Annotated in this window: 59 protein-coding genes and 1 pseudogene (1 of these 60 only partly in view); 29 read left to right on the plus strand and 31 right to left on the minus strand. The window is 59.5% G+C overall.

Going from position 1 to position 55,181, the window contains the following annotated elements; translation table 11 throughout:
• Positions 1-717, minus strand: the 5' portion of a protein-coding gene (locus tag J5M66_RS16065; RefSeq protein WP_041480047.1) for a bile acid:sodium symporter family protein. Its footprint begins 282 nt before the window's first position; only the first 717 of its 999 coding nucleotides appear in the window; it begins with the start codon at positions 715-717; its stop codon lies off the left edge, out of view.
• Between the two features lie 82 nt (positions 718-799).
• Here J5M66_RS16065 and J5M66_RS16070 point away from each other — a divergent pair, with 82 nt between their 5' ends.
• Both J5M66_RS16070 and J5M66_RS16075 read left to right on the plus strand, forming a co-directional pair.
• Positions 800-1,588 carry a helix-turn-helix transcriptional regulator gene (locus J5M66_RS16070; RefSeq protein WP_123442266.1) on the plus strand — a complete coding sequence of 263 codons (789 nt, stop codon included), beginning with the start codon at positions 800-802 and terminating at the stop codon, positions 1,586-1,588.
• A 258-nt stretch (positions 1,589-1,846) separates the two neighbouring features.
• Positions 1,847-2,821, plus strand: coding sequence for a TerC family protein (locus J5M66_RS16075; RefSeq protein WP_207808621.1), 975 nt, complete (start codon positions 1,847-1,849; stop codon positions 2,819-2,821).
• A gap of 124 nt (positions 2,822-2,945) precedes the next feature.
• Here the strand turns inward: J5M66_RS16075 and J5M66_RS16080 are convergent, their stop codons facing one another.
• Positions 2,946-4,046 (minus strand): polyamine ABC transporter substrate-binding protein, encoded by a 1,101-nt coding sequence (locus tag J5M66_RS16080; RefSeq protein WP_016775035.1) that lies wholly within the window; start codon positions 4,044-4,046, stop codon positions 2,946-2,948.
• A 249-nt stretch (positions 4,047-4,295) separates the two neighbouring features.
• Positions 4,296-5,702: a cytosine permease gene (locus tag J5M66_RS16085; protein ID WP_206422021.1), complete on the minus strand. Its 1,407-nt coding sequence runs from the start codon at positions 5,700-5,702 to the stop codon at positions 4,296-4,298.
• A gap of 323 nt (positions 5,703-6,025) precedes the next feature.
• Here J5M66_RS16085 and J5M66_RS16090 point away from each other — a divergent pair, with 323 nt between their 5' ends.
• Positions 6,026-6,511, plus strand: a complete 486-nt coding sequence (locus J5M66_RS16090) for a flavin reductase family protein (RefSeq protein WP_123442263.1) — start codon at positions 6,026-6,028, stop codon at positions 6,509-6,511.
• 79 nt (positions 6,512-6,590) lie between these two features.
• On the opposite strand, the gene J5M66_RS16095 is transcribed toward J5M66_RS16090, so the two are convergent.
• Positions 6,591-8,537 (minus strand): methyl-accepting chemotaxis protein, encoded by a 1,947-nt coding sequence (locus J5M66_RS16095; protein ID WP_122507937.1) that lies wholly within the window; start codon positions 8,535-8,537, stop codon positions 6,591-6,593.
• A gap of 203 nt (positions 8,538-8,740) precedes the next feature.
• Here J5M66_RS16095 and J5M66_RS16100 point away from each other — a divergent pair, with 203 nt between their 5' ends.
• The 3 genes from J5M66_RS16100 (at position 8,741) to J5M66_RS16110 (ending at position 11,564) form a co-directional block, all read left to right on the plus strand.
• Positions 8,741-9,784: an LLM class flavin-dependent oxidoreductase gene (locus J5M66_RS16100; RefSeq protein ID WP_207808619.1), complete on the plus strand. Its 1,044-nt coding sequence runs from the start codon at positions 8,741-8,743 to the stop codon at positions 9,782-9,784.
• A gap of 221 nt (positions 9,785-10,005) precedes the next feature.
• Positions 10,006-10,824: an alpha/beta hydrolase gene (locus J5M66_RS16105; protein ID WP_207808617.1), complete on the plus strand. Its 819-nt coding sequence runs from the start codon at positions 10,006-10,008 to the stop codon at positions 10,822-10,824.
• 116 nt (positions 10,825-10,940) lie between these two features.
• Positions 10,941-11,564 (plus strand): glutathione S-transferase, encoded by a 624-nt coding sequence (locus J5M66_RS16110; protein WP_207808616.1) that lies wholly within the window; start codon positions 10,941-10,943, stop codon positions 11,562-11,564.
• 12 nt (positions 11,565-11,576) lie between these two features.
• Here J5M66_RS16110 and J5M66_RS16115 read toward each other — a convergent pair whose 3' ends face one another.
• The gene (locus tag J5M66_RS16115; protein WP_122508157.1) at positions 11,577-12,455 is read right to left on the minus strand and encodes a LysR family transcriptional regulator; all 879 of its coding nucleotides are present in this window, start codon (positions 12,453-12,455) and stop codon (positions 11,577-11,579) included.
• 104 nt (positions 12,456-12,559) lie between these two features.
• On the opposite strand from J5M66_RS16115, the gene J5M66_RS16120 reads away from it, so the two are divergent.
• Positions 12,560-13,951, plus strand: a complete 1,392-nt coding sequence (locus J5M66_RS16120; RefSeq protein ID WP_207808614.1) for an aldehyde dehydrogenase family protein — start codon at positions 12,560-12,562, stop codon at positions 13,949-13,951.
• A 161-nt stretch (positions 13,952-14,112) separates the two neighbouring features.
• On the opposite strand, the gene J5M66_RS16125 is transcribed toward J5M66_RS16120, so the two are convergent.
• Entirely contained in the window at positions 14,113-15,282 is a 1,170-nt protein-coding gene (locus J5M66_RS16125) for a DUF1624 domain-containing protein (protein WP_207808612.1), read from the minus strand.
• A gap of 170 nt (positions 15,283-15,452) precedes the next feature.
• On the opposite strand from J5M66_RS16125, the gene J5M66_RS16130 reads away from it, so the two are divergent.
• Positions 15,453-16,049, plus strand: coding sequence for a paraquat-inducible protein A (locus tag J5M66_RS16130; RefSeq protein ID WP_122507947.1), 597 nt, complete (start codon positions 15,453-15,455; stop codon positions 16,047-16,049).
• Entirely contained in the window at positions 16,046-16,732 is a 687-nt protein-coding gene (locus J5M66_RS16135) for a paraquat-inducible protein A (protein ID WP_207808611.1), read from the plus strand. The genes J5M66_RS16130 and J5M66_RS16135 overlap by 4 nt, the downstream gene beginning before the upstream one ends.
• Here the strand turns inward: J5M66_RS16135 and J5M66_RS16140 are convergent.
• Complete coding sequence (locus tag J5M66_RS16140; protein WP_207808676.1) at positions 16,665-19,691, minus strand: FAD-binding and (Fe-S)-binding domain-containing protein; 3,027 nt, start codon at positions 19,689-19,691, stop codon at positions 16,665-16,667. The two genes, J5M66_RS16135 and J5M66_RS16140, sit on opposite strands and share 68 nt — an antisense overlap.
• A gap of 157 nt (positions 19,692-19,848) precedes the next feature.
• Between J5M66_RS16140 and J5M66_RS16145 the strand changes: the two genes are divergently transcribed.
• The gene (locus J5M66_RS16145; protein ID WP_206422017.1) at positions 19,849-20,733 is read left to right on the plus strand and encodes a LysR substrate-binding domain-containing protein; all 885 of its coding nucleotides are present in this window, start codon (positions 19,849-19,851) and stop codon (positions 20,731-20,733) included.
• Between the two features lie 102 nt (positions 20,734-20,835).
• On the opposite strand, the gene J5M66_RS16150 is transcribed toward J5M66_RS16145, so the two are convergent.
• A complete protein-coding gene (locus J5M66_RS16150) occupies positions 20,836-22,110 on the minus strand; it encodes a glucarate dehydratase family protein (RefSeq protein ID WP_207808608.1) in 1,275 nt (424 codons plus the stop codon).
• A 30-nt stretch (positions 22,111-22,140) separates the two neighbouring features.
• The gene (locus J5M66_RS16155) at positions 22,141-23,508 is read right to left on the minus strand and encodes an MFS transporter (RefSeq protein WP_207808605.1); all 1,368 of its coding nucleotides are present in this window, start codon (positions 23,506-23,508) and stop codon (positions 22,141-22,143) included.
• Positions 23,509-23,627: 119 nt separating this feature from the next.
• Here J5M66_RS16155 and J5M66_RS16160 point away from each other — a divergent pair, with 119 nt between their 5' ends.
• Positions 23,628-24,527, plus strand: a complete 900-nt coding sequence (locus tag J5M66_RS16160; RefSeq protein WP_016775066.1) for a LysR family transcriptional regulator — start codon at positions 23,628-23,630, stop codon at positions 24,525-24,527.
• A 104-nt stretch (positions 24,528-24,631) separates the two neighbouring features.
• Here the strand turns inward: J5M66_RS16160 and J5M66_RS16165 are convergent, their stop codons facing one another.
• Both J5M66_RS16165 and J5M66_RS16170 read right to left on the minus strand, forming a co-directional pair.
• A complete protein-coding gene (locus J5M66_RS16165; RefSeq protein WP_207808603.1) occupies positions 24,632-25,276 on the minus strand; it encodes a DUF6338 family protein in 645 nt (214 codons plus the stop codon).
• A 189-nt stretch (positions 25,277-25,465) separates the two neighbouring features.
• A complete protein-coding gene (locus J5M66_RS16170) occupies positions 25,466-25,801 on the minus strand; it encodes a hypothetical protein (protein WP_016775069.1) in 336 nt (111 codons plus the stop codon).
• Between the two features lie 184 nt (positions 25,802-25,985).
• Between J5M66_RS16170 and J5M66_RS16175 the strand changes: the two genes are divergently transcribed.
• Positions 25,986-26,225, plus strand: a complete 240-nt coding sequence (locus tag J5M66_RS16175; RefSeq protein ID WP_038862200.1) for a hypothetical protein — start codon at positions 25,986-25,988, stop codon at positions 26,223-26,225.
• A gap of 56 nt (positions 26,226-26,281) precedes the next feature.
• On the opposite strand, the gene J5M66_RS16180 is transcribed toward J5M66_RS16175, so the two are convergent.
• Complete coding sequence (locus J5M66_RS16180; protein ID WP_016775071.1) at positions 26,282-26,479, minus strand: hypothetical protein; 198 nt, start codon at positions 26,477-26,479, stop codon at positions 26,282-26,284.
• A gap of 218 nt (positions 26,480-26,697) precedes the next feature.
• Between J5M66_RS16180 and J5M66_RS16185 the strand changes: the two genes are divergently transcribed.
• A complete protein-coding gene (locus J5M66_RS16185) occupies positions 26,698-27,060 on the plus strand; it encodes an NUDIX hydrolase (RefSeq protein ID WP_207808600.1) in 363 nt (120 codons plus the stop codon).
• Between the two features lie 3 nt (positions 27,061-27,063).
• On the opposite strand, the gene J5M66_RS16190 is transcribed toward J5M66_RS16185, so the two are convergent.
• Complete coding sequence (locus tag J5M66_RS16190) at positions 27,064-27,306, minus strand: DUF1652 domain-containing protein (RefSeq protein ID WP_016775073.1); 243 nt, start codon at positions 27,304-27,306, stop codon at positions 27,064-27,066.
• Between the two features lie 105 nt (positions 27,307-27,411).
• Positions 27,412-28,311, minus strand: coding sequence for a polysaccharide deacetylase family protein (locus J5M66_RS16195; RefSeq protein WP_125918567.1), 900 nt, complete (start codon positions 28,309-28,311; stop codon positions 27,412-27,414).
• Between the two features lie 197 nt (positions 28,312-28,508).
• Here J5M66_RS16195 and J5M66_RS16200 point away from each other — a divergent pair, with 197 nt between their 5' ends.
• Both J5M66_RS16200 and J5M66_RS16205 read left to right on the plus strand, forming a co-directional pair.
• Entirely contained in the window at positions 28,509-29,189 is a 681-nt protein-coding gene (locus tag J5M66_RS16200; protein ID WP_207808597.1) for an SOS response-associated peptidase family protein, read from the plus strand.
• Between the two features lie 263 nt (positions 29,190-29,452).
• Complete coding sequence (locus J5M66_RS16205; protein WP_016775076.1) at positions 29,453-29,725, plus strand: hypothetical protein; 273 nt, start codon at positions 29,453-29,455, stop codon at positions 29,723-29,725.
• 44 nt (positions 29,726-29,769) lie between these two features.
• On the opposite strand, the gene J5M66_RS16210 is transcribed toward J5M66_RS16205, so the two are convergent.
• The gene (locus J5M66_RS16210) at positions 29,770-29,913 is read right to left on the minus strand and encodes a hypothetical protein (protein ID WP_164488351.1); all 144 of its coding nucleotides are present in this window, start codon (positions 29,911-29,913) and stop codon (positions 29,770-29,772) included.
• 129 nt (positions 29,914-30,042) lie between these two features.
• Between J5M66_RS16210 and J5M66_RS16215 the strand changes: the two genes are divergently transcribed.
• Positions 30,043-30,429, plus strand: a complete 387-nt coding sequence (locus J5M66_RS16215; RefSeq protein WP_024013239.1) for a DUF2784 domain-containing protein — start codon at positions 30,043-30,045, stop codon at positions 30,427-30,429.
• Here J5M66_RS16215 and J5M66_RS16220 read toward each other — a convergent pair.
• Positions 30,426-30,953, minus strand: coding sequence for a DUF3087 domain-containing protein (locus J5M66_RS16220; RefSeq protein WP_038860192.1), 528 nt, complete (start codon positions 30,951-30,953; stop codon positions 30,426-30,428). The two genes, J5M66_RS16215 and J5M66_RS16220, sit on opposite strands and share 4 nt — an antisense overlap.
• 222 nt (positions 30,954-31,175) lie before the next feature.
• Between J5M66_RS16220 and ppnN the strand changes: the two genes are divergently transcribed.
• The gene (ppnN, locus tag J5M66_RS16225; RefSeq protein ID WP_073471165.1) at positions 31,176-32,549 is read left to right on the plus strand and encodes a nucleotide 5'-monophosphate nucleosidase PpnN; all 1,374 of its coding nucleotides are present in this window, start codon (positions 31,176-31,178) and stop codon (positions 32,547-32,549) included.
• Positions 32,550-32,572: 23 nt separating this feature from the next.
• Here the strand turns inward: ppnN and J5M66_RS26990 are convergent.
• The 3 genes and pseudogenes from J5M66_RS26990 to J5M66_RS16235 form a co-directional block, all read right to left on the minus strand.
• Positions 32,573-32,683: pseudogene (locus tag J5M66_RS26990) on the minus strand (DUF4381 domain-containing protein); the annotation flags it as partial.
• Between the two features lie 67 nt (positions 32,684-32,750).
• Positions 32,751-34,154 carry an FAD/NAD(P)-binding protein gene (locus tag J5M66_RS16230; protein WP_207808594.1) on the minus strand — a complete coding sequence of 468 codons (1,404 nt, stop codon included), beginning with the start codon at positions 34,152-34,154 and terminating at the stop codon, positions 32,751-32,753.
• Positions 34,155-34,718: an XRE family transcriptional regulator gene (locus J5M66_RS16235; protein ID WP_024013243.1), complete on the minus strand. Its 564-nt coding sequence runs from the start codon at positions 34,716-34,718 to the stop codon at positions 34,155-34,157.
• An 85-nt stretch (positions 34,719-34,803) separates the two neighbouring features.
• Here J5M66_RS16235 and J5M66_RS16240 point away from each other — a divergent pair, with 85 nt between their 5' ends.
• The 7 genes from J5M66_RS16240 (at position 34,804) to J5M66_RS16270 (ending at position 42,035) form a co-directional block, all read left to right on the plus strand.
• Positions 34,804-35,739, plus strand: coding sequence for a DMT family transporter (locus tag J5M66_RS16240; RefSeq protein ID WP_207808592.1), 936 nt, complete (start codon positions 34,804-34,806; stop codon positions 35,737-35,739).
• A 238-nt stretch (positions 35,740-35,977) separates the two neighbouring features.
• Positions 35,978-38,896: a monovalent cation/H+ antiporter subunit A gene (locus J5M66_RS16245; RefSeq protein ID WP_207808589.1), complete on the plus strand. Its 2,919-nt coding sequence runs from the start codon at positions 35,978-35,980 to the stop codon at positions 38,894-38,896.
• Positions 38,896-39,240 (plus strand): Na+/H+ antiporter subunit C, encoded by a 345-nt coding sequence (locus tag J5M66_RS16250; protein WP_016775082.1) that lies wholly within the window; start codon positions 38,896-38,898, stop codon positions 39,238-39,240. Before J5M66_RS16245 ends, J5M66_RS16250 begins: the two co-directional genes overlap by 1 nt.
• The gene (locus J5M66_RS16255; RefSeq protein ID WP_207808587.1) at positions 39,237-40,916 is read left to right on the plus strand and encodes a monovalent cation/H+ antiporter subunit D; all 1,680 of its coding nucleotides are present in this window, start codon (positions 39,237-39,239) and stop codon (positions 40,914-40,916) included. Before J5M66_RS16250 ends, J5M66_RS16255 begins: the two co-directional genes overlap by 4 nt.
• The gene (locus J5M66_RS16260) at positions 40,913-41,401 is read left to right on the plus strand and encodes a Na+/H+ antiporter subunit E (protein ID WP_123442242.1); all 489 of its coding nucleotides are present in this window, start codon (positions 40,913-40,915) and stop codon (positions 41,399-41,401) included. Before J5M66_RS16255 ends, J5M66_RS16260 begins: the two co-directional genes overlap by 4 nt.
• Positions 41,398-41,676, plus strand: a complete 279-nt coding sequence (locus J5M66_RS16265; protein ID WP_016775085.1) for a K+/H+ antiporter subunit F — start codon at positions 41,398-41,400, stop codon at positions 41,674-41,676. The genes J5M66_RS16260 and J5M66_RS16265 overlap by 4 nt, the downstream gene beginning before the upstream one ends.
• Entirely contained in the window at positions 41,673-42,035 is a 363-nt protein-coding gene (locus J5M66_RS16270) for a Na+/H+ antiporter subunit G (protein WP_024013248.1), read from the plus strand. The genes J5M66_RS16265 and J5M66_RS16270 overlap by 4 nt, the downstream gene beginning before the upstream one ends.
• Before the next feature lie 114 nt (positions 42,036-42,149).
• Here the strand turns inward: J5M66_RS16270 and J5M66_RS16275 are convergent, their stop codons facing one another.
• From J5M66_RS16275 to J5M66_RS16290, 4 genes are all read right to left on the minus strand, one after another.
• On the minus strand, positions 42,150-42,590 hold the full coding sequence (locus tag J5M66_RS16275) for a DUF3995 domain-containing protein (RefSeq protein ID WP_071172759.1): 441 nt from the start codon (positions 42,588-42,590) through the stop codon (positions 42,150-42,152).
• Between the two features lie 92 nt (positions 42,591-42,682).
• A complete protein-coding gene (locus J5M66_RS16280; protein ID WP_024013250.1) occupies positions 42,683-43,699 on the minus strand; it encodes an ABC transporter substrate-binding protein in 1,017 nt (338 codons plus the stop codon).
• Between the two features lie 125 nt (positions 43,700-43,824).
• Positions 43,825-44,022, minus strand: coding sequence for a hypothetical protein (locus J5M66_RS16285; protein ID WP_016775089.1), 198 nt, complete (start codon positions 44,020-44,022; stop codon positions 43,825-43,827).
• Complete coding sequence (locus J5M66_RS16290) at positions 44,019-44,468, minus strand: hypothetical protein (RefSeq protein WP_024013252.1); 450 nt, start codon at positions 44,466-44,468, stop codon at positions 44,019-44,021. Before J5M66_RS16290 ends, J5M66_RS16285 begins: the two co-directional genes overlap by 4 nt.
• Before the next feature lie 418 nt (positions 44,469-44,886).
• Here J5M66_RS16290 and J5M66_RS16295 point away from each other — a divergent pair, with 418 nt between their 5' ends.
• Positions 44,887-45,159: a hypothetical protein gene (locus J5M66_RS16295; RefSeq protein ID WP_024013253.1), complete on the plus strand. Its 273-nt coding sequence runs from the start codon at positions 44,887-44,889 to the stop codon at positions 45,157-45,159.
• 49 nt (positions 45,160-45,208) lie between these two features.
• Entirely contained in the window at positions 45,209-45,448 is a 240-nt protein-coding gene (locus J5M66_RS16300; protein ID WP_016775092.1) for a DUF2789 family protein, read from the plus strand.
• 6 nt (positions 45,449-45,454) lie between these two features.
• On the opposite strand, the gene J5M66_RS16305 is transcribed toward J5M66_RS16300, so the two are convergent.
• The 3 genes from J5M66_RS16305 to J5M66_RS16315 all read right to left on the minus strand — a co-directional run bounded on the left by J5M66_RS16305 (position 45,455) and on the right by J5M66_RS16315 (position 48,005).
• A complete protein-coding gene (locus J5M66_RS16305) occupies positions 45,455-45,658 on the minus strand; it encodes a hypothetical protein (RefSeq protein ID WP_016775093.1) in 204 nt (67 codons plus the stop codon).
• A 109-nt stretch (positions 45,659-45,767) separates the two neighbouring features.
• Positions 45,768-47,372 (minus strand): methyl-accepting chemotaxis protein, encoded by a 1,605-nt coding sequence (locus J5M66_RS16310; protein ID WP_207808585.1) that lies wholly within the window; start codon positions 47,370-47,372, stop codon positions 45,768-45,770.
• 228 nt (positions 47,373-47,600) lie between these two features.
• Positions 47,601-48,005 carry a TraR/DksA family transcriptional regulator gene (locus tag J5M66_RS16315; protein ID WP_016775095.1) on the minus strand — a complete coding sequence of 135 codons (405 nt, stop codon included), beginning with the start codon at positions 48,003-48,005 and terminating at the stop codon, positions 47,601-47,603.
• A 405-nt stretch (positions 48,006-48,410) separates the two neighbouring features.
• Between J5M66_RS16315 and J5M66_RS16320 the strand changes: the two genes are divergently transcribed.
• The 3 genes from J5M66_RS16320 (at position 48,411) to J5M66_RS16330 (ending at position 51,092) form a co-directional block, all read left to right on the plus strand.
• A complete protein-coding gene (locus J5M66_RS16320) occupies positions 48,411-49,319 on the plus strand; it encodes a MurR/RpiR family transcriptional regulator (protein WP_207808583.1) in 909 nt (302 codons plus the stop codon).
• Between the two features lie 61 nt (positions 49,320-49,380).
• The gene (locus tag J5M66_RS16325) at positions 49,381-49,986 is read left to right on the plus strand and encodes a glutathione S-transferase (protein WP_122700344.1); all 606 of its coding nucleotides are present in this window, start codon (positions 49,381-49,383) and stop codon (positions 49,984-49,986) included.
• A gap of 2 nt (positions 49,987-49,988) precedes the next feature.
• The gene (locus J5M66_RS16330) at positions 49,989-51,092 is read left to right on the plus strand and encodes a DNA alkylation repair protein (protein ID WP_207808581.1); all 1,104 of its coding nucleotides are present in this window, start codon (positions 49,989-49,991) and stop codon (positions 51,090-51,092) included.
• Between the two features lie 108 nt (positions 51,093-51,200).
• Here the strand turns inward: J5M66_RS16330 and J5M66_RS16335 are convergent, their stop codons facing one another.
• The 5 genes from J5M66_RS16335 to J5M66_RS16355 all read right to left on the minus strand — a co-directional run bounded on the left by J5M66_RS16335 (position 51,201) and on the right by J5M66_RS16355 (position 55,100).
• The gene (locus tag J5M66_RS16335) at positions 51,201-51,857 is read right to left on the minus strand and encodes a DUF2931 family protein (protein WP_207808578.1); all 657 of its coding nucleotides are present in this window, start codon (positions 51,855-51,857) and stop codon (positions 51,201-51,203) included.
• Positions 51,857-53,398 (minus strand): DUF2235 domain-containing protein, encoded by a 1,542-nt coding sequence (locus J5M66_RS16340; RefSeq protein WP_207808575.1) that lies wholly within the window; start codon positions 53,396-53,398, stop codon positions 51,857-51,859. Before J5M66_RS16340 ends, J5M66_RS16335 begins: the two co-directional genes overlap by 1 nt.
• Positions 53,399-53,546: 148 nt before the next feature.
• Complete coding sequence (gene arsH / locus J5M66_RS16345) at positions 53,547-54,245, minus strand: arsenical resistance protein ArsH (protein WP_207808573.1); 699 nt, start codon at positions 54,243-54,245, stop codon at positions 53,547-53,549.
• A 9-nt stretch (positions 54,246-54,254) separates the two neighbouring features.
• On the minus strand, positions 54,255-54,725 hold the full coding sequence (locus tag J5M66_RS16350) for an arsenate reductase ArsC (RefSeq protein WP_207808567.1): 471 nt from the start codon (positions 54,723-54,725) through the stop codon (positions 54,255-54,257).
• A gap of 27 nt (positions 54,726-54,752) precedes the next feature.
• Positions 54,753-55,100: a metalloregulator ArsR/SmtB family transcription factor gene (locus tag J5M66_RS16355; RefSeq protein WP_130926383.1), complete on the minus strand. Its 348-nt coding sequence runs from the start codon at positions 55,098-55,100 to the stop codon at positions 54,753-54,755.
• Positions 55,101-55,181 lie beyond the last annotated feature (81 nt).

The raw sequence follows: 55,181 nt of genomic DNA on the forward strand, positions 1-55,181 counted from the left end.
GCAGCAGACCACCACCAGGCCGAGCAACTCGAACAACGGAATCTGCTGCCAGATGCCTTCGTTGACCGCCTCGCTGAATGCGCCGTACACCACCAGCAGAATCGAGCCCTGATCGACGAATTTCAGCCAGTTCTTGTTGCGCCCTACCCACGCGCCGATCCAGCGGCGGGCGATCTGCCCGGCAATGAATGGCAGGAGCAATTGCACACTGATCTTGACGATGGCATCGAGGGTCGAGCCGCCGTCGCCGTGGACGTTGAGCAGCAGCGTCACCAGCAGCGGCGTGAGGAAAATCCCGAACAGGCTGGACGCCGCCGCACTGCAGATCGCCGCCGGAATATTGCCTCGCGCCAGCGAAGTGAACGCGATCGCCGACTGCACGGTGGCGGGCAACGCGCAGAGGTAGAGCATGCCCATGTACAGCTGATCACCGATCAGCGGTGACAACAGCGGTTTCAGCGCCAGGCCGAGAATCGGGAACAGTACGAAGGTCAGGCCGAACACCAGCAGATGCAGACGCCAGTGGCCGGCGCCGGCGATGATCGATTCGCGCGACAGCTTGGCGCCGTGCAGGAAAAACAGCAGGGCGATGGCGATGTTGGTCAGCCAGCCGAAGCCGACCGCGACCTGGCCGCTGGCCGGCAGGAAGCTGGCCAGCAGGACGACGCCGATCAAGGTCAGCGTGAAGTTATCGGGCAGAAAACGTGGGCGCGTCATGAGATTCATCCGGGGGTTGCCAGTGCGTGCCGACGACTCTAACGTGACGGGCAATTACCGACTAACGCCGAAGAGCCGCAAGATGCCGCCTAAAGGACATGCCAAAAGCGTTCGCCGAAGTGTTCCCGGGTTGCCCAGCCTGCCGCGCCCCGTGTACGGACGCACCGAATCGCTGCCCAATCGCGCCCTCACCCGCCGCCACAGTCATCCGTGGGTGCAGTTGTCCTACGCGATTCAGGGCGTGCTCGAAGTGCAGACCAGCGCCGGCCGATTCGTCGCGCCGCCGGAGCGTGCGGTGTGGATTCCGGCCGGCGTGCCGCACCGGGTGTTCAGCGCACCGCATACGGAAATGCGCAGCCTGTACATCGACAGCAGCGTCACCGGTTGGGCGGCTGAACATTGCCATGTGCTCGGCGTCAGCGATTTGCTCAGGGAGTTGATTCGCGCCTTCAGTCAGGTGCCAGTGGAATACGACGAAAGCGGCCCTGACGGACGCTTGGCCCAGGTGATCCTTGATCAATTGGCCGACGCGCCGACCATCGACTTGATGCTGCCGCTGCCGCAAGACCCGCGCCTGAAGCAGATCTATCAGAGCCTGGAGCAACACCCGGAACAGCAGACCACGCTGAGCCACTGGGGCGAAAAATTCGGCGTCACCGAAAAGACTCTGACGCGCCTGTTTTTGCGCGACACCGGCCTGACCTTCCGCGCTTGGCGCCAGCGCCTGCGCCTGCTCGGCGCCCTGACCCCGCTGGAAAAAGGCGAGCGTGTGACGGATGTTGCGCTGGCTTGTGGATACGACTCGACCTCGGCATTTATCGCCGCGTTTCGTCAGCAGTTTGGCGAGACGCCGGGGGAGTTTTTCCGCTGACACTTCGTTTTTGCCGAACTGTCAGTCAGAAATAAACGATTTTTCTTTGCTCCAGATCCGTCGCTAGCATGGCCCCGTCTGACTTTGATCGAGAAGAGAAGATGATCCCTGTGGGAGCGAGCCTGCTCGCGAACGCGGTGGGTCAGCAACCTCAACTTCACTGTTCCATCGCATTCGCGAGCAGGCTCGCTCCCACAGGGGATGCGCTTGCCGTTGAATCAGCGATAACACTGCAAGTAACGAGACCGGGAGCGTGCCATGCCTGCCACGAACATCAATATCGGCGAACCCTGGATGTGGGGCGCCTTCATCGTCTTCGTTCTGGCCATGCTGGCCCTGGACTTGTTTGTCTTCGGCGGGCGCAAGGCGCACCGGGTGTCGGTGCGGGAAGCGTCGGCCTGGGTGATTGCCTGGTGCCTGTTGGCGCTGAGCTTCGCCGGATTGCTCTGGTGGTATCTGCACGGTGAATTCGGCGGTGAGATCGCCAGACAGAAAACCCTGGAATTTCTCACCGGCTATCTGATCGAGCAGTCGCTGTCGATCGACAACATGTTCGTCTTCGTGATGATCTTCAGCTACTTCGCCGTGCCACCGGAATTGCAGCGACGAGTGCTGCTGTACGGCGTGCTCGGCGCGATCGTCATGCGCGCGATCATGATTTTTGCCGGGGTGTGGCTGGTGTCGCAGTTCGAATGGCTGCTGTATGCCTTCGGTGTATTCCTAATCATCACCGGGATCAAGATGCTGGTGTTCGCTGATCATCAACCGGATCTGGAAAAAAATCCGTTATTGCGTTGGGTGCGCGGGCATATGCGCATCACCAGTGGCTTTCATGGCGAGAAGTTTTTCATCCTGCAGAACGGCGTGCGCTGGGCAACACCGATGTTCCTCGTGCTGGTGCTGATCGAGGCCAGCGACCTGATGTTCGCCGTCGACAGCATTCCGGCGATCTTCGCCGTGACCACCGACCCGTTCATTGTTTTCACCTCGAACATCTTCGCAATCATGGGCCTGCGCGCGCTGTACTTCCTGCTGGCGGACATGGCTGACCGTTTTCACCTGCTCAAATACGGGCTGGCGATCGTGCTGGTGTTCATCGGCGGCAAGATGGTGCTGATGCCGTGGTTCCACATGCCGGTGGAGTGGTCGCTGGCAATCGTCGGGACGGTGATTCTCGGGTCGGTGCTGTTGAGCCTGGTGACCAGCCGCGAGGCTGAACACCGCACCGAATGACACAACCCACCCCCACCTGTGGGAGCGAGCCTGCTCGCGAATACGCCGGATCATTCAACATAGGAGTTGAATGACACCCTGCTTTCGCGAGCAGGCTCGCTCCCACATTTGAAGTGCGGTGCTCTTATTTATCGGATTTGATACTGGTCCACACCCGCGTGCGCACCCGCTCCATTTTCTGCGGCAACGGTTGCACCACGTACAGGGTTTTCAGCGCTTCGCTGGTCGGGGTCAGGTTGGGGTTGTCGGTGATGTCCTTGTTGACCAGCGGCATCGAGTCCTTGTTGGCATTCGGGTAACCGAGGAAATCGCTGATCGGGGCGATCACTTTCGGGTCGAGCAAGTGGTTGAGGAATTCGTGGGCCTCGGCGACGTTCTTAGCGCTCTTCGGAATGGCGAAGGTGTCGAACCAGATCGGCGCGCCCTCCTTCGGCAAACGCCAGTCGACCACCACGCCGTTGCCCGCCTCTTTGGCGCGATTGCCGAACTGGTAGAAGCTGCCGGAATAACCGATCGCCACACAGATGTCGCCGTTGGCGATGTCAGTCATGTACTTGGCCGAGTTGAAGTACGTCACGTACGGCCGAATCTTCATCATCAAGGCCTTGGCCTTTTCATAATCCGCCGGATTCTGGCTGTTCGGGTCGAGGCCGAGGTAATGCAGGGCCAGCGGCAGAATTTCCGACGGCGAATCGAGCATCGCCACGCCGCAGGCCTTGAGCTTTTCCATGTTCTCGGGCTTGAACACCAGATCCCAACTGTCCACCGGCGCGTTGTCGCCCAGGGCAGCCTTGACCTTGGCCGGGTTGAAGCCGATCAGCACGGTGCCATACATGTACGGCACGCCGTACTGGTTGCCGGGGTCGTTGGCGTCGAGCAACTTGAGCAACGCCGGATCCTGGTGCTGCCAGTTCGGCAATTTCGACTTGTCGAGTTTCTGGAACACGCCGGCCTTGATCTGGGTTTCGATGAACTGGTTGGACGGCACCACCAGGTCGTAACCGGAGTTGCCGGTGAGCAGTTTGGCTTCCAGGGATTCGTTGGTGTCAAAGGTGTCCCAGGTCACTTTGATCTTGCTTTGCTCGGCGAAGTCCTTGGGCACTGACGGCAGGATGTAATCCGCCCAGTTGTACACCCGCAGTTCGCGCTGCTCGGCCTGGACGGCGCTGGCCAGCAGCGTCAGGCCACACACGGTGGCGCCCAGAATGCGTTTGATCGTGACCATGGTTGTTTCCCCGAATGCGACGTGAGATCGATGGTTTTTATGTTCTGTACACGGCAGTGGCTGTAACGATAGCCAAGGGCAAAAAAGGTCGAGCCTGTTGTTATGGTTTCGATTCTTGCTGACAGCGTAGCGCGATGACAGTAGGCGGCAGGCCAAAAGGGGATCGATATGGCCATTTTCCGTGACCGCTGAAATACGCAAACAAAAATGCCCGGCGCTGGGCCGGGCATTGCTGTGTTGCCGTTGGGATCAGTCGGTATAGCCGAGTCTGGCCGCCCTGCTCTGCTGCGCCTGACCGCGAGTTGCCAGGCAGTAATACAGCGGCACGGTGACCACCAGGCCAACCAGCCACGACAGGTCGGCACCTTCCACCAGATTGGCGTATGGCCCCACGTACAGCGAGGTGTTGGCAAACGGCAACTGCACGATGATGCCGATGAAGTAGGCAATGATCGCGTGCAGGTTGAAGCGCCCGTAGATGCCACCGTCGGCGCGGAAGATCGAGGCAATGTCGTAGTTGCCGCGCTTGATCAGGTAGAAGTCGATCAGGTTGATCGACGCCCACGGCACCAGCACCAGTAACAGCGCCAGAATCAGCCCGATGAATTCGGAAATGAAATCCGCCGAAGCACCGAGGGCGACCACACAGCATCCCGCCAGGATCACGCTCGACAGCACCACGCGCACCTTGATGCTCGGCGTCCACTGGCTGGCAAACGTCTGAATCGAGGTGATGATCGACAACACCGCGCCATACAGATTGAGCGCGTTGTGGCTGATGATGTTGAGCAGAAACAGCACCATCAGTATCGGCCCCAGCCAACCAGTGGACTGCTTGACCGCTGCCATCGCTTCAGTGCCTTCCGGCGTCGCCAGTACCGCCACCGCGCCAAAACTGAACGACAGAATCGTGCCCAGCGTTGCGCCCATGTAAGTCGCCCAAAACGGTTTGGCAATGCCGATGTCTGCTGGCAGATACCGCGAATAGTCGGAGACGTATGGCGAGAAGCTTATCTGCCAGATGATCCCCAGCGACACCGTCGCCAGCCAGCCGGAGAGGTTGAAACTGCCGCGCGTCAGGAAGTCTGCCGGCAAGTCATGGGCGAAAATGTAGATGAATCCGGCGAGCAACGCGCCGCCCATCACCCAGGTGCCGATGCGGTTGAGGGTGTGGATGAAGTTGTAGCCGATCACACCGATCGCCGTGGCGGCCAGCGCGCCGATCAGAATGCTCAGCGGCGCTGGCACCGAGGGCGCAATGCCGACGATGGATTTGCCGGCTAGCACGATGTTGGAAATGAAGAAACCGATGTAGATGAGAGCCGCGAAGAACACGATCAGCAGTGCGCCATAACGACCGAACTGACCGCGACTCTGGACCATTTGCGGAATGCCCATGCGCGGACCCTGCGCCGAGGCCAGCGCAATCACCACGCCGCCGATCATATGCCCCAGCGCAATCGCCAGCAGCCCCCAGAACAGATTGAGGTGGAACACCTGAACCACCATGGCGCCGGTGACAATGGGCAGTGGCGCAATGTTGGTGCTGAACCAAAGAGTGAACAGATCGCGGGCCTTCCCGTGGCGTTCCGCGAGTGGGACGTAATCGACCGTATGATTCTCGATCAACGGATCTTGCCGGGACATCTGGGACATATGCATGAACTCGAGTTTGTCTGTTTTTATCTTTGTATGAAGCCAAACCGGGAGGACTCTTGGGTCGCCCCTCAGATGCAGACCATATTATGGTATTCCAAACTTTGCACAAGCCTGATCCGCTGATTCTGTCGCTGTCTGATCCGCTATCCTCGCTGATCCCACCCCTGACCGGCTAGCTGAAAGCCCCGTAAACACTGAGTTTCCGACGAAAGTGGCACGTTTATCGGTTCACCAGAAAAGCTCTTGCAAGATATGTATTACGGTATACCATCAGACCTACAAACCATTAAAACCGCGTCACACCACCCGAGGACCACCCAATGATCGATGCTGCCATTTACAAACAAGTCATGGGCTCGTTCCCGTCCGGCGTCACCGTCATCACCACGCTGGACGACGACGGTCAGATCGTCGGCCTGACCGCCAGCGCGTTCAGCTCGCTGTCGATGGACCCGGCGCTGGTTCTGTTCTGCCCCAACTACAGCTCCGACTCCTATCCCGTGCTGATCAAGAACAAACACTTTGCGATTCACCTGTTGTCCAGCGTGCAGCAAAGCGAGGCCTATGCCTTCGCGCGCAAAGGCAAGGACAAGGCGCAGGGCATCGAGTGGACGTTGAGCGAACTGGGCAACCCGATCCTCGCCAATGCGACGGCGGTGATCGAGTGCGAGTTGTGGCGTGAATACGAAGGTGGCGACCACGCGATCATGGTCGGCGCGGTGAAGAACCTGATCGTCCCCGAGCAAGTCGCCGGACCGCTGGTGTATTGCCACGGCAAGATGGGTGCGTTGCCGGTTGTGGCGTGATTTCACCAGATCTCGGATATCCCATGTGGGAGCGAGCCTGCTCGCTCCCACAGGTCTTGGTGTTGCCTGGGCGACCGTGTCAGGTCCTAAACCGGCTCACCAACTGATTCAACGTCTGCGACAACGCCGTCAGGTTCTGCGCATCCTGGCGAGTTGAATCCGCCAGGCTCGCCACCAACTGCGCATCACCATGAATCTGGCTGATGTGCCGATTGATGTCTTCCGCCACTTGATGCTGTTCCTCCGCCGCCGTGGCGATCTGCGTGTTCATGTCGCGGATCACGTCAACCGATTCACGGATCAATTCAAAACTCGCCCGCGCCTCGTTGATCGACACCACGGTTTCCTGCGACACCTCAAGGCTGGCGTGCATCTGCTTGCCCATCTGGTGGGTGCGCCGCGCCAGATTGCCCAGCAGTGCGTCAATCTCACCGGTGGAATCCGAGGTGCGTTTGGCCAGCGCGCGAACTTCATCGGCGACCACGGCAAAGCCCCTGCCCTGTTCACCGGCGCGCGCGGCCTCGATGGCGGCGTTGAGCGCGAGCAGATTGGTCTGCTCGGCAATCGAGCGAATCGTGCCGAGGATCGACTGGATGTCGTTGCTGTCCTGCTCCAGTTGCTGCATCGACTCGGCGCTATGGCCGATCTCCTGACTCAAGCGCCCGACGTTACTCACCGCCGCGTCGATCTGCTGCTGCCCGGTGTGAGCCTGACGCTGACCGTTGTCTGCCGAGTCGGCCGCCTGACTGCACGAGCGCGCAACCTCGTTGGAAGTGGCGACCATTTCGTGAAACGCCGTAGACACCATGTCCACCGCCTCACGCTGACGCGAAGCGACGTCGGCCATTTCCGCCGAGACTTCGGTGGCGCTGCCAGAGCTGCTGTGAATCTGCCCCGCTGCCTGGCCGATGCGCTGAATCAACGTACGAATCGCTTCAAGAAACTGGTTGAACCAGCCCGCCAGTTGCGCGGTTTCATCCTGCCCGCGTACTTCCAGTCGCGCAGTCAGATCGCCCTCGCCCTGGGCAATGCCTTCGAGTCCGCTGGCGACACCACGAATCGGCTTGACCATCAACCCGGCAAACCACGCGCCGGCCATTGCAAACAACAGTGCGCAAACCACAGCGATCGCGCCGATCAGCCAGGTCAAACGCGTCGCCCCCGCCATCACTTCGCTCGCCTTGACCAAGCCGACGAACCGCCAGCCCAACGCCTGCGAAGGCCAGACTAGCGCCATGTAATCCTCGCCAGCCAATTGCACCTCGACCAGGCCTTTGCCCGCCTCGGCCAGTTGCTGATAACCGTCGCCGAGATCGCTGAGTTTCTTGAAGTTGTGCGCCGGATCGCTCGGGTCGACCAGCACGGTGTTGTTGGCTTCCATCAACATCAGATAACCGCTCTCACCGAGGCGGATCTGCTTGACCAGATCGGTCAATTGCTTGAGCGACACATCGATGTTGACCACACCGGCATTACTGCCCAACTGGTTGTTGAAACTGCGTACGGTGCTCACCAGCACCACGTCATCCGCCGCCCAGTAATAGGCCTCGGTGCGCAAGGTTTTGCCGGGGTTGGCCATCGCGGTTTTGTACCAGGGCCGGGTGCGCGGATCGTAGTTCGCCAACTTCGCATCGCCCGGCCAGAACAGATAACCGCCCTGCTCGGTGCCGACAGATAGATAGGTGTAGGCCGGATGCGCCTTAGCCAGACCGTCGAACAGTTTGAACAGCTGTTGATCCTGCGGCCCCATCGGCACTTGCGCAGCGTCGCTGCTCAGGTAGCGTTTAAGGCTGGTGTCGATGCTCTGCAGTTGCGGATGCTCGGCCAGATAGGCAACGTTTTGGCTGATGCCCTCGAAAAACAGCTGCATCGCGTTTTCCACCTGACGCACCTCGCGCCCGGTGCTGTCGGTAAAGGTGTCGCGCGCGCCCTCGCGGACATTGAGGATGATCAGCGCTGCCACCAGCAACACCGGCAGGCTGGCGATTACCGCAAACGCCAGAGTCAGTTTTTGTTTTATGTTCATTGCTTGCGCCTTCCTTGTTCGAAGTGTCGGTCAGAAATATTTTGCGGATATTCCGTATTATGGTATACCAATATTCAATCAACCGAACAGCCGTCCTCGAAGGCGTGCTTGAATGGTGAGAAGACTCGCGAGCGCGCAGCGTTCACGTCAGTTCGACAGGCCCGCATACGACCGGCCAATTACAAAAGACTCGAGGTAGCGTCATGAAATTTTCCCTGTTCGTACACATGGAACGCTGGGACGAAAGCGTCAGCCACCGCCAACTGTTCGAAGACCTGACCGAACTGACCCTGATGGCCGAGGCTGGCGGTTTCAGCACCGTGTGGATTGGCGAACACCACGCCATGGAATACACCATCTCCCCAAGCCCGATGCCGTTGCTGGCCTACCTCGCAGCGAAAACCACCACCATCCACCTCGGCGCCGGCACCATCATCGCGCCGTTCTGGCACCCGCTACGCGTCGCCGGCGAATGCGCCCTGCTCGACGTAATCAGCAACGGCCGCATGGAAGTCGGTCTGGCGCGCGGCGCCTATCAAGTTGAATTCGACCGCATGGCCGGCGGCATGCCCGCCTCCAGCGGCGGCCAGGCCCTGCGCGAAATGGTCCCGGTGGTCCGCGCCCTGTGGCAAGGCGACTACGCCCACGACGGTGACATCTGGAAATTCCCCACCTCGACCAGCGTGCCGAAGCCGATCCAGAAGCCCAACCCACCCATGTGGATCGCCGCCCGCGACCCGGATTCGCACAACTTCGCCGTGGCCAACGGCTGCAACGTGATGGTCACGCCATTGATGAAAGGCGACGAAGAAGTCCTCGACCTGAAGAACAAATTCCAGACCGCACTGGACAACAACCCAGACGTACCGCGCCCACAATTGATGGTGCTGCGCCACACCCACGTGCACACCGCTGATAACCCGGACGGCTGGCAAGTTGGCGCGAAAGCCATCTCACGTTTTTACCGCACTTTCGATGCCTGGTTCGGCAACAAGCAAACCCCGGTCAACGGCTTCCTTGCGCCAAGCCCGGAAGAGAAGTTTGCCGGACGTCCGGAGTTTGAGCTGGAGAGCCTGCACAAGACCGCGATGATCGGCACGCCGGAAGAGATCATTCCGCGGATCAGGTACTACAAGGAACTGGGGGTGGATGAGTTTAGTTTCTGGTGCGACAACAGTCTCCCGCATGAAGAGAAGAAGAAGTCGCTGGAGTTGTTTATCAAGCATGTGGTGCCGGCGTTTCGCTAGAAGCCTGTCCATCTCTCAGCATTGAAAAAAGGGCGACTCCGACCAGAGCTCGCCCTTTTTCAATTCTGTAATGTCGAAGTGAAATACTCATCGCGCAACGTACGACTCTTTCCTACTGCCAAACCAGCACTTGCGTACAAGTGCCTTTCGCACTTTGCGCGGATAGTGGCCGTTGCCCATTCGGCATCTATTCTTGCCACACACGATCACAAGGAGTTTGCATGAGCACCTTCAAGACCCAAGACGGCACCGAGATCTATTACAAGGACTGGGGCAGCGGCAAGCCCGTGCTGTTCAGCCACGGCTGGCCGCTGGATGCCGACATGTGGGAATACCAGATGGAATACCTGAGCAGTCGCGGCTATCGCACCATCGCCTTCGACCGACGTGGTTTCGGTCGCTCCGATCAACCATGGACCGGCTACGATTACGACACTTTCGCCGATGACATCGCTGGCCTGATCAACCATCTGGACCTGCGCGACGTGACCCTGGTCGGCTTCTCCATGGGTGGCGGCGACGTCAGCCGCTACATCGCCCGCCACGGCAGCGAGCGTGTTGCCGGCCTGGTATTGCTCGGTGCGGTGACGCCGCTGTTCGGCAAGAAGGCCGACTTCGCCGAGGGCGTCGACAAATCGGTGTTCGACGGCATCAAGGCCGGCCTGCTGAAGGATCGTGCGCAATTCATCGCTGATTTCAACGCGCCGTTCTACGGCACCAATCAGGGCCAGAAAGTCTCCGACGGCGTGCTCACGCAAACCCTGAACATCGCGCTGCTGGCGTCGCTCAAGGGCACCGTCGACTGCGTGACCGCGTTCTCGGAAACCGACTTCCGCCCGGACATGGCCAAGATCGATGTGCCGACTCTGGTGATCCATGGCGACGGCGACCAGATCGTGCCATTCGAAACCACCGGCAAGCAGGCCGCCGCGCAAATCAAAGGCGCCGATTTGAAGGTTTACGCCGGCGCGCCGCACGGGTTCGCCGTGACCCACGCGCAGGCGTTGAATGAGGATCTGTTGGCGTTCCTCAACCGGTAATCCCGCCCGGCAAAAGCCGTAGTCAGATGCTGATGAACCAAGGCCCGTGCGATGCGGGCCTTGTGTTTTGCGCTATGGTATTTTTTCTGCGTCCACTACCCGGAAAAGTAAATCCCATGCTGCGACTACTCGGCAAAGCCTCATCGATCAACGTTCGCAAAGTGCTGTGGACCTGTGCCGAACTGGACATCCCGTTCGAGCGCGAAGACTGGGGTTCGGGCTTCAAGTCGCCAAACACGCCGGAGTTTCTCGCGCTGAATCCCTGCGCCATGGTGCCGGTGATCCAGGACGGCGATTTCACTCTCTGGGAATCCAACACCATCATTCGTTATCTGGCGACGCGTTACGGCGGCGCTCACTTGTATCCGGCCGAGCCCATCGCCCGCGCGCGGGTCGATCAGTGGATCGACTGGCAGGCCTCGGAGCTGAATCGCTCGTGGTCGTACCCGCTGATGGCGCTGGTGCGCAAGTCGCCGGATTATCAGGACGGCGATGCCCTGGCCGCCGGCTGCCGGGACTGGATGCGCAACATGGAAATCCTCGACCGCCAACTGGAGAAGACTGGCGCTTACGTCAGTGGCGAGCAGTTTTCCCTGGCGGACATTTCGATCGGGCTGTCGGTCAATCGCTGGTTCGAAACGCCGCTTGATCACGGGAATCTGGCGGCGGTAAGCGCCTATTACGATCGTTTGAATCAGCGCGACGGTTATCGCTTGTACGGGCGCAATGGCACGCCGTAACGCCGAGAGCGTTCAGCCCTGCTCACGCACCACGCCACGCTCCTCAAGCAAACGCACGAACATGCTCAGACTGCGCGACACCGTGCCTCGGCGCCACACAAGCCACGTAGTCAGATAGCGGAAGTCCGCGGTCAGCGGCCAGACGCTGACCGTCGCGCTGCCGGGCATGCTCTGCAGCATTTTGCGCGGCATCAGCGCCAGGCCGGCACCAGCGCTGACGCAGGCGAGCATGCCGTGGTAGGACTCCATTTCGAAGATCTTGCCGGGTACGGCAGCGTCAGTGCTGAACCATTTTTCGAAATGATGACGGTAGGAACAGTTGGAACGGAAGGCGTAGATATTCTCGCCATTCACGTCCGCCGCACGTTCGACCGGTGAATGATTGAGCGGCGCGATGATGACCATTTCCTCCTCGAACGCCGGCACACCTTCCAGGGCCGGATGCAGCACCGGGCCGTCGACGAATGCAGCGGCGAGACGCCCGGACAGCACGCCGTCGATCATCGTCCCCGATGGCCCGGTGGACAGGTCGAGGTCGACCTTCGGGTGCTGCTGGTTGTATGCCGCCAACAGTTCGGGAATACGTACCGCTGCGGTACTTTCCAGCGAGCCCAACGGGAACGCACCCTGGGGTTCCTCACCCGCCACAGTGGCTCGAGCTTCCTGCACCAGATCGAGAATGCGCCGCGTGTACTCGAGAAAACTCCACCCGGCCGGCGACAGGCGCAGACGGCTTTTCTCGCGGATAAACAGATCGACGCCGAGGTCCTGCTCCAGCTGTTTGATCCGCGTAGTCAGGTTCGACGGCACGCGGTGAATCTGCGTGGCGGCAGCGCTGATGCTGCCGTGCTCGGCCACGGCCTTGAAGATTTCCAGTTGCACCAGATCCAAAATCATTCTCCAATCGTGAAAGAAACGCTCTTTATTATTCAGTTTCCAGAAAACTAACGCCACCCTACTCTAGGCCCATCCGACGAACCTACAGGACAACGTCAATGAGCCAGATTTCCAGCCAGACCCACGCCATCTCGTTCAACCCCGCCACCGGCGAGCAGATCGGGCAATACGCGTTTGAATCCGCCGCTGCCCTTGATGCGGCACTGACTCGCGCTGCCTTCGCTTTTGGCAAATGGAAGCGCAAGCCGCTGCAGGATCGTTCGCGTCTTTTGACCGCCCTCGCCGGCGCGCTGCGTGAAACCTCAGAAGCGATGGCAACCATGATCACCCAGGAAATGGGCAAGCCGATCGCCCAGGCCCGTGGCGAAATCGAGAAATGCGCCAAGCTCTGCGAGTGGTACGCCGAGCACGGCCCGGCCATGCTCGACGCCGAAGCCACCCAGGTTGAAGGCGGAAAAGCGCGTATCGAGTACCGTCCGCTGGGGCCGATTCTGGCGGTGATGCCGTGGAATTTCCCGATCTGGCAAGTGCTGCGCGGCGCGGTGCCGACGTTGATCGCTGGCAACACTTACGTGCTCAAGCATGCGCCAAACGTGATGGGCAGCGCTTACCTGCTGCGCGATGCGTTTGTCCGCGCCGGTTTTCCCGACGGCGTGTTTGAGGTGATCAACGTCACCCCGGAAGGCGTTTCCACCGCCATCGCCGATCCGCGCATTGCCGCTGTGACCCTGACTGGCAGCGTCCGCGCCGGCATGGCCATCGGTGCTCAGGCAGGTGCGGCGTTGAAGAAATGCGTGCTGGAACTGGGCGGCTCCGATCCGTTCATCGTGCTCAACGATGCTGATCTGGATGAGGCGGTGCACGCGGCGGTGGTCGGTCGTTATCAGAATTCCGGCCAGGTCTGCGCGGCTGCCAAACGTCTGATCATCGAGGAAGGTGTTGTCGAAGAGTTCACCCGCAAGTTCGTTGAAGCGACACGCCAGTTGAAGGTGGGCGATCCGCTGAATGCGGACACCTATATCGGGCCGATGGCGCGCTTCGATCTGCGTGATGAACTGGATCAGCAAGTGCGTGACACGTTGGAGGAAGGCGCGACGCTGCTGCTCGGCGGCCGAAAAGCCGAGGGCGCCGGCAATTTCTACGAACCGACCGTGCTCGCCGATGTAACCGACCGCATGACCTCGTTCAAGCAGGAGCTGTTCGGCCCGGTCGCCTCGATCATCACCGCCCGCGATGCTGCACATGCCGTGGCCTTGGCCAATGACAGCGATTTCGGCCTGACTGCCACGATCTACACCGCCAACGTGGCGCTGGCTGAGCAACTGACCAGCGAACTGGAGACCGGTGGCGTGTTCATCAATGGTTACTCCGCCAGCGATCCACGTGTGACCTTCGGCGGCGTGAAAAAAAGCGGCTTCGGTCGCGAGTTGTCGCACTTTGGCGTACGGGAATTCTGCAACGCGCAGACCGTATGGCTGGATCGTAAATAAGCCGGGTGCTGTAAAACCTGTGGGAGCGAGCCTGCTCGCGAAAGCGTCCTGTCAGTCACCGCTGCATCGACTGACACACCTCTTCGCGAGCAGGCTCGCTCCCACAGGGGCACGGCTGCGCAGATGATTTGGGGCACGACTCCCACAAGCTCTGCTTCGATTTACAGATACTTCAGCCAGCTGATGTCCCGCCGCCGCGCTTTCAGTGCCGAAAACCAGCGCACTGCCGGGAACAGCACCACGGCAAGAACCACCGCCGCCAGCCACACCGCGGTCACCGTCGAAAAGCCGAAATAGTTGCCCTGATTCAGGCCAAACAGCGCCACACCGATCAGGTACAACACCTTCAAAACATACAAGTGCAGCAGATAGAAAAACATCGGCGCCGAGCCGAACACCGTCAGCCAGCCAATCCAGCGGCGACTCTGCACGCGCTCAAAGGCGAGCAACAGCAACAGCCCCACGCTCACAGTCAGCGCGATGAACAGCAGCGACGGCGGGTATTTGGTGATGTTGAAAAAGCTCATCAGTGTCTGCACCAGCGAATCGCTGATCGCCCACGGCTTTTCGCCGTAGCCATTGATCAAGCGCAGCACCACAAATCCCAGCAATCCACCGACTCCGGCAATCAGCAAACGACGCTGACGCACCGCCGCGTCCATGCCCCGAGCAAACCACGGCCCCAGCGCATAGCCCAGACCGATTACACCAATCCACGGCAGCAGCGGGTACGAGGTGCGCAGGCGCAAGGTGTCGCTGATCTCGATCCAGCCCCGATCATGCAGAATCGCCCAAGGCACATGCATCGCCGACTCAACCGGGAAATGCACCGCGTCGAGCAGGTTGTGCCCGGCTATGATCGCCACGCTCAGCGTCAGCAGCAGCGCACGTGGCAACCAGACCAGCATCGCCAGCGCAATCATGCTCAGGCCGATCGCCCAGATCACTTGCAGGTAAATCACGCTCGGCGGCAACTGGAACGTCCAGGCGAAGTTGACCAAAGTGAATTCCAGCGCCACCAGGAACAATCCGCGCTTGAACAGAAACGCGCTGACATCGGCTTTGCCGGCGTATTTTTCGCCGTAGAGCCATGCCGACAAACCGGTCAGCAAGACGAACACCGGCGCACACAAATGCGCCAATGTGCGGCTGAAAAACAGCGCAGGTTCGGTGCTGGCAATGTCCATCGGATCGGAGACCTGTCGGTGCAACAGGAAGGTTTCGCGCACGTGATCGAGCAGCATGAACAGGATCACCAGGCCTCGGAGCGCATCAATGGACAGCAGCCGGCCAGTCGTCAATGGGGCAGAACGGGGAAGTACAGGGGGCATGGGTCTTTCGCAATCGAGAGGAATAACACCGGACAGCCACAACGCCGCCCGCAAAATTTGCGTTACCTTATAACATCAAAAAAGCAAAACCCAAACATGCAGCATCGAGGTTGCCCATCCGCGCCAGCCTTCTATAGTGAACAGGTCCGTCCTGCCCTTGAGCGCTGTCCATGGTCAACACCGAACACCTGATCATCTGCGAGCACTGTGATTGCGTGTACGAGAAAGTCGTGCTCGCCAAACACCAGAAAACCCTGTGCGTGCGCTGCGGTGGCGTGCTGCAGCGCTTCAACGGCCTGACCATCGAGCAGCGTCTGGCGCTGACGTTCACGGCGGCGATGCTGTGGCTGTTCGCCAATTTCTACCCGGTGATGAGCATCAGCCTCAAAGGCATGAAAAACAGCGCGACCCTATGGGATTCGGTACTCGCGCTGAGCCAGGGGCCGATCACCTTTATCGCCATGGTCGCGGCGATCGCAATCATCATCGCCCCGGCATTTCAGCTAGTGTTGCTGGTCTGGGTGTTGAGTTTCGCCCTCGGCATGAGGCGGGCACCGGGGTTCAATCTGTGCATGCGCTGGCTGGAAACCCTGCGCCCGTGGAGCATGCTTGAGGTGTGTCTGCTGGGGGCGATGGTCGCGGTGTTCAAACTCGCCGGCCTGCTCGATGTGCTTCCGGGAATCGGCCTGTTCGCCCTGGCGGTGCTGAGCCTGATGATGATCCGCATTGCCGGCCGTGACATCCGCGAACTCTGGGACATTTTATGAAGCGTCCACCGACCGCCACCGAACTCAACCTGTGCCTGTGCCACAGCTGTGGCCTGGCCTGCGACATGACCGACGAGCCACACGAATGCCCACGCTGTGATGCGCCTTTGCATCGGCGCAAGACCAATTCGCTGGCGCGAACCTGGGCTTACATGCTCGCCGCCCTGGCGTTTTATATCCCGGCGAACCTGCTGCCGGTGATGAATACGGTGATGCTCGGCAACGGCGCCGACAGCACGATCATGAGTGGCGTGCTGGAGTTCTGGGAGGCCGGAGCGTGGGACATTGCCCTGATCATTTTCATCGCGAGCATCGCGGTGCCGGGGGTCAAGTTCGTCGCCCTGACTTTGCTGCTGGTCACAGTACAGCGCAACAGCGATTGGGCGCGCAGGGAGCGTTCGAAGCTGTACCGATTCGTCGAACTGATCGGCTACTGGTCGATGCTCGATGTGCTGGTGGTCGCGCTGGTCGCGGCGCTGGTGAAGTTCCAGGCGCTGGGCGATATCGAGCCACGACCGGGCATCCTGTTCTTCGGCCTGGTCGTGGTGTTCACCATGCTCGCGGCGATGAGTTTCGACCCGCGCCTGATCTGGGACAAGGACACCAGCGACACGGTCAGCGACGCAGCGTCTGGAGCAGCACCTGCAACGGATGGCGCAGCGCCTGATCCGACTGGCGCTTGACCTGGCTGCGGCAAGAGTAGCCGGTCGCCAACGCCTCGCCCTGCTCCGCCGGAGCCTGCACCTGACGCGCCCACGATTGCTCGTAAATGATTGCCGAGGTCTGGCGATTGCGTGCTTCGTGGCCGTAGGTACCGGACATGCCGCAGCAACCGATAGCCTGCGTGGCCAGCTTCAGACCGGCACGTTCGAAGACCTGTTCCCACTGGCGGGCCGCGGCCGGCGCGTTGGTTTTCTCCGTGCAATGGGCGAGCAGACGGAACGCTTTGGGCTGAGCCTCAGGCGCCTGCTCCGGCATGACCTTGAGTAACCATTCCTGAACCAGCGCTACTTCTGGGCACTCATTCAGGCCCGGTACTTTCAGGTATTCCTGGCGATAGACCAGAGTCATCGCCGGATCCAGCCCCAGCAGCGGCACGCCGGTCTGCGCCAGCGCCTGCAACTGCTCAGCGTTACGCAACGCCGCGCGATTGAACGCCGAGAGAAAGCCCTGCACGTGCAGCGGCTTGCCGTTGGCGCTGAACGGCGCGAGATAGACCTGATAACCCAGGCGCGAAGTCAGCTCGACCAGATCAGCCAGCAGCGGCGCTTCGAAGTAGCGGGTGAAGGCATCCTGCACGATGACCACGCTGCGTTCGCGTTGCTCTGAGGTCAGTGCCGACAGCGTTGCAACCGTTGCTGGCTGCACCTGCCAACGGCGCATCGCCGCTTGGAAATCGAAACGGCTGAGCAACGGCACATCGACCATGCCACCGATCCGCGCCAGTGCGCCACGCACCCAGCCCGCGCCCATCAAACCGTTGTACAGCGCCGGAATCCGCGCCATGTACGGAATGGTGTATTCCAGCGAAGCAATAAGGTAATCCCGTGCCGGACGCAGATAACGACTGTGATACAGCTCGAGAAAACGCGAGCGAAACTCCGGCACGTTGACCTTGACCGGGCACTGCCCCGCGCAGGATTTGCAGGCCAGACAACCGGCCATGGCGTCGTACACCTCATGGGAAAAATCCGCCGATGGATCGCGACTGTTGCGCCAGCGCTGCCACAGCGAGCGGAAAAACGCCGGTTTGCGAATCGCATCCGAGAGTACGTCGACACCTGCCTCGCCCTGCAACCGCAGCCATTCTCGAATCAGTGAAGCGCGGCCCTTGGGCGACTGCGCGCGTTCGCGGGTGGCTTTCCACGACGGGCACATGGCGTCATCAGGATCGAAGTTGTAGCAGGCGCCGTTGCCATTGCAATGCATGGCCGCGCCGTAGCTTTGCCAGACTTTTTCGTCGATCTGCCGATCCAGCTCGCCGCGCAGGGTCACTTCGTCGATCTTCAGCAGTGCTGCGCCGCTGTTGGCCGGCGTAGCGATTTTGCCCGGGTTGAACTGGTTGAATGGGTCGAACGCGGCTTTCAAGGCTTGCAGCGCCGGGTACAACTCGCCGAAGAATGCCGGCGCGTACTCCGAACGCAGGCCCTTGCCATGCTCGCCCCAGAGCAGGCCGCCGTAGCGCTGAGTCAACGCGGCGACGCCATCGGACACCGGGCGTACCAGCGCCGCTTGCTGCGGGTCTTTCATGTCGAGAATCGGCCGCACGTGCAGTACGCCGGCGTCGACATGGCCGAACATGCCGTACTGCAAACCGTGGCTGTCGAGCAGCTCGCGCAGTTCGGCGATGTATTCGGCCAAATGCTGCGGCGGCACTGCGGTGTCTTCAACGAACGGCTGTGGGCGGGCTTCACCGGCGACGTTGCCGAGCAGGCCCACCGCCCGCTTGCGCATGCCGTAGACCTTGTTCACCGCTGCCTGACCGATCGCCAGTGTATGTCCGAGGCGCTCCACGGTGCGGTCGTTTTGCAGATGTTCGAGGAACGCTTCGACGCGGCGTTGCAGATCTTCGGGATCGTCACCGCAGAACTCGACCAGATTGATACCCAGAGTCGGCCGCTCAGCGTTTTCCGGAAAATATTCGGCAACGCCGTGCCAGACGATATCCTGCATCGCCAGCAGCAAGACCTTGGAGTCGACGGTTTCAATCGACAACGGCTTGAGCGCCATCAACGCCCGCGCATCACGCAAGGCATCCATGAACCCGGCATAGCGGATATTCACCAGCATCGTGTGCTTGGGAATCGGCAGTACGTTCAACCGCGCTTCGACGACGAAGCCCAGCGAGCCCTCAGCGCCACACAGCACGCTGTTGAGGTTGAAGCGTTGATCGGCCTCGCGCAGATGCGCCAGGTCATAACCGGTCAGGCAGCGGTTGAGATCGGGAAAGCGTGCCTTGATCAGCTCGCCCTGTTCATCAATGATCTGCCGCGCACAACGATAGACTTCGCCGACGCGATCATCGCGGGCGCACTGCGCTGCAAGCTCATCCTCGGCCAGCGGCAGACCGCGCAAACGCTCGCCGCCGCGCAGGATCATTTCAAGTTCCAGCACATGGTCGCGGGTCTTGCCGTAAGTGCAACTGCCCTGGCCGCTGGCGTCAGTGTTGATCATGCCGCCGACCGTGGCGCGGTTCGAGGTCGACAGTTCCGGAGCAAAAAACAGCCCGGCGGACTTCAGCGCGGCGTTGAGCTGATCCTTGACCACCCCGGCCTGCACCCGCACCCAGCGCTGTTCAACGTTGATTTCCAGAATGCGATTCATGTGCCGTGAGAGGTCGACGACGATGCCGTCTGTCAGCGATTGACCGTTGGTGCCGGTGCCACCGCCGCGCGGGGTGATCACCACTTTCTCGTACGCCGGTTCGGCAATCAGCCGCGCCACCCGTGCCACATCGTCCGCATCCAGCGGAAACACCGCCGCTTGCGGCAAGCGCTGATAGATCGAGTTGTCGGTCGCAAGCACCACGCGGCTGGCGTAATCGGCGCTGATTTCACCGCGAAAGCCGCTGTCTTTCAGGGCGGCGAGAAATTGTTGGTAATCGCCGGTCAGGGCTTTGGCAGGCGACAGCTGGGCAATCATCGGTCGGGTCATCTCGGTCAAATCGGGCTGTGTGGCGGTGAACAGTTGTGCGCAAGGAATGATTGCGTCAGGCTCCGCCATCTGATTGCGCCCATACTCATTGCTGGCCAGCCATGGAACAAGCGTAAATTCGACCCGCTATCGATGAGTTTTATGAATGAATCCGCGCACCCTCACACCGTCCATGTCGCTGCTGCTGGCTTTCGAGGCCGCCGCTCGCCACGAGAGCTACACCCGCGCCGCCCATGAGCTGTCGCTGACACAGAGCGCGGTCAGCCGCCAGGTGCAGATTCTCGAGAAGATGCTCGGCATGCGCCTGTTCAGCCGCGAAGGCCGGCAGGTGGTGCTGACGGATGTCGGGCGCATGTATCAGCGCGAGCTCAGCGAAGCCCTCGGGCAGATTCGCAGCGCAACCTTGCAGGCGATGGCATTTGGTTCGGGCATCCATAGCCTGCGCCTGGCGACGCTGCCGACCTTCGGTTCGAAATGGCTGCTGCCACGGTTGAAGGATTTCTACACGGCGCACCCGGGCATGACCGTGCACCTGCATTCGCGGATCGAAACCATCGACTTCGACACCAGCGAAATCGACGCGGCCATCTGTGTCGGCGGCGGTGAGTGGCCAGGCCTGACCGCCCTGCCCCTGCACACCGAAGAATTGGTGGCGATTGCCAGCGCGCAGCTGTCGGCGACTGAACGCGACGAGGCCGAGCGCCACATTGCCGGGCAATTACTGCTCAACGTCAGCAGCAATGCCCAGGCATGGGCGGAATGGTTCAGCCATCATCAACTGCCGCATCGCAGCATGCGGATCGGGCCGAGCTTCGAAATGACCTCGCACTTGATTCAGGCAGTACGCGCCAATATCGGCGTCGGCCTGGTGCCGCGGATTCTGGTCGAGGAGGAATTGCTCAAGGGCGAATTGCTGCAACTGGGCGAGCCGATTACCAGCCGACGCAGCTATTACCTGGTGTATCCGCCGCGTAATGAGAATCTGCCTTCGTTGAAGGCGTTCAGGGATTGGCTGATTGATACCCTCTGAAGGATCGCGTCGCGGCCATTCGCGAGCAGGCTCGCTCCCACAGTTGCCATGCATTTACCTGTGGGAGCGAGCCTGCTCGCGAAGAGGCCAGTCGCAACGACCTTAAAACCTCGGCTTGACCGCCCGCCAATCCGCCTTGTACCGCTGCATCTGCCGCACATCATCGCGCTGGCGAATGCCGCACGTCAGGTACTGATCATGCAGCTTGGCCAGTTGCTCATGGTCCAGTTCCAGCCCCAACCCCGGCGCACGGGTGATCTTCACGCAGCCATCGACAATCGACAGCTTGCCGCCCTTGATCACTTCCTCGTCCGGCTCCTGCCACGGGTAGTGGGTGTCGCAGGCGTAATCCAGATTCGGCACCGCCGCCGCGACGTGCGCCATGGCCATCAGGCTGATGCCCAGGTGCGAATTGGAATGCATCGACACGCCGAGGCCGAACACGTCGCACATTTTCGCCAGTGTCTGCGTATCCCGCAGGCCACCCCAGTAATGGTGGTCGGCGAGGACGATCTGCACGCTGTTCAACGCAACGCTGCGGCGGAACTCGTCGAAATCAGTGACGACCATATTGGTCGCCAAGGGCAGACCGGTGCGCTTGTGCAGTTCAGCCATGCCATCAAGGCCCGGGGTCGGGTCTTCGTAATACTGCAGATCATCGCCGAGCAGTTCGGCCATGCGAATCGCCGTCTCCAGCGACCAGTTGCCGTTCGGGTCGATGCGCAGCGGCAATCCCGGAAAGGCTTTTTTCAGTGCCTTGATACAAGCCACTTCATGCTCCGGCGGCAAGGTGCCGGCCTTGAGCTTGATGCTCTTGAATCCGTACGCTTCGATCATCCGCGCTGCCTGCGCGACGATCTGCTGCTCGCTCAGCGCCTCGCCCCAGTCGTCTGGCTTGTAGGGCGAGTCGATATGCTCGGCGTACTTGAAAAACAGGTAAGCGCTGAACGGCACTTCATCGCGGATCGCCCCGCCGAGCAGGTCCACCAGCGGCACGTTCAGGTAGTGCGCCTGCAAATCAAGAAACGCTACTTCGAATGCCGAGTAGGCATTGCTCACCGCTTTGCTGGCGTGGGAACCGGGGGCCAGTTCAGCGCCAGCAATGCTCGCCGGTTTATTTGCCGCCACGGTGGCCTGCACGATCGCGCGTAACTGATTGAGGTTGAACGGATCAAGACCGATCAATTGGCTCTGCAATTGTTGCTGGATCGCCAGCGCCGGGGCATCGCCGTAGCTTTCGCCGAGGCCGATGTAGCCGTTGTCACTTTCAATCTCGATGATCGAGCGCAGGGCAAAAGGTTCGTGGATGCCACTGGCGTTGAGCAGTGGCGGATCGCGGAAGGCAATCGGGGTGACGCTGACACGGGTGATTTTCAAGATAACGCTCCTGACAGATCAACAATCGATTCAGTGGCTCGCAGCCGAACGAGCCGGCGCCACAACGGCGGCTTCGTCACTTGGCTTTGCCGGGGTTTTACCTTTGGCGCCAGGCGCCGTGCGGGCGAAGAAGATCACCACGGCGGCGATCAGAGAAGTCGCCGCCAGGCCATACAGGCCGCCCTCGATGGAGCCGGTGGTTTGTTCGAGAATGCCGAACGCGGTCGGCGCGACGAAGCCGCCCAGGTTGCCGATGGAATTGATCAGCGCGATCACCGCCGCAGCGATGCGCGCGTCCAGATAGCTTTGCGGAATCGGCCAGAACAGCGCCGACGCTGCTTTGAAACCGATAGCGGCGAAGCAGATGGCGACGAAGGCAAACACCGGCCCGCCAGTGGTCGACATGAACATGCCGACCGCCGCGATCACCAGGGTCAGCGCGACCCAGGCCTGCTGGAATTTCCATTTGCCGGCCATCGCTGCGAAGCCATACATGGCGACAATCGAAATGATCCACGGAATCGAATTGAGCAGCCCGACCTGGAAATCTCCGAGGTTACCCATCTTCTTGATCATGCTCGGCAACCAGAACGTCGCGCCGTAAATGGTCAGGGCAATGGAAAAATAGATGAAGCAGAACAGCGCGATCTGTCGGTCAGCCAACAGCTTGAACATCGACGGCTTGGCGACTTGTACCGCTTCGCGAGCGCGCTGCTCCTCGGCAATCGCCGCGACCAGTGCGTCTCGCTCTTCCTCGCTCAGCCACTTGGCTTGACGCGGGTGCGATTGCAGCCAGAACCAGACGAAAGCACACAACACCACCGACGCTGCGCCTTCGATGAGAAACATCCACTGCCAGCCGTGCATGCCCAATCCGCTGATATGCAACAGCGCACCGGACACCGGGCCGGAAATCACCGAGGCAATCGCTGAGCCGCTGAGAAACACCGCCATGGTTTTGCCGCGCTCGGACGCCGGCAGCCATTGGGTGAAGTAATAAATGATCCCCGGGAAAAACCCGGCCTCGGCCGCACCGAGAATAAAGCGCAGCACGTAGAAACTGGTTTCACCTTGAACAAACGCCATGGCCATGGCTGCGGCGCCCCAGGTGAACATGATCCGCGTCAGCCAGACCCGCGCGCCGTAGCGCTGCAACAGCATGTTGGACGGCACTTCGAACAGTGCGTAACCGATGAAAAACAGCCCGGCGCCCAGTCCATAAGCCGCTGCGCCGATACCCAGATCGGTTTCCAGATGGCTGCGCACGAAACCGATGTTCACTCGGTCGATGTAGTTGACGATGAACATCACCACGAACAGCGGCAGCACGTGGCGTTTGACCTTGGCGGCGGCGCGGGCGAGCACCGTGATGTCCGTCGGACTCTGGAGGGTTTTCAAGGGGCGACTCCCGATCTTGTTTTTTTAGGGATGACTTGAAGCGATGAGCCGATCATGGACGTCGCGCATTGATCCCGTCTAATCTAAACAGGCATTCGATTGATACCCGGATTAGATCAATGTTCGAACTTACCCAGCTGCGCTGCTTTACTACGGTCGCCACCGAACTCAACTTTCGCCGCGCCGCCGAGCGCCTGAACATGACCCAGCCGCCACTGAGTCGGCAGATTCAGCTGCTGGAGCATCACCTTGGCGTCGAATTGTTTACCCGCAGCACCCGAAGCGTCGCGCTGACGGCGGCGGGCCGGGCTTTTTTCGTTGAGGCGCAGAATCTTCTGGAGCGCGCCCAGCAAGCGGCGATCACCGCACGCCGGTTTGCCGAGGGCGATATTGGTTCGGTAAACATCGCGTTTGTCGGCAGCGCGGTGTATGAGTTTCTGCCCAAGGTGATCGCCGAAGCGCGACTTAAGCAGCCCCAGGTGAAAATCGATCTGGCAGAAATGAACACCTATCAACAGCACGAGGCCTTGCGCGCTCGCCGTATCGACCTGGGCATTGCCCGAGCGCCATTGCAGGAACCGGGCTATGCCACCGAATGCCTGGTGCGCGAACCATTTGTGCTGGCAGTGCCGAGCGGGCATCGGTTGGCCAATGCAGCTGAGGTATCAGTGGCTGATCTGGATAAACAACCGTTCCTGATGTACTCCCATGAAGCCTATCCGCCGTTCAACGAACTGTTGACCGGCACGCTGCGCTCAGCGCGGGTGGCGCCGGATTACGTGCAGTGGCTGGGCTCGTCGCTGACCATTCTGGCGCTGGTCAACGCTGGCATGGGTCTGGCGCTGGTACCGCGTTGCGCGACCAGCGTGGTGTTCAGGAATGTGGTGTTTCGCGAGATCGATCTGGGCGAAGGGGTGCAAAGCGAGCTGCATCTGATCTGGCGTGAGAACAATGACAACCCGGCGTTCGCGATGTTGCTGGAGGCGATTCGCCGGGCGGTGGTGCAGGGTTGGGGCTGAAGAAGTTTATCGTCTAGACCGTGGTTTCAGAGGCGGCGGCGCACTGGGGCCTTTGATCAAGGGCACGTCCAGCATTTTTCCGTCCGGCCCGACAAAGAGTCGCTCTAAATGCTTTGGCATGGGTTGTGGTGCTCTGGCAGTTGGCATGTTGATCCCTCTGATACTGGGCTGAACTCGACCCATTTGACTTTCGCGGAATCTATCAACAAAAACTCCGCGCCAATAGATGCAGGTTGGCCATCATCCGTGAGCCAACGCGGATATTTCATGATGAACTGACCATTGGATGATTCCCGTGGCCACTCGACCGGCCAGCCAAATACGCGCCTTTCATCGTTCAAATGCAGAGTTATGAAGCGCTCATGTTGGGCGAAAGCGCAGAACCATTCACTGGGGAAAGAAGATTGTTTCGTGACGTTTCGCTTACGTAACCAGCCGTGCAATTTGTCACTCGTAGCCAGGTAACAGGCAAACAATCCCAGCATCAGCGAAAACATAAATGCCCAGAGCGTTTGCGCCCGATCATCCCAGTTTCCTAATGAAAAACTCTTCGAGCCAATCCACGAACAGAGGTTGCCCACCACCAACACCGCGCCCTGAATCACAAATGTGAATATCAGCGCCTGCACGATCTGGCCGAACGTATCCGGTCGCTTGAATGCCGTAAGTGAATAGAAGATCCAGGTCGATAGAAAACCTGGGATTAGATACTGCAACAGCGGAATGATGTCCTTGACCAGATCATCCATGATCCGAGACTCCTTTCAGTCATGCCGATCCCGTCACGGGCCGACATTCAAAGCCTAGTCAAGGATCCTGCTGCGCCTCGCGGGCAACTGTCACAGCTCATTGCGAGCGTTTGGCGGGAGTCTCCATCCAATGAAAAAAGGCAGACACCGAACTTCGGTGTCTGCCTTTTTTGAGATCCGGGCGCCCGGTTACAGGCAGTCACGCACCGATTGGCGCAGCGATCCGGACTTGGCCCAAGGCGGCCCCTGATAGAGGGACACCTTGCTGCCATCCTTGTACTTGACGATATCGAGAATCTCATCCGCCGTGATAATGCTCGGCGCGGTAATCCGGTAGCCGTTGGAAATCGACGTCTGCGAAGTCTTGGCCACGTCCTTCTGCCACAGCGGTAACAAACACGCGGCATATTCCTTGGGAGGCTTGTCACTGGTCTTGCTGAGGTTTGGCTCGCCCGGCACCAGCGATGCTGGTAACGAGCAACCCGTCAACAGGGCCAGTGCAAAAGTGCCGATCCATACGCGCATGCTGTTTACCTGTTCCGAAAAAACGTGAATGTACCGTTTAACGGCGTGCACATCCATCGTGGCACCCCGCCGTTACCGGGGTTTGGACAATTTTTTACATCGGTTCAGCCGGGCGTCAGATGGCCTGGCCCCAGGTGGAAAAATGCGACTACTCTTTTCTACCGAGAATGTTCTGGAGGTGATCATGCGGCTCAATGAATACGAACACGAACTTCAACGGGATTTGCAAAGCGTGGCGTCGGACCTGAGGTGGTCGGCGGTCGACCTCAAGCGCATTGCCGAACAATTGCGCAAATCAGGTAACGAGGCAGACGCCCAGACTGTGTTGCGGTCTTGCACAATCCTGCAAAACGACGAGGAGAGATTGCAGATCTATGCCAGGGAGGTAAAAGCCCGGACCATCAGCCGAATCAAGGTGCACTGACTCCTGATCCAAACAAGAAGCCCCGGTCGAAACCGGGGCTCTTTCGTTATAACGCGTCAATTCACGTTCTGGCTTTGCACCCGCTTGGCGCGTTGCTTGTAACCAGGAAGCGCCGCCGCATAGGCCATCGCTTCCTCCCTGCTGGTGAATGACGCCAACCGGTCGCCCTGAGTGCAAACCCGCCATGGGCCGTTGTTCACGCTAAGCACGTCATAACCGTTCATGTGCAGCTTGTTCAGCATTGGAATGCTCATGAGCACCTCCATTTCGTCAACGGTGTTTTCGGTGTACGGGCTTACCTTACACCCGCTCCCCGCTGCGGTGTAAACCGGATTCGCCCTGGCACATGTCAATTCACTGGCACTTTTTGCTACGCAAATGGCTCCGAATCAAGAGGGAACCTTTAAATCCGCTTGCGGCTCGAATATTGCAGATTGATTACAGATTTATGACACGCATCAACAGGGCAATCATGAAAGTACGCGCCACCGTCATTTGCGAGCAGGATCGCCATATCCTCCTGGTACGCAAACCCCGCCATCACTGGTCATTACCCGGCGGCAAGGTCGAAGCCGGGGAAACCCGTGCGGCGGCAGCCGTGCGCGAGTTGCAGGAGGAAACCGGGCTCAATGCGGAGGACGTCCTGTACCTGATGGATTTTCAGGCGGGCAGTACGCGGCATCATGTGTACGAGGCTTCGGTGGTCAACCTCGACGATGTGCGCCCGCAGAACGAAATCGTCGATTGCATCTGGTACCCGCTCGATGCCGTGCACAATCTTGAAACCAATGAAGCGACAAGGCGCATCGTGCAGGCCTTTCAACGGCGTTTATAACGATCAGCCAGCGAACGCCCGGCGACCGGCGCTGATTTCCGTGCGCAACTCACCAATGAAATTTGAAATATCGCGAATCGTCACCAGATGCTCGGGAGAAACGCCGTCAAGCAACAACTCGACACGCCCACTGCCCGGCTCATACACCTTGATCCGCAACAGACCTTGTCCGGTCGGTGTGCAATCACACTTGAACGTGGGGAAGCCTGACTCGACGATCCGGCAAATATCGGCAATGGCAAGCATGGACGGGCGCCTCGCAGGCGGAGAATCGATCCATCGAGCATAGACCCACGGTGTGTTTACTGCCCGCTCGAGAATGCCAAGCCGATCACAACTCACTCATGCCGTTCAATGCGCGTCGTGATCCCAGATCCAGTTCCACATTCCGGGCAGATTCACCGGCTCAGCGCTTTGCTGAACCGTACGCGCCAACGCAGCTTTTTCCAGTGCGGCCTGATTGTCGTAGAACGGCTTGTCCGCCAGTCTGACCCCGGTCGCCGCCGCGCTATCGAGCAGAATCTGCAGATATTCGCGAGTGTGGCGCGCAGTGTAGCGATTGAGGTCATGGAACGTCACCACGACCGGAATAACGCCATCCACCGTCGGCAATTGACCCACGGCGATAAGCTCGCGCACTTCCGATAACTGCCGCAGCATGTTCGCCCGACGCCGAGGGCTGGCGTTGAAGCCCCAAATCTTGCCGTCGTTGGCACTCAGGTCCGTGAGCAAGACATGCAAGCCGTGTTTTTGATAGGCCGCAAATGTGCGCTTGTCGTAGTTCCAGAACGGCGGGCGCAACAGCTTGGGCTGCGCCCCGGTGATAGCGGCGATGTCAGCGCTGCCATCGGTCAGCGACTGCTCCAGTTCTTGCGGGTCGAGCGAGCGATGGTTGGTGTGCCAATGAGTCGCGGTGTGGAAACCGAGAATATGCCCCTCGGCGTGTTCACGCCGCATCAGGCTGCGACCGATCTCGCTATTGCCTGCCCTGGGTGCTCGGGTCTGCACGAAAAACACGGCTTTGATATTTGCCTGCAGCGGATTGCTTTTGAGGCTGTCGAGCACCGTCGCCGTGGGATTCCACAACCCTGAAGCGCTGGGGCCATCGTCGAACGTCAGGAGAAAACGTACGGGGGCCTGGGCCATCAGGCGCGTTTCGGTTTGCGTGGTCATTTCAATCGGCGCGGCGATGCAGCCGGCCAGACCGAGCGCGATGAGCGCAGCACAAAGAAGTTTGCATCCGGATGTCATGTCTTGCCCTGAGGCCGCGGCCGTCGTGTTGTCGAATGGCAAACCTCCATCGCCTTTGTCCATCCCTGCGCGGCTATCCGCGAGCGCAGGTTGGATAAGGTACACAGGGTTTGGTTCCGGTGCTGCTTTCAGTGCGTCATCGGCCGGCACATTGGCAGGTCCGACTAGACTCAAATTTCCTCAAGGAGATTTCATCCATGTGCGGAAGACTCACGCAGTACCGTGGGATTCACGATTTCGTTGCGGTGCTGAGCATCCCCGATGCGTTGATCAATCACGTCGGCGATGCGCCGCTCAATCGCTACAACGCAGCGCCCACCACTGCGCTGGCGGTTCTGCACCAGCACGAACAGGCCATTCATGCCGACAATCTGCGCTGGGGCTGGCGGCCGCATTGGGCCAAGGATCGTGCCCCGCCCATCAACGCACGGGTAGAGAAAGTCGCCCACGGCGCGTTCTTCCGGGCGATCTGGCGGCAGCGGCTGATCGTTCCGGTCGACAATTGGTTTGAGTGGGTTGATAGCGGGGAAAAATCCCGACAGCCCTGGTTGATCCGTCGGGCGGATCAGGCTCCGGTCTTCTGTGCCGGTATCGGCCAGTTTCCGGCACCGGGGGTTGCGCCGAGGGAGGACGACGGGTTCGTCATCATCACCGCTGACAGCCTGGGCGGCCTGCTCGATATTCACGACCGCCGCCCGGTGGTCTTCGATTCGGCGCGAGCTCGGGAATGGCTTGATCCGGCTACGCCAGTGGAGCGCGCCGAGCAGATGCTGCTGTTTGAAGGCGAGCCCAGTGATGCCTTCGAATGGTACAAAGTCGGCAAAGCGGTCGGCAATACGCGTAATCAAGGTGCGCAATTGATAGAACGAGTCGACTAAATAATCCGTCCATCCTTGCGTTAATCAAGCAACGCCGCCACTGAGTCCCCTGCGTTACAAAAAGTGTTTCAACCGCGATACAACGCCCGTAAAACAGCCGTTTGAGCGAATCAACCGCCTGTCAGACATTTCGACAGTCATACATACATTTTCCCGCGCTGCGGATAGCATGCGCGCCGCCTTTCCGATTGGTATACCAGTTGACCAAAGAGTCAAAGAAATCAGGAATCCATCAACAACTTTCAAGCCTTGCAGAGAAATAAGTGAGCGACGATTTTGCAATCAAACAGGTCAGCGGCCTGAAGTGTGTCCATCTGTCCAAGACAGAACGCCTGGAACTCGACTGTTTTATCGGCCATTACATCAAGACCCGAAACCTGCACAGCGTGCCCGATATCGAACGCACCCTGCGCAGCACCCTCGAGGGTTATCCCGGCCATCCGCCGGTGATGGTCAATGAGCTCAATGCGTGGATCGATCGAACGTTGGGGTATCGCGCGACCTACCCGGATTTCACGCAGTTGGCAGACCTCTGAAACGCGAAGAGCCCCGCTGCTGCGGGGCTCTTCGTATGCGTTGTTCAAGGTTTCAGCGGACGCTCCTGATCGCGGTCCGACAGCTCGCGGCTGTCATCGTGCTTCCAGGTTTTTTCCTGCCTCTTCTGCTGCTCGATTTCTTCTTCTGTTGGCTCATCATCTTCCGCACGCGTTTGCTCAGTTGCCATGTGCACCTCACCTCAGAACAGTTGATGATCGTTAAAGGGTAGAACACTTTTGCGCGCCCGAATTCACCAAGGAATTTTGTCCCGCGCGGCGTACCATAGCGCCATCCACCCTTACGTCAGGAAGACGCCATGCTCTACCGAATCGCCGCCGACGGGCTGGTGCTGTTTCACTTGTGTTTCATCTTGTTCGTGCTGTTCGGCGGGCTGCTGGTGCTGCGCTGGCCACGATTGATGTGGTTGCACTTGCCGGCGGCCGCATGGGGCGTGGCGGTCGAGGTGCTGCACCTGGCCTGTCCGTTGACCTACTGGGAAAACCTCATGCGCCACGCGGCCGGACAGACCGAATACGCCGGCGGCTTCATTGAGCATTACATCTGGCCGATCATCTACCCGGCCGGTCTGACGCCGCAGATTCAACTGGCCCTCGGCAGCGTGGTGCTGGCGGTCAACCTGTTGGTGTACGCACGACTGCTGCGCTCATGGAAATTGCGCCGCGCCCGGCGCATTCCGTTTTAACGCGAGGCCGGTTTCAACGTTTCCAGCCACTGCGGATCGAAGCGTGGCTGGTCGGAATCAAGTCCCTGCGCCTGCATCCGCGCCTTGTGCTGTTCGACTTCGTCACGCAGTTGTCCATGATCGCTGGAGTTGCCGTCCAGCTCATGCATTTGCAGCAATCCGAGGTGATAGAAACGCAACACCTTCATCGCCGTCGGATCGTTGTTCTGCACCGCCGCTGTCACCTGATGCATGACATTGGTGATGCTCATCAGATTGCGCTTGAGGCGCCAGCTGTACACCGCCGGGGCCATCCAGGTCTGATGCCAGAAACGCCCGCGCAACAGCGCCGCCGTCAGCAGAAACGCCACGAATACGCCGCCGACATTGAAACGCAGGTTATCCCCGTCGGGTTCACCGAACACTGCCACCGCAACCGACGAAAACAGCATGGCCAGCAGCAGAAACAGCACGGCGATGATGATCGTGCTACGGCGGGTCTGCTGACGAAAGGTAGCGGGGTCCATCGGCTGAATCTCGAACATCGAAAATGACTTCCTTGAGTGACAAAACGCGCAACGGAAAAAACTCGCCGGCGCATTATCGCATCGCACCGGGTTTTAGCTATGCTGGGGCTCCTTTTCATCTTTTCAAAGTCCAACGGGACATGGCGGTATAACGCAGATCGTGCCATCTTCATTCATGGATACACACTATTCGGATGCCATCCGCTGCGTTGTGGATGACATCGTTTTAAGGATCACTGCATGACCCAACGACACGTAATCAATGCCTCGGTCAGCCCGAAAGGCAGTCTGGAAACCCTTTCTCAACGTGAAGTTCAGCAACTGAGCGAAGCCGGATCCGGCAGCACCTATACCCTCTTCCGCCAGTGCGCCCTGGCCATCCTCAACACCGGCGCGCATGTCGACAATGCAAAGACCATCCTCGAAGCCTACAAGGACTTCGAAATCCGTATTCACCAGCAGGATCGCGGCGTACGCCTGGAGCTGCTGAACGCTCCGGCCGACGCGTTCGTCGACGGCGAGATGATCGCCAGCACCCGCGAAATGCTCTTCAGCGCCCTGCGCGACATCGTCTACACCGAGAACGAACTCGACAGCCAGCGCATCGACCTGAGCAATTCCCAAGGCATCAGCGACTACGTGTTCCATCTGCTGCGCAACGCGCGCACCCTGCGCCCGGGCGTCGAGCCGAAAATCGTGGTGTGCTGGGGCGGCCACTCGATCAACACCGAAGAATACAAATACACCAAGAAAGTCGGCCACGAACTGGGCCTGCGCAGCCTCGACATCTGCACCGGTTGCGGCCCTGGCGTGATGAAAGGCCCGATGAAAGGCGCGACCATTGCCCATGCCAAACAACGCATTCACGGCGGTCGCTACCTCGGCCTGACCGAGCCAGGCATCATCGCCGCCGAGGCGCCGAACCCGATCGTCAATGAGCTGGTGATCCTGCCGGACATCGAAAAGCGTCTGGAAGCCTTCGTCCGTGTCGGCCACGGCATCATCATTTTCCCGGGCGGCGCCGGTACGGCCGAAGAGTTCCTGTACCTGCTCGGCATCCTGATGCACCCGGACAACGCAGGCCTGCCCTTCCCGGTCATCCTCACCGGGCCGAAGCATGCCGCGCCGTATCTGGAACAGCTGGATGCGTTCGTCATCGCGACCCTCGGCGAAGCGGCGAAGCAGCATTACGAGATCATCATCGACGACCCGGCCGAAGTGGCGCGGCAGATGACTCAAGGCCTGAAAGCAGTGAAGCAGTTCCGCCGCGAGCGTAACGATGCGTTCCATTTCAACTGGCTGTTGAAGATCGATGAGGGCTTCCAGCGTCCGTTCGATCCAACCCACGAAAACATGGCCAACCTGAAACTGCATCGCGACCAGCCACCGCATGAACTGGCGGCCAATCTGCGTCGGGCGTTTTCCGGGATCGTCGCCGGTAACGTCAAGGACAAAGGCATTCGCCTGATCGAAGAGCACGGGCCGTATCAGATCCGTGGTGATGCGGCGATCATGCAGCCGCTTGATGCGCTGCTAAAGGCCTTCGTCGCCCAGCACCGGATGAAGTTGCCGGGTGGCGCGGCGTATGTGCCGTGCTATCGCGTCGTCGCGTAATTTCAAGTCGTAACGCACACCCATTGTGGGAGCTGGCTTGCCAGCGATAGCGGTCTTTCATTCAACAGAGACGTTGAATCAGATGACGCTTTCGCGAGCAAGCTCGCTCCCACAGGATTTATGGTGTGGCGCAAATTGGAGTCACAACCTCAATCCCCCTGTGGGAGCGAGCCTGCTCGCGAAGAAGCCCGACAGAACACTTCAATCTTTCGAGCTATCCACCAACCGCCGAGCCAACGCTTTAGCCTGCGCAGCGACGTCCGTCACTGCCGTACTCTCCCACCACATCCCGCGCAACGGCGGGCCCATGGCAAACAACCGAGCGCTCACCTGCCCTTCGGCATCCACCACTGCGCCGTCCTTTGCTGTGATCCCCAGCGCCAGCGGCCCCGGTTGCACCAGTCCCCGCGCCAGCAATTGCTGCGGCAACGGTCGTGCGACTCGCCGCCAGTCGTATTCGATACCGCTGGAATTGATCAGCGCCGCACCGCTGACCACGCCTGTTTCAGTCTCACCCCGCGGACGGATGCGAATGGTCACAGCATCGCCCGCGCCGGGCTCAATGCCCTTGAAAGACGCGGCGTGAATGCGCAAGCGCCCTTGCTTGTGCAGCCGTTCGATCAACTCGGCGCTCAGTGGCGGCGAACGATGGTGATGACTCTCCCACCATGGCCGTACATGCCGTACGAATTGTCGACGCTGCACGTCAGTCGCCTGACTCCACAACCGCGCGATGTGCGCGCGAACCGTATCCAGCGGCGCCTGCCAGTCGATGCCTTGGGCGACTGCGTCGCGACAATGTCGACGCAACTCGCGCAGCAACTGGCGGGGCGTACGAATGTTGTGATCTGCTGCCAGAAAATCCACCCACGCCGGCGGTTGACGGCGCACGTGCGGCAGCAGGCCATGCCGGGAGAACACCTCAATCGGCCCGCGATGCCCGGCCTGCTCCAGCGACACCACGGCATCGACCATGGTCAGACCGGAGCCGATGATCAGCACGGTGGACTGCGGGTCGAGTTCGCGCATCGCAGCGACATCCCAAGGGTCCAGCGCGGCGGCATTGAGGCCACTCGATTGGGTCTGCGGCGTGCGAGCGGCGGGGAACATGCCGGTGGCCAGCACTGCCTGCGCTCCACGCAAAACCTGGCCATCGCTCAGGGTGAGCTGCATTGAGCCGGTCCCGCTTTGCAAGTCAACGGCTTCAGCACAGATGTGTTCTACGCTCGAACCTTGCAGCGCGCCCACCGCCCGGGCCTCAGCCAGACGCTGTTGCACATAGACCCCGAACAGGCCACGCGGCGGAAACAGCTCACTGACCGGCACGTCCTGCTCGGCAGATTCCGGCCAGCCGCCGCCGGCAATATGCGCCGTCAGCCACTGCGTCAGATCATCAGGATTATCCGGGTCGACGCTCATCCGCGCCGCGTTGCCGTTCAGCGTATGTCCCAACTCGACTGCGCTGTAAGCCTCGCCACGTCCCAGTTCAGCACGCGGCTCGATAATCGCAATTCGTCGTTGCCCAGGCAGGCGTAACAATTGCACCGCCAGCATGGTGCCACTGAGGCCGCCGCCGATGATCAGGATGTCCGCAGGCTGTTCCATTCAGATCACCACATTACGCACGAACCGCGCAGCCACATCGCCATCGTTGCGGTAGGCATGCGGTTGATTGCTGGCGAACATGAAAAACTCTCCTTTATTGATGTGCTGCGCCTGATCGCCGAGCATCAGTGTCAGGCATCCTTCAAATACGTAGATCTGCTCGCTCCAGCCATCGGCGTCCGGTTGCGACGGATAAACTTCGCCCGGTTGCAGACACCATTCCCATTGCTCGACTTCGCGGCTCGCGGTGGCTTTGGACAGTAGCACGGCTCTGCTGCCGGGAATCGTGCCCGCCCAGGCAACCTCATTGATCCGGCTCGGATCGCGCGCATCGTGCGCTTGGATCAGATCGCTGAAGGCAACGTCGAGCGCTTCGGCGACGCGATCAAGCGTAGTCAGGCTGACATTCTTTTCGCCTGCCTCGATTGCTACCAGCATCCGTCGGCTCACCCCGGATTTTTCCGCCAGTGCGGTCTGGCTCATATCCGCAGCATGGCGCAAGCGTCGAACGTTCTGGCTGACGTGTTGCAGAACGGAGGCTCGCTGAGTCAAATCTTTGTGCACTATATTGCTCACTCGGTGGGGTTGGGCAGTATACTGCGCAACGTTGGCGGCATTGTGCGGCCTCCCTTTTAATGTGCGCAAGGTCATGATGTCGCCAAACAATTCTGCGTCCCCAATCCGCTTCTCCCGCTTCAGCAAAGCCGAGTGCGTGCTGGTGCTGATCACCATGATCTGGGGCGGCACGTTTCTGATTGTGCAACATGCCATGACGGTCAGTGGCCCGATGTTTTTCGTCGGCTTGCGCTTCGCCGCAGCGGCGGCGATCGTGGCGATGTTTTCCTGGCGGCACCTGCGCGAGTTGACCTTGTTCGAAGTCAAGGCAGGGTCGTTCATCGGTGTAGCGATCATGCTTGGTTATGGCTTGCAGACGGTCGGGCTGCAAAGCATTCCGAGCAGTCAGTCGGCGTTCATTACCGCGCTGTACGTGCCGTTTGTGCCGCTGCTGCAATGGCTGGTGCTGGGACGGCGTCCGGGGTTGATGCCAAGTATCGGGATCATGCTGGCGTTTACCGGTTTGATGTTGTTGTCGGGTCCCTCAGGGGCGGCGCTGAATTTCAGTCCCGGAGAAATTGCGACATTGATCAGCGCCGTTGCGATTGCTGCTGAAATCATTTTGATCAGCACTTTCGCCGGGCAGGTGGATGTGCGGCGAGTGACGGTGGTGCAACTGGCGGTGACGGCGGTGTTGTCGTTCTTGCTGGTAGTCCCGACCGGTGAAGTGATTCCGGATTTTTCCTGGTTGTTGCTGGCGACGGCTTTGGGCCTGGGCGCAGCGAGTGCGGCGATTCAGGTAGCGATGAACTGGGCACAGAAGAGTGTTTCGCCGACTCGGGCGACGTTGATCTATGCGGGTGAACCGGTGTGGGCCGGGATTGTCGGACGGATTGCCGGGGAGCGCTTGCCAGCAATTGCGCTGGTTGGGGCCGGGTTGATTGTGGCGGCGGTGATTATCAGTGAGCTGACGACCAAAGGAAGGTCCACCGAGGCAGAAGCTGAGTTGGAGCGGGAAACGCAGGCGTGACCCGCAATCTTTTATCGTTGTACCCATGCTTTCGCGGGCAGGCTCGCTACCACCTTTTGAAATGCATTCCAGTGTGTAAGCGAGCCTGCTCGCGAATGCGCCGCACCTTCGTTGCTCCTGAAACAGCGCCAAACACAAAATTCCCAACTACTTTGTAGGATTCTGAGACATCCTCGCGTTTGGTGATCAGGGAGCTGGCACGTATGATGCTTCACAAACTTCCGCAGATTAGAAGCCTATGTCCCTGATAGTTCTACTGCTTCTGCCGTTCATTGGCAGCTGTCTGGCAGCGGTGCTGCCGCACAATGCGCGTAATGCCGAATCCCTGCTGGCGGGCCTGGTCGCTTTGGTCGGCACCGTTCAGGTCGCGTTGCTGTACCCGCAGATCGCTCACGGCGGCGTGATCCGCGAAGAATTCATGTGGTTGCCCAGCCTCGGGCTGAACTTCATTCTGCGCATGGACGGCTTCGCCTGGCTGTTCTCGATGCTGGTGCTCGGTATCGGCACACTTGTCTCCTTATATGCCCGTTACTACATGTCGCCGGACGACCCGGTGCCACGCTTCTTCGCGTTTTTTCTGGCATTCATGGGCGCCATGCTTGGCCTGGTGATCTCCGGCAATCTGATTCAGATCGTGTTTTTCTGGGAGCTGACCAGCCTCTTCTCGTTCCTGCTGATCGGCTACTGGCACCACCGCGCCGATGCGCGGCGCGGTGCTTATATGGCGCTGATGGTCACCGGTGCCGGCGGATTATGTCTGCTGGCGGGGGTCATGATTCTCGGCCATGTCGTCGGCAGCTATGACCTCGACAAGGTCCTGGCCGCCGGCGATCTGATTCGCGCACATGCCCTCTACCCCGTTCTTCTGCCACTCATCCTGATCGGCGCGCTGAGCAAAAGCGCGCAATTCCCGTTTCACTTCTGGCTGCCCCATGCCATGGCGGCGCCGACACCCGTCTCGGCCTATCTGCACTCGGCGACCATGGTCAAGGCCGGGGTTTTCCTTTTGGCACGTCTGTGGCCGTCGCTGTCCGGCAGTGAGGAATGGTTCTACATCGTCAGCGGAGCGGGCGCCTGTACGCTGTTGCTCGGCGCGTACTGCGCCATGTTCCAGAACGATCTCAAAGGTTTGCTGGCCTACTCGACCATCAGCCATCTCGGTCTGATCACTTTGCTCCTGGGCCTGAACAGTTCACTGGCCGCGGTGGCGGCGGTGTTTCACATTCTCAATCACGCGACGTTCAAAGCTTCGCTGTTCATGGCCGCCGGCATCATTGACCACGAAAGCGGTACCCGTGACATTCGCAAACTCAGCGGCCTGATCAAGCTGATTCCCTATACGGCAACGCTGGCCATGGTCGCCAGCGCCTCAATGGCCGGCGTGCCGCTGCTCAACGGTTTCCTGTCGAAAGAAATGTTCTTCGCCGAAACCGTGTTCATCAACGCCACCGCGTGGGTCGAAACCAGTCTGCCGATCGTCGCGACCATCGCCGGCATGTTCAGCGTCGCCTACTCCCTGCGTTTCACCGTCGATGTGTTCTTCGGCCCCACCGCCACTGACCTGCCGCATACGCCGCACGAGCCGCCACGCTGGATGCGCGCACCCGTCGAGTTGCTGGTCTTCACTTGCCTGCTGGTGGGGATTTTCCCGGCGCAGATCGTCGGCCCACTGCTCGCCGCTGCCGCGCTGCCCGTAGTTGGCGGGGAGTTGCCGGAATACAGCCTGGCCATCTGGCACGGCTTGAACGCGCCGATGATCATGAGCCTGATCGCCATGTCCGGCGGCATCCTCCTCTATCTGCTGCTGCGCAAGCAGTTCAAGCTGGGCCGTTTCAAGTACCCGCCACTGGTGGGCCGCTTCAACGGCAAGCGTTTGTTCGAACGCAGCCTGGTCGTAATGATGCGCATCGCCCGGCGCGTCGAGCGGCGACTGGGCACCAAGCGCTTGCAGATGCAGCTGTTCCTGATGGTTTCGGCCGCCGTGCTCGCCGGTCTGATCCCGATGCTGCACAGCACGCTGACCTGGGGCGACCGGCCGAAAATCCCCGGATCCATTGTCTTCGTGACCCTGTGGCTGCTGGCGATCGCCTGTGCGCTTGGCGCCGCTTGGCAGGCGAAATATCACCGTCTAGCTGCACTGACCATGGTCAGCGTCTGTGGCTTGATGACCTGCGTGACCTTCGTCTGGTTCTCGGCGCCGGATCTGGCGCTGACGCAACTGGCAGTCGAAGTGGTGACCACGGTGTTGATCCTGCTTGGCCTGCGCTGGTTGCCGCGACGCATCGAAGAAGTCTCACCATTGCCGAGCAGCCTGCGCAAGGCGCGTATTCGTCGTCTGCGCGATTTACTGCTGTCGATTGCCGTCGGCGCCGGCATGGCCCTGCTGTCCTACGCCATGCTCACCCGGCAGACGCCGAACCATATTTCCTCGTTCTACCTCAGTCGCGCCCTGCCCGAAGGCGGCGGCAGCAACGTGGTCAACGTGATGCTGGTGGACTTCCGAGGTTTCGATACCCTCGGCGAAATCACCGTGCTGGCCGCCGTGGCGCTCACCGTGTTCGCCCTGCTGCGGCGCTTCCGTCCGCCGAAGGAAAGCTTGCAGTTGCCGGCCCAGCAACGTCTGCTGGCACCGGACGTGGTCACCGATCTGGTCAACCCGCGTTCGGCCAGCGACACCGCGCTCGGCTTCATGATGGTGCCGGCGGTACTGGTGCGCCTGCTGCTGCCTGTCGCGCTGGTGGTGTCGTTTTATCTGTTCATGCGCGGGCACAATCAGCCGGGCGGCGGTTTTGTCGCCGGGCTGGTGATGTCGGTGGCCTTCATCCTGCAATACATGGTTGCCGGCACGCAGTGGGTCGAAGCACAAATGAGCCTGCGGCCATTGCGCTGGATGGGCACCGGGCTGCTGTTCGCCACTGCCACCGGTCTCGGTGCGCTGCTGGCCGGTTATCCGTTCCTGACCACTCACACCTGGCACATCAGCGTGCCGTTGCTCGGTGATATTCATATTGCCAGTGCGCTGTTCTTCGACGTCGGCGTGTACGCCGTGGTGGTCGGATCGACGTTGTTGATCCTCACCGCCCTCGCCCACCAATCGGTGCGCGGCCACAAGACGGCCTCGCTGCCCAAGTCCGTCGCCAGCAAAGGAGCCGTCTGATGGAAGAAGTCATCGCAATCGCCATCGGCATTCTTGCCGCGTCCGGGGTCTGGCTGATCCTGCGCCCGCGAACCTTTCAGGTGGTCATGGGCCTGTGTCTGTTGTCGTATGCAGTGAACCTGTTCATTTTCAGCATGGGCAGCCTGTTCATCGGCAAGGAACCGGTGATCAAGGACGGCGTGACCCAGGACTTGCTGCATTACACCGACCCGCTGCCCCAGGCGCTGGTGCTGACGGCGATCGTCATCAGCTTCGCCATGACCGCACTGTTTCTCGTCGTATTGCTCGCCTCGCGCGGCTTGACCGGCACCGACCACGTCGACGGCCGGGAGCCTAAAGAATGATGGCGATGACTCACCTGATCGCCGCACCGATCCTGCTGCCGCTACTGACCGCCGCGATCATGCTGATGCTCGGCGAAAAGCATCGGCCGCTGAAGGCGAAAATCAACCTGTTCTCCAGCCTCCTCGGCCTGTTCATTTCAGTGATGCTGCTGCAATGGACGCAGACCACCGGCGTACCCGGCTCCATCGGTGTGTATCTGCCGGGCAACTGGCAGGCACCGTTCGGCATCGTTCTGGTGGTTGATCGCCTGTCGGCACTGATGCTGGTGCTGACCGGCGTTATCGGCGTCAGCGCGTTGCTGTTTGCCATGGCCCGCTGGGACGGCGCCGGCTCAAGCTTTCACGCTCTGTTCCAGATCCAGCTGATGGGGCTGTATGGCGCGTTCCTGACGGCGGATCTGTTCAACCTGTTCGTGTTCTTCGAAGTGTTGCTCGCCGCGTCCTACGGCTTATTGCTGCACGGCTCTGGCCGGGCGCGGGTATCGTCGGGGTTGCATTACATTTCGATCAACCTGCTGGCATCGTCACTGTTTTTGATCGGCGCTGCGTTGATCTACGGGGTGACCGGCACGCTGAACATGGCCGATCTGGCGATGAAGATCCCGCTGGTGCCGGAAGCCGACCGTGGCTTGCTGCACGCTGGGGCAGGGATTCTAGCGGTAGCGTTTCTGGCCAAGGCTGGCATGTGGCCGCTGAATTTCTGGCTGGTGCCGGCCTATTCCTCGGCCAGCGCGCCGGTGGCGGCGATGTTTGCGATCATGACCAAGGTCGGCGTCTACACCCTGCTGCGCTTGTGGACCCTGTTGTTTTCCGGCCAGGCCGGCGCCTCGGCATTCTTCGGCGGCGACTGGCTGATTTACGGCGGCATGGCGACCATGGCTTGCGCAGGGCTGGCGATTATCGCCGCGCAACGCCTGGAGCGCATGGCCAGCCTGAGCATTCTGGTGTCGGCGGGGATCCTGCTCTCGGCGATCGGCTTCGCCCAGCCGAACCTGATCGGCGCTGCGCTGTTCTATCTGGTCAGCTCGACCCTGGCGCTGAGCGCATTGTTCATGCTCGCCGAACTGATCGAGCGCTCGCGCTCGGCCAACGAAATTCCGCTGGAAGACGAAAGCGAACTGCTGCCGCGTCCACAGGAATCGCTGCAACCGCCCAAGGGCATCAACCTCGACGACGAGCAGAAAGCCGTGGTCGGCCAAGTCATTCCCTGGACCATGGCCTTTCTCGGTTTGAGCTTCATTGCCTGCGCGCTGTTGATCATCGGCATGCCACCGCTGTCCGGGTTCATCGGCAAGCTCAGCCTGATCGGGGCATTGCTCAACCCGTTGGGACTTGGCACTGCGGCGCCGCTGTCTCCCGGCGCATGGGGATTGCTGGCGCTGTTGATCCTGACCGGTCTGGCCTCGCTGATGGCCTTCTCGCGCCTCGGCATTCAGCGCTTCTGGACGCCGGAAGAGCGCCCGTCACCATTGCTGCGCAAACTCGAATGCGTGCCGATTTTCCTGCTGCTCGGGCTGAGCATTGCCCTTACGTTCAAGGCTGAACCGCTGCTGCGCTACACCCAGGCCACGGCCGATGCGCTGAACAATCCGCAGCAATATGTGTTCGCAGTTCTAGGCACTCGGGCGGTGCCGAGCCCGCAAGCCAGAGCCGACATGCTCGAGGTGCAGCCATGAATCGACTGTTCCCGGCTCCGTGGTTATCGCTGGCCCTGTGGATTCTGTGGCTGACCCTGAACCTGTCCGTCAGCCCGGGCAATCTGCTGCTCGGTGCCGCGCTGGGTCTCGCTGCGCCGCTGATGATGCGCAAATTGCGGCCGAAACGTGCGCGCATCCGCAACCCCATCGCCATCCTGCGTCTGTTCTTCCTGGTCGGCCGCGACGTCATCATGTCCAACCTGATCGTCGCCTGGGGCGTAGTCAACGCCGGACGCCGTCCGCCCAACTCATGCTTTATCAAGGTGCCGCTGGATCTGCGCGATGCTCATGGTCTGGCGGCACTGGCAATGATCTGCACCGTGGTGCCCGGTACCGTATGGTCAGAACTGGCGCTGGACCGCAGCGTTCTGTTGCTGCACGTCTGGGATCTGCACGACGAAGCGCAGTTCATCGAGCACTTCAAAAGCACTTACGAGCGACCGTTGATGGAGATTTTCGAATGAGTCCATTGCTGTCGAATGCGATTCTGCTGACGCTGTTTCTGTACTGCGTGGCGATGGCGCTGACCCTGGTGCGCCTGTTCAAAGGCCCGTCAGCACAGGATCGGGTACTGGCGCTGGATTACCTGTATATCGTCGCGATGCTGATGATGCTGACCCTGGGCATTCGTTACGCCAGTGATACCTACTTCGAAGCGGCGCTGCTGATCGCGCTGTTCGGCTTCGTCGGCTCCTTTGCCCTGGCGAAATTCCTGCTGCGTGGCGAGGTGATCGAATGAATACCGAATTGTCTTTGTGGGTCGAGATTCCGGTGGCGGTGCTGCTGGTGCTCAGCGGCGTGTTTACCCTGCTGGGCGCAACAGGATTGCTGCGCATGAAGGATTACTTCCAGCGTATGCACCCGCCAGCGCTGGCCTCGACACTCGGTGCCTGGTGTGTGGCACTGGCGTCGATCATCTGCTTTTCGGCATTGAAATCCGCACCAGTGGTGCATGCCTGGTTGATCCCGGTCCTGTTGGCGATCACCGTGCCGGTGACCACCCTGCTGCTGGCGCGGGCGGCGTTGTTCCGCAAACGTATGGCCGGGGATGATGTGCCGGCCGAGGTGAGCAGTCGTCAGACTGAAAGTGGTAACTGATGATTTTGTGGCGCCGGTGATGGCGCCATCGCTACAGTAGGACCGCGCCCTCCATTGTGGGAGCGAGCCTGCTCGCGAAGAGGCCAGTCGGGGCATCGCCAATTCCGGATCGGCTCAAACCCACGCTACTGCCAACAACCCCGCCCCCAGCAGCGCACACAACGGCGAATACACCCAGGTATCCAGCCGCGCAAATCGCGAATCCTTCACTTCCTTGAAGAACCCGACCAGATTCGAATCACCGATCGCCCGAGCAAACATCAGCAACGCGATCGCGCTGATCACCCATTGCAGTGCCTTGTGCTGCACCGCCGGCACGCCCCAACCGACCCGCATACAAACCAGCGCCGCAATTATCAGCAGCGCAGCGGCGACTGCCAGCGTCAGCCAGCCTGAGGGCTTGAAGGCCGGGCGTACCGTGGCGACGAAGCCCGACACCGGCACCTGCGGCACCACCACCGCAGCCGCCCATTGCCCACCCAACGCCCAATACACATGCATCAGGCCGATTGCCGCGAACACAGTCACCAGCCATTGAGCCAACACAAAGGTCATGGTTGAAATCCTTCAAAGGGATTTGAACAAACCATCGTAGTCGGATTTTTTGGCCGTGCACGACCGGTCGGCGGTGCACTGCGTTGACCGCGTTATTTCAGATCAGCCGTCACCTTGTCGGCCACATCCTTGGGCAGCCACGCCTGCCACACATCCGGATGCGTCTTCATGAACGCGACCGCCGCCTCACGAGGCGCGGTGTGCTTGTCACTCATATCCGCCAGTGCCTTGTTCAGTGGCTCGATGGGAAAATCGACCTTGCTGAAGAACTCGGCAATTTGCGGGTTCTGCTTTTGAAACGGCGTAGACACGCCAATCGACAGCTTCGATGCCAGCGAGCGGGTTGGTTTCGGATTGGGATTATCGGCGTCGGTCAGCGTCTTCCACGCCTCGGCATCGAACGGCGGCTCTTCCAGTTGCACCAGTTTGAATTTGCCAAGCAGTGGCGTCGGCGACCAGTAATAGAACAACACCGGTTTGCCGCGACGGATCGAAGAGCTGATCTCGGCATCCAGCGCAGCGCCGGAACCGCTGCGGAAGTTGGTGTAGTCGTCCTGCAAGCCATACGCCGTGAGCTTCTGCTTGTTGACCACTTCCGACGTCCAGCCGATCGGGCTGTTGAGGAAACGCCCTTTGCCCGGGCTTTCCGGGTCCTTGAACACGTCCTTGTATTTCTTCAGATCAGTGACACTGCGCAGATCCGGCGCCAGTGGCTTGATGCCTTTGGCCGGGTCGCCCTTGATCACGTATTCCGGCACCCACCAGCCTTCAGTGGCGCCCTTTACCGTATCGCCCAGACCGACGACCTTGCCCTCGGCTTCGGCCTTGACCCAGACCGGACTGCGCCCGGCCCACTCCTCGCCAATCACCTGGATGTCATTGTTGGCCAGCGCGGTCTCAAGAGTAATAGTGGTACCCGGCAAGGTATCGGTCGGCAAGCCGTATCCTTTCTCGACGATCACCCGCAGCACCTCGGTGATCAGGCTGCCGCTTTCCCAGTTCAGGTCGGCAAAGTGGATCGGCGCCTGTGCCGCCTGCAGCGATTGCGCTGACGTCAGCAAACCAAAGGTGGCCACGCTGGCGGCCAGTAACCGTCGAAATCCGTTCATGCATCACACCTCGTGCTGTTCGCAGCAATGGCAGTTGGCCTGACAGAAACGCAAGCCTCTGAATGACTCAGTCAACTGACTTTAGCCGAGGTTCCTGCTTTTTCCGGGGTCCGCTGCGTGCGAGGTTACGTTTCAGACTTTTCCTGCAGGCTTTGCAGCTCACGTCTGACCATGCTGGCGTATGCCGCCGGTTGCAATGCGTAGAGCTGCGACGCCACCCAACTCAGCCAGGCACCTTGCAGTTCGGCCTTGCGGGCGAACAGGCGCTGCGCGTCTTCGCGTGCGCTGTCGAGATTTTGCGAATGGAAATGCGCGCGGCTCACTCGCTGGCCTTGAAGGAAATCAGTTCACCTTTGCGCCATTTGGCAGCCTTGGCGGTGACAGCTTTCAAGGTTTTGGTCAGGCCTTCCTGCAATTGTTCATTGGCGGCGAACACCGTGACGACGCTATGGCCTTCCTTGAACAGAATCGCGTGACCGTCGGCCGTACTGACAAATGCGTAGTCGCCCAAGCCGTAAACCGTGAGTTTGATGTCGCGAAAACGAATGTCCATCTTGCCGCCTTCACGGCTGGGCAACACTGACGCGATGAAATGGTCGCCGACCTTGAGCTTGAGCCCCGGTTTGTCATCGACTACCAATGCACTTTCGGTATCGATTTCGGCGATGTAAATGCCTTCGGCGTTTTGCTCGGTGATGTAAACAAAACGTGATTGGAATTGCTTGACCAGCTTTGCACGCAAATCACCCAGCACGAACAAAGCATGCATATCGAGGTTACTGACTGCCAAAGAAACATCCCCACATTTGAAAAACCGTGCAGCGGAAAACACGCACGGCAAAAAACGGCAATGCCGATGAAAACTGCAAAATCACTCAAAAACCTGAAGCGAGCGAAGCGCTCTTGATCGCGAGGTTCGTAGACTACTGGATTGTCATTAGTGAAACCCGCTCTGAAGTCGGCAAAGCTTGAAGGAAAAAGCATCAAACGCGACAGAGCAAAATCTGACTACGAACTTCAGGGAAATTTCTCACGAAAAAAAGCACTTTTCCGACATATCGCTGGCGAAAAATTGCTTTAGATAAGCCCGGTCGTCAACAGGTACTGGCGATTCTAGAGCAGCGATGCTCCTTACGACTACCCGCAACGGCCGTTAAATCCCGGCCGACTGATGAAAAGGACTTCATATGTGCACTTTGACTCATTTTGCCACGTCGGCCGACGCGCGAATCAACACACCTCTGACGATGAAGGTTGCCGACCTCGACAACCTTCCGACATCTTCTAACAATCATCGAACCCCACACTTTCAAGTGGTGCCAGCGGGTATTGCGTTCTTTCACATCAAGGAGATATCCACGGGACGTGTCAGAGGTTTCCGTGGCAATCACAACGAAGCCTGCGCCCTCGCCCGCTCGCTTGAATCAAAAATCGAACTCCGCGCCAGCGCCTGCCTCTGATAAGGGAGTGAACGAACAAGCCGTACCGGCACCAACCCAGGAGTAGATGATGGAACTGCCAACCGAGCTTAACCTGACCACCCTTTTCGAACAGCTGGGCCTGCCCTCGGATGAGGCGTCGATCAATGACTTTGTCGAAGCACATCCGCTGGATCCGGACACTAAACTCATTGATGCCGACTTCTGGTCACCCCAGCAGGCGCAATTACTCAAGGAGTGGCTGCGGGCCGATGGCGAAGAAGCGCCGATCGTCGATGAGCTGAACGTGCGCCTGCATCGCGGCAAGTAAGTACGATCAGTGCAGGCTGTCGCCGGGCTCGATGTTCAATTGTTCGAGCCAGGCAGCCTTGCACTCCTCCGCTTCATCGCGACTGGCGAAGGCTGTGCCGCGTCGCTCCCCGTTGAGCAAAACTACCCAGCAAACACTGCGCCCCATCGCACGTAAGCCGGCCGGAACACCGCTGCCGATCATCACTGCCACGTCTACCCTGCACTGCATGTGCCCTCCGAAATAATTAGCTACCTAACTAAGTCGTCAGATTAATGCTTTCCGTCGAGAGGAAACAGCAACCGCCGTGCACAGATTCATTGCGTCACCGGTAATAATCTCAGCGCGGATGCTCAGGTTTATAGCCCAGACGCAACCCGCCCCAGTGTCGGCCATTGATCATGATCGGCACCGATAAATCATGCATCAGCTCACCCGTATCGCGCGTGTAAGTCTGCAACAGCACCGGTTGCTGATGGCTGCCGCAGCGGATACCGGTGCGGTCAGCGAATTTGCGTTTGGTGCGATTATTTACCGTGTCGACCTGCACATCGCCGGTCAATGGCTGGCTGAATGCCTGGTTGTGCGTCGGTACATAACCCTGCTGCGTGCAGGCAATCGCAAAAACCAGCCCTTCATGACGCGCCAATAAAGGTTCTTGAATCGCCGGCAAGACCTGATCGGTGTATCGATCAAAGCGGGTTTGAAATTTGGCTGGTTCGGTGCCCGAAATCAGCTGGTAGCTGCGATCGAACAGGTCATCCAGGCTGATCCGCCCCTGCTCGACATCCGCCTCGAAGCGCGCCGCGATCTGGCTCGCACCTTCGCGCGCCAAGTCATAAATGCGCTGGTGATAGTCATCCAGGCCGACCTCGGCCAGGCGTTCGCTGATGGTTTCCGCCTGTCCTTCCATCTGCACAGCGGCCTCGGCGAGGCGGCGGGTCTGCTGATCGCTGATTGCCAGATCGCTGCGCATTTGCTCGATGGCGATGAACAGCGCGTCAAGCTGCTCGCGATTGGTTTGCGCGCCACGGGCGATTTCGCTGACCTGGGTTTCCACTCCAGCGGCAAGTCGCGCGATGTTTTCCAGATGCTGACCGGTATGCTCGACCTGTTCGACGCCGGTGTGCAGATCGCTCGACAACTCGCGAATCTGCGCCACCACTTGCGCGGTGCGTTGCTGAATGTCTGCAACCATCTCACCGACTTCGCCCGTGGCCGCCGCCGTCCGCGCCGCCAATCCGCGCACCTCGTCGGCGACCACAGCGAAACCGCGACCATGCTCACCGGCCCGGGCTGCTTCAATCGCAGCATTCAAGGCCAACAGATTGGTCTGGCTGGCAATCGACTGGATCACCAGCGTCACCCGCTGAATGTCGTCGCTGCGCACACTCAGGGCCTCGATCAATTCGCGGCTGGCGTTGGCGCGCTGACTGAGTTGCTGCATGCGCGAAATCGAGTCGAGCAGTTCGCTGCGCCCCGCCGCGCTGCTGTGATGCGCTTGGCTGGCGGCGTCCAGCGCGTCGCGACTGAGCTGTGAAGTCGCCTGTTCGGTGGCGATCATCACTTCGGCATTGCTGACGATCTGCGCTGCCGCGTCGAGTTGCGATTCAAGTTTGCTGGCGAGCGCTTTGACCGAAAACGCCACGCCGGCGGCAGACAGTGCGTTGTGACTGGTGGTGTAGGAGAGATCGCGAGTCAGTGCGGACAATGCGCTCGCACTATCGACCGGGACAGCAGCTGGAACGTTGCGCGAACGCAGCCGCGGCAGCCAGACAATCAGCACCGCCAGCGGCATGCCGAGGTAGAGCGACCACTCGGCCATAGCCATGCCGGCCAGCAACAGCATCAGGGCGATGCTTTGCAGGGTCGGCGCGATCCAGCGGTTTTTCGGCAAAAGCACTGGTGCAGGCAGCGCCGCAACCAGAGATCCATCTCTCGTCATCTTGATCACCCCACGTTTGTTCTCATTGTTGTGACTGCATTAAACGCCACTACAACGCCATTATCCATGGTCCGTTAGTCGTGGGGTCTGTGGCAGGTCAATGGAACAACGGGGGAAATAGCGCAGACGAGCAAAAACAAAGATCGCAGCCTCCCGCAACTCCATGTAGAAGCTGCCGAAGGCTGCGATCTCTTGCAGGCGCCCCCCTATTCAGGGGCCGCCATGGAATCAGGCCTGACGCTGGTGCTTGTCGATCTGCTCGTGACGCTCTTGAGCTTCGATGCAGTACTTGGTGGTCGGGCTGATCAGCAGGCGTTTCAGGCCAATGGCCTCGCCGCTGTCGTCGCACCAGCCAAAGCTGTCGTCCTTGATGCGCTCAAGGGCTTGTTCCAGTTGCGGCAGCATGCGCTGGTCGCGATCGATCGCGTTGACCAGCCAAGTGCGCTCTTCTTCAACCGAAGCCGCGTCCGCCGGGTCAGCCGGGGTATCCAGGCTTTCGATGGCGATACGATTTTGCTCAATGCGCTCGTGGGTTTCGACTTTCATGTTCTGCAACAGCTCAGTGAAGAAAGCGTGTTGCTCTGCATTCATGTAGTCATCTGCCGGCATAGCCAGCAACTTGTCCTTTGTCATTGATATCTCTATAAAAAAACGTGCATTAAGGCGAATAAGGGAGCGTTTCGGCGAACCGTGTCGGCCGTCGAAAAGGCATCGTTTTATTGCAAACGCCACCCGGCACTCAATTTACGAGGGGCGGCAGTCTAAGGCCCGATCAAGACCTCAGCAACTGTAAATACAGGGAATTTGTCCGACAGGACCTGGAAACTGCTCTGACACAGGCTTCACACGGCCATCGGAGTGCGTTTATAGCAAGAAATTCAGTCCAGCGGCTGTATATAGAAGACAAACGGCTAACCGTCCCGCCAGCGACAGCCGAGATTATTCTCGCAAGGTGCATCGTTTCAGCCCGGCAGAGCTTACGCAGCCCTTCTATTATCAGGCCCACCGCGTGCTCAACTCGCCTGAAGGATGCTGCCCATGCCCCGCCCCGCTCTGCCGGCCACAGACGAAATTTCCTTCGCCAGCCCGCCGGTCAACGCCGAGCGCCTGCTGCAAATGATCAGCGAAGAGTACGACGCCCTGCCGCGCCAGCTCAAACGCGTCGCCAGCTACATCAGCCAGCAGAGCGAGCGAATCATGGTCGAGCGCATCAGCGATATCGCCCGCGAGTGCGAAGTGCATCCGTCAGCCATTGTGCGTTTCTCGCAACGTTTCGGGTTCAGCGGGTTCAGCGAGATGCAGGCGCTGTTCCGCCAGGCCTGGACGCACAAAACCACGCCAGCGCAAAACTATCAGCAACGCATCCGCAGCCTGATCGCCAACAACTCGCAGACCGCCAACAGCGGCGACCTGGCCCGCGAATGCATCGACGCAACGCTCTCGGGCATCGAACGCTTGGGCCGCGAACTGGACGAGGTGGCGTTCGATACGGCCGTCGATCTCATCGTCAATGCCGACGACATTTATGTTGTCGGGGTACGACGTTCGTTCGCCGTCGCCAATTATCTGGTTTACAACTTGCAACATACGCAGAAACGCATTCATCTGGTTTCCGGCATCGGCGGCAGCTATCGCGAGCAAATGCGCAGCGTGCGCGCCAACGACCTGGTCATCGCCATCAGTTTTGTACCCTACGCCAAGGAAACCCAGCACTGCCTGCGGTTCGCACAACAGCAAGACGCCAATGCCCTGATCATCACCGACAGCCCTCTGTCGCCACTGGCAAAACTTGCCAACAGCGTGTTGCTGGTCAATGAAGGCAGTGCGCTGGCCTTTCGTTCGCTGAGTGCGACGCTGTGTTTGTGCCAGGCGCTGTTTGTGGCGGTGGCCTATCGGCTGGAACTGAATGTCGATGAGATTCACGAACAACCCGGATTCGACGACTGACAATTGCCTCTCGCTCGGCTAGGTTATGCGTTCCCACCGGTTCGACTTGAAGGAACGCGTCATGAAACTGATCGGCATGCTCGACTCCCCCTACGTGCGCCGCGTAGCAATCTCCGCCAAATGCCTGGGGATTGACCTCGAACACGAGTCGGTCTCGGTGTTCCGCCACTTCGAGCAATTCCAGCAGATCAACCCGGTGGTCAAAGCGCCCACGCTGATCCTCGACGACGGCGTGGTCCTGATGGACTCGACCCTCATCCTCGACTACCTCGAAGCCAGTTCCGGCAAGAGCCTGCTGCCAAGCGATCTCAAACAGCGCGCTCAAGCCCTGCGCCTGATCGGCCTGAGCCTCGCCGCCTGCGAAAAAGCCGTGCAGCTCTACTACGAACGCAACCTGCGCCCGGCCGACATTCAATATCAGCCGTGGGTCGAACGCGTCGAAGGCCAGCTCGCCGCCGCGTTTACCGCACTGGAAAAAGAACTTGAACACAGTGACTTGCCTGTCGACGGCTCCCTCGCCCAGACCGGCATCAGCCTGGCGGTTGCCTGGAGCTTCACCGAACTCGTGGTACCCGATCAGATCGACGCAACACGCTTTGCGCGTATCGCCGAGTACACCGCCTACGCAGAAGGCACCGATGCGTTCATCAGCACACCGATGAACTGATCATGAGCTCCAACGACACCGCCGCCCCGGCGTTAAAGGAAATCTTCAACGCCGAGCGCTTGCAGCACATCGCTGACGAAATGAGCGCGGTGTACCCGGCGTTCAAGGCCAAGACGTTTCTCAAACACGCCCAGGACGGACTCGCTGAACTGTCAGTAATGCAACGCATGGCGCGTGTCAGCGAAAGCCTGCATGCCGTGCTGCCGCTGGACTACGAAGATTCCCTCGAAGTGCTGTTCGAACTCGCGCCACGGCTGAACAGCGGCTTCGTCAGCATGTGCCTGCCGCATTACGTCGCGAGCTACGGCGCTCACGCGTTCGACACCTCAATGGACGCGCTGAAGTACTTCACCACCTTCGGCTCCTCCGAATTCGCCATCCGCTACTTTTTGCGCAGCGACCTCGAGCGCTCGCTGGAACGAATGCATGATTGGACCCGAGACGAAAACCACCACGTTCGACGCCTAGCCAGCGAAGGCAGCCGCCCTCGCCTGCCGTGGTCGTTTCGCCTGGAAGCGGTGCAGGCGGATCCGCTGCTGGCCGCCGGGATACTGGATCGGTTGAAGGCGGACGAGAGCTTGTACGTGCGCAAGTCGGTGGCGAATCATTTGAATGACGTGACGAAGGTGCATCCGGAGTGGGTGCTGGACACGATTGAAAGTTGGTCGCTGGAGAACAAGCACACGGCCTGGATTGCCAAGCATGCGCTGCGCAGTTTGATCAAACAGGGCGACGTGCGCGCGCTGACGGTGATTGGCGCAGGGGCGAAGGCTGAGGTTGAGTTGTTGGATGTGCAGGTCGAGCCGGCGGTGGTGAGGTTGGGGGAAGCGATTACTTTGTCGTTTACAGTGAAGTCCATGGTGGCGCACGAGCAAAGGCTGGTGATTGATTATGCGATTGAGTATGTGAAGGCAAATGGCGGGGTTTCGAGGAAGGTTTTCAAGTTGAAGACTCTGGCATTAGCGGGTTTCGGGACTGAGGTAGTGCGACGGAATCAAGTCATCAAGGATTTTACGACGCGCAAGCATTTTGCCGGGCGGCATGGGGTGCAGGTGATGGTTAATGGGGAGGTGTTGGGGAGTGCGGCGTTTGAGGTTTTGATTTGAGGCGTGAGTTGTTTATTCACCAAAGCAGCCGGTAGCGGATCAGTGCACTGGCAGCCGTGCTTCGATATTGCGCGCGGCGGCACAGTGGACGACTCACGGCGTCAGCGTTTACCAACTTCCGTACGGAATGCCGAATTTCTCGATATAGCGCTTGGACTTTTCGCTGACGGGATAGGCGTAGCGACCACCGTTTTTCCCAAGCTCCGGCCCTAGCGGCTCAATCTCGCCTTGCGCTCGAGCAACCTTTATCGGTCGATGACATGAGTCTCTCACCCACACCTGAACAACACCGCCCGGAGCAAGTCCCAAGTAAACAGAGGCCATGAAGCGTGCTGTCCTGTCAGGTCTCTCGGGGCACCGTTGACTGGTAGAAGTCACCATTATCTGTCTGGCATTCTCTGGAATATCCACCCACGCTTGCCACGTTTTCTGTTCAACGATTGATTGCCAGCGAACATAGATACGAATGGGTAGATCGGCGCCCACCACTCTTTTACCGCTGCCCCCAACCCCTGTCCAGCCGCGAGCAGAGTCAGTACCGTCTTCAGGCTCTCCGCCCGCAGCAGTCCCACCACCGGTTCTAAAGAAATCTCTGCCGGTTATGTCCTGCACGGAACTGTCCTCCACCCATACCTTCATGTAATCGGGCTCAGTGAAAGCCAGCTCCCACCATTTCGACTTTGGATCGCTCTTGGCTGAGAGCAGATCAGAAGACTGGCAACCCGTTATGCATACGCCAAGTAGCAGGGCGACAAATAATTTCATTACCAAAGAGTCCAGTCAGGTACGTGAGGATGCTGCACGCGAATCGCGTCTGCGGTGGGCGCATTGATATAGACGGCGCGGACTCCGCTGCCGTCTCTTCTTCCAAGAGGGTGATTCCAATTTGCGGACATGTGGATGTATTTCAACCTCAGCAGGTTCTCCTCTTGCTGAGTTGTGGTGTAGTCACCTGCGACAAATCGGTCGCACAACGCCTGAAGCTCTGACGGGACCGCCAAAGCAGCCGTGGCTGGAATATCATCGAAGCGAACCCCCTTCTCTTTTGCCAAGCTATGCATCACCCGAAGATATACCCTCGACAACAACCCGCTTACGGGACGTTTGAGTTGCAGAGCTGCATAAACGCGCTTTCTACGGGGACTGAGCCGGTCCTGTTGATCCACGGGCAGGAGAAGCGCGTCCGGCGTAACAATTTCCAGCAGATCTTCGGGCCACCCCCTTGAGATCCACTCATTTTTAATGACCATGGCATCGCGGTAGATCGACGTAGTAGATACATCGGTAAACTTCGAGACCTCAAGCGTTTGCATTGGACTGACGAGTACACACTCTTCAATGTCATCGCGGTAACCGCCGCCGATGTCGGAATGCACCCCTGGAAGAATGACTTCCAAGTGGTCGGCTTTAACGCGACTCAATGCAAAATTAGCGCGATATTCGTCCCGCGCCGACAACTGAACGACGTCAGTAAAAAACCGCCGGTCGAGGTAGAGCTTGATACCCGTGGCCACAGGACTTTTAACGTTGCCAAAATTCGACCAGCCTGCAACCGACGGCACAGTGTCGAACAGCCCGATGAATCCCATGTTGATGCTGCCTTGGTACTGATCGATGAAGGTGCGACTAAAGTCGCTCGCATTGTTGCGCAATACATCTCCGAGTGGCCCTTGTTTTCCGCGGACGACTGCATTGGCAAAATGCCTCGCGGCAGCTGCGCCGCGACTAAATCCGAACGTATCGAAAGTCAGAGAGGTAATTTCACTGTTTGGATTTTCGTTAATTACATCTTCAATACGCGATTTGATCTCGCTAAATGATTGTTGGACACGACCCGCTATACCCGTGTCTCCGCGGCCCGTGCCCGCTCCGAATGTACTGTCCTCTTCTCCCGATTGAGTGCCAATCCCCTCTATGTACACCCTGCGAAACGCCCGCTTTTGCGAGCCGTCTCCTTCGGCTTTCTGAGGTGCGAAGTACAGTTCACTCAGTTTGTAAACGTTGGTTGTTTCATTGGCATAGCTACTATCTGGATTGCGCATGTAGGGCTTGCAACTGGCATCGATATCCTCAGGCGCAATCGGATGCTGAGCACCACACAACAACCCCGCAGCTGAGTTGTTCGCGTTGTTGCCCGTGCCATCAAAGAACACCCCGATCCTCAACGCAATCCCGATTTTCTCAGGCGCGCGCGCAGGCTCTTTCCCATGCTTCTCATACTCGGCCCAATGCTGGGCGTGTATGTCGACGGGTTTGGCTTCTTCGTAGCGATAGTTTTTCGGCGGGTTTGGAACGTAGCCACTCAATCCTTGATTCCTTCTGATCCTTGAAGAACGGCCAGAAGGGTGACAGCCGGGAGGGGGCGGTGCAAGCCGTGGCGGTGTGCCAGCCACGGAGCGTCAGTGCGAGCAGGCTCACTCCCAAAAAGGAATGAGCCTGGCTGGGGATGGCGGGTCAAATCGACCGCTGATTCACCCGCGCCATCAACTGTTCAGCACTTTCCTTGCGCTCGGAATAGCGATCGACCAGATGCGCCTGCTGCCCACGCAGCAGCACGGTGAACTTGACCAGTTCTTCCATCACATCCACCACACGATCGTAAAACGACGAGGGTTTCATCCGCCCTTCTTCGTCGAATTCCATATAGGCCTTCGGCACCGAGGATTGGTTGGGGATGGTGAACATGCGCATCCAGCGGCCGAGGACGCGTAGTTGGTTGACCACGTTGAACGACTGCGAGCCGCCGCAGACTTGCATCACCGCCAGGGTTTTGCCTTGGGTCGGGCGCACAGCGCCGAGTTCGAGGGGGATCCAGTCGATCTGTGCTTTGAACACGGCGGACATCGCGCCGTGGCGTTCTGGCGAGCACCAGACCTGGCCTTCCGACCACAACACCAGATCGCGCAATTCCTGGACCTTGGGATGGTCGACCGGGACGTCGTCGGGCAATGGCAAACCGGATGGGTTGAAGATCCGCGTTTCGGCGCCAAAGTGTTCGAGCAGGCGCGCGGCCTCCTCGACCAGCAAGCGGCTGAAGGAGCGTTCACGGGTCGAGCCGTAGAGAAGAAGGATGCGCGGTTTGTGTTCGCCGACATTCGATGGCTTGGCCGCGTCGAACAGGCTTGCGTCGAGGTTGGGCAGATGGTCTGACATGAAGCCTCCTTACAGCGTGCCGATGCGGTCGAGTTCGGCTTTCAGTTGCCCGCGACTGAGCGAGTGAAACGGCAGATCGAGGAAGGCTTGGCAGCGTTCACCGATGCGCATCAGAGTGGCTTGGAATGCCGCGTCGATTGCCGCTTCGTCGCCCTGCACTTCGGACGGATCTTCCAGCCCCCAATGCGTTTTCAGTGCCGGACCGAAATACACCGGACAGGTTTCGCCGGCGGCTTTGTCGCAGACAGTGATGACGATATCTGGCGGGTTGTTTGCGAAGGCATCGTTGCCTTTGCTGTACAACCCGTCGATGGCGATACCGTGCTTTTGCAACGTCGACAGGCTGCGCGGCAGAACCTGGCCTTTGGGAAAACTGCCGGCACTCACCGCTTGGAAACCAGCGGGAGCCAGGTGATTGAACATGGCTTCGGAAAGAATGCTGCGGCAGCTATTGGCCGTGCACATGAACAGGACTCGCATCGATGCGCTCCGTAGATAGTGGAAGATTCAGCAGCAGGCGCGTTCGCGCACGGGTCGGCCATCCATGTTTTGCAGGCGCGCGGCGTTGTCCTTGAGCCAATCGGCATTGGCCTTGGATGTCAGCTGAAGGATTTCGCCGATCCATGCCGGCAGTTTCGGATTGAGGCGGTAATACACCCACTGGCCCTGACGGCGGTCGAGCAGCAAACCGTTACTGCGCAGTTGCGCGAGATGACGGCTGATTTTCGGCTGGCTGTCGTCGAGCGCACACATCAACTCGCAAACGCAGAGTTCACCTTGCTCGGCGATGAGCAGGATGGCGCGGACGCGGGTTTCGTCGGCGAGGCTTTTGAAGACTTCGGTGGGGGTGATCATGGTGATCGGCTCGCCATATGCGGGAAATCGAATATACGGATATCCATATATTTATCAACCCGCGAAAGCAGCCACGGCGAA

Origin of the sequence: Pseudomonas sp. 67(2021) (genome assembly GCF_017491835.1) — a bacterium.
GTDB lineage: Bacteria > Pseudomonadota > Gammaproteobacteria > Pseudomonadales > Pseudomonadaceae > Aquipseudomonas > Aquipseudomonas atacamensis.

Bases quoted from the DNA above. Each gene is read 5' to 3' on its own strand.
- J5M66_RS16070 (WP_123442266.1), top strand. From the start codon at position 800: ATGCCGCCTAAAGGACATGCCAAAAGCGTTCGCCGAAGTGTTCCCGGG.
- J5M66_RS16075 (WP_207808621.1), top strand. From the start codon at position 1,847: ATGCCTGCCACGAACATCAATATCGGCGAACCCTGGATGTGGGGCGCC.
- J5M66_RS16080 (WP_016775035.1), bottom strand. From the start codon at position 4,046: ATGGTCACGATCAAACGCATTCTGGGCGCCACCGTGTGTGGCCTGACG.
- J5M66_RS16085 (WP_206422021.1), bottom strand. From the start codon at position 5,702: ATGTCCCAGATGTCCCGGCAAGATCCGTTGATCGAGAATCATACGGTC.
- J5M66_RS16090 (WP_123442263.1), top strand. From the start codon at position 6,026: ATGATCGATGCTGCCATTTACAAACAAGTCATGGGCTCGTTCCCGTCC.
- J5M66_RS16095 (WP_122507937.1), bottom strand. From the start codon at position 8,537: ATGAACATAAAACAAAAACTGACTCTGGCGTTTGCGGTAATCGCCAGC.
- J5M66_RS16100 (WP_207808619.1), top strand. From the start codon at position 8,741: ATGAAATTTTCCCTGTTCGTACACATGGAACGCTGGGACGAAAGCGTC.
- J5M66_RS16105 (WP_207808617.1), top strand. From the start codon at position 10,006: ATGAGCACCTTCAAGACCCAAGACGGCACCGAGATCTATTACAAGGAC.
- J5M66_RS16110 (WP_207808616.1), top strand. From the start codon at position 10,941: ATGCTGCGACTACTCGGCAAAGCCTCATCGATCAACGTTCGCAAAGTG.
- J5M66_RS16120 (WP_207808614.1), top strand. From the start codon at position 12,560: ATGAGCCAGATTTCCAGCCAGACCCACGCCATCTCGTTCAACCCCGCC.
- J5M66_RS16125 (WP_207808612.1), bottom strand. From the start codon at position 15,282: ATGCCCCCTGTACTTCCCCGTTCTGCCCCATTGACGACTGGCCGGCTG.
- J5M66_RS16130 (WP_122507947.1), top strand. From the start codon at position 15,453: ATGGTCAACACCGAACACCTGATCATCTGCGAGCACTGTGATTGCGTG.
- J5M66_RS16135 (WP_207808611.1), top strand. From the start codon at position 16,046: ATGAAGCGTCCACCGACCGCCACCGAACTCAACCTGTGCCTGTGCCAC.
- J5M66_RS16140 (WP_207808676.1), bottom strand. From the start codon at position 19,691: ATGATTGCCCAGCTGTCGCCTGCCAAAGCCCTGACCGGCGATTACCAA.
- J5M66_RS16145 (WP_206422017.1), top strand. From the start codon at position 19,849: ATGAATCCGCGCACCCTCACACCGTCCATGTCGCTGCTGCTGGCTTTC.
- J5M66_RS16160 (WP_016775066.1), top strand. From the start codon at position 23,628: ATGTTCGAACTTACCCAGCTGCGCTGCTTTACTACGGTCGCCACCGAA.
- J5M66_RS16165 (WP_207808603.1), bottom strand. From the start codon at position 25,276: ATGGATGATCTGGTCAAGGACATCATTCCGCTGTTGCAGTATCTAATC.
- J5M66_RS16170 (WP_016775069.1), bottom strand. From the start codon at position 25,801: ATGCGCGTATGGATCGGCACTTTTGCACTGGCCCTGTTGACGGGTTGC.
- J5M66_RS16175 (WP_038862200.1), top strand. From the start codon at position 25,986: ATGCGGCTCAATGAATACGAACACGAACTTCAACGGGATTTGCAAAGC.
- J5M66_RS16180 (WP_016775071.1), bottom strand. From the start codon at position 26,479: ATGAGCATTCCAATGCTGAACAAGCTGCACATGAACGGTTATGACGTG.
- J5M66_RS16185 (WP_207808600.1), top strand. From the start codon at position 26,698: ATGAAAGTACGCGCCACCGTCATTTGCGAGCAGGATCGCCATATCCTC.
- J5M66_RS16190 (WP_016775073.1), bottom strand. From the start codon at position 27,306: ATGCTTGCCATTGCCGATATTTGCCGGATCGTCGAGTCAGGCTTCCCC.
- J5M66_RS16195 (WP_125918567.1), bottom strand. From the start codon at position 28,311: ATGACATCCGGATGCAAACTTCTTTGTGCTGCGCTCATCGCGCTCGGT.
- J5M66_RS16200 (WP_207808597.1), top strand. From the start codon at position 28,509: ATGTGCGGAAGACTCACGCAGTACCGTGGGATTCACGATTTCGTTGCG.
- J5M66_RS16210 (WP_164488351.1), bottom strand. From the start codon at position 29,913: ATGGCAACTGAGCAAACGCGTGCGGAAGATGATGAGCCAACAGAAGAA.
- J5M66_RS16215 (WP_024013239.1), top strand. From the start codon at position 30,043: ATGCTCTACCGAATCGCCGCCGACGGGCTGGTGCTGTTTCACTTGTGT.
- J5M66_RS16220 (WP_038860192.1), bottom strand. From the start codon at position 30,953: ATGTTCGAGATTCAGCCGATGGACCCCGCTACCTTTCGTCAGCAGACC.
- ppnN (WP_073471165.1), top strand. From the start codon at position 31,176: ATGACCCAACGACACGTAATCAATGCCTCGGTCAGCCCGAAAGGCAGT.
- J5M66_RS16230 (WP_207808594.1), bottom strand. From the start codon at position 34,154: ATGGAACAGCCTGCGGACATCCTGATCATCGGCGGCGGCCTCAGTGGC.
- J5M66_RS16240 (WP_207808592.1), top strand. From the start codon at position 34,804: ATGATGTCGCCAAACAATTCTGCGTCCCCAATCCGCTTCTCCCGCTTC.
- J5M66_RS16245 (WP_207808589.1), top strand. From the start codon at position 35,978: ATGTCCCTGATAGTTCTACTGCTTCTGCCGTTCATTGGCAGCTGTCTG.
- J5M66_RS16250 (WP_016775082.1), top strand. From the start codon at position 38,896: ATGGAAGAAGTCATCGCAATCGCCATCGGCATTCTTGCCGCGTCCGGG.
- J5M66_RS16255 (WP_207808587.1), top strand. From the start codon at position 39,237: ATGATGGCGATGACTCACCTGATCGCCGCACCGATCCTGCTGCCGCTA.
- J5M66_RS16260 (WP_123442242.1), top strand. From the start codon at position 40,913: ATGAATCGACTGTTCCCGGCTCCGTGGTTATCGCTGGCCCTGTGGATT.
- J5M66_RS16265 (WP_016775085.1), top strand. From the start codon at position 41,398: ATGAGTCCATTGCTGTCGAATGCGATTCTGCTGACGCTGTTTCTGTAC.
- J5M66_RS16270 (WP_024013248.1), top strand. From the start codon at position 41,673: ATGAATACCGAATTGTCTTTGTGGGTCGAGATTCCGGTGGCGGTGCTG.
- J5M66_RS16275 (WP_071172759.1), bottom strand. From the start codon at position 42,590: ATGACCTTTGTGTTGGCTCAATGGCTGGTGACTGTGTTCGCGGCAATC.
- J5M66_RS16280 (WP_024013250.1), bottom strand. From the start codon at position 43,699: ATGAACGGATTTCGACGGTTACTGGCCGCCAGCGTGGCCACCTTTGGT.
- J5M66_RS16290 (WP_024013252.1), bottom strand. From the start codon at position 44,468: ATGCATGCTTTGTTCGTGCTGGGTGATTTGCGTGCAAAGCTGGTCAAG.
- J5M66_RS16295 (WP_024013253.1), top strand. From the start codon at position 44,887: ATGTGCACTTTGACTCATTTTGCCACGTCGGCCGACGCGCGAATCAAC.
- J5M66_RS16300 (WP_016775092.1), top strand. From the start codon at position 45,209: ATGGAACTGCCAACCGAGCTTAACCTGACCACCCTTTTCGAACAGCTG.
- J5M66_RS16305 (WP_016775093.1), bottom strand. From the start codon at position 45,658: ATGCAGTGCAGGGTAGACGTGGCAGTGATGATCGGCAGCGGTGTTCCG.
- J5M66_RS16310 (WP_207808585.1), bottom strand. From the start codon at position 47,372: ATGACGAGAGATGGATCTCTGGTTGCGGCGCTGCCTGCACCAGTGCTT.
- J5M66_RS16315 (WP_016775095.1), bottom strand. From the start codon at position 48,005: ATGACAAAGGACAAGTTGCTGGCTATGCCGGCAGATGACTACATGAAT.
- J5M66_RS16320 (WP_207808583.1), top strand. From the start codon at position 48,411: ATGCCCCGCCCCGCTCTGCCGGCCACAGACGAAATTTCCTTCGCCAGC.
- J5M66_RS16325 (WP_122700344.1), top strand. From the start codon at position 49,381: ATGAAACTGATCGGCATGCTCGACTCCCCCTACGTGCGCCGCGTAGCA.
- J5M66_RS16330 (WP_207808581.1), top strand. From the start codon at position 49,989: ATGAGCTCCAACGACACCGCCGCCCCGGCGTTAAAGGAAATCTTCAAC.
- J5M66_RS16335 (WP_207808578.1), bottom strand. From the start codon at position 51,857: ATGAAATTATTTGTCGCCCTGCTACTTGGCGTATGCATAACGGGTTGC.
- arsH (WP_207808573.1), bottom strand. From the start codon at position 54,245: ATGTCAGACCATCTGCCCAACCTCGACGCAAGCCTGTTCGACGCGGCC.
- J5M66_RS16350 (WP_207808567.1), bottom strand. From the start codon at position 54,725: ATGCGAGTCCTGTTCATGTGCACGGCCAATAGCTGCCGCAGCATTCTT.
- J5M66_RS16355 (WP_130926383.1), bottom strand. From the start codon at position 55,100: ATGATCACCCCCACCGAAGTCTTCAAAAGCCTCGCCGACGAAACCCGC.